The sequence below is a fragment of the Rhodococcus phenolicus genome, assembly GCF_001646785.1.
GTDB lineage: Bacteria > Actinomycetota > Actinomycetes > Mycobacteriales > Mycobacteriaceae > Rhodococcus > Rhodococcus phenolicus.
Genome location: NZ_LRRH01000007.1, coordinates 1 through 48,602 on the forward strand (window position 1 = coordinate 1; position 48,602 = coordinate 48,602).

Here is a 48,602-nt window from a genome sequence, read left to right on the forward strand (position 1 = left end):
ACTGTGCGGTATCTGAAACAACACCCGATTCGTCGGAATCGGGTGGGCGGAGTCCCTAAGAGCTGGGGACTGTGTTCACTCGGTTCGGCACGCGTGAGCGTGGGTAAAGTTTCATAGAGTTACGGCGGTCATAGCGACAGGGAAACGCCCGGTCCCATTCCGAACCCGGAAGCTAAGCCTGTCTGCGCCGATGGTACTGCACTCGACAGGGTGTGGGAGAGTAGGACACCGCCGAACACCCGTTACCGAAAGGGGACCCACTCATTGGGTCCCCTTTCGTGTTTTTTCGTGAAAGGATTTTTCTGTGTCCGACAACAGCGGTGAGCGTCGATCCTTCCGGGGCGGAGGATCCACCCCGCGGTCGGGACGCGACGACAATCAGGATCGGCGCCGGGAGGAGAACCGTTCCGGCCGTACCGACGACCGTCGGCAGGCTCCGCGCAATGACCGTCGGAGCGACGATCGCCGGCAGGGTCCCTCCTCGGGTGACCGGCGCCAGGGCGCCGGAGAACGCGGTGGGTACAGCCGCAGCGGCGAGGGCCGACCGTCGTATCGCGGAGACGATGCACGTCAGAGCGGCGATCGCAGGCGCGACGACCGGGGTGATCGCCGACAGGGTGGTACCGGTGACAACCGGCAGGGTCGCGGCGGCGACCGCCCGAACCGTTACGGCGAGGACCGGCGTGGTGGTTACGGTGACCGCCCCCGTGACCGCTCCGAACACGCCCGCGGAGAGCGCCCTCAGAACTCCCGCGGCGAGCGTGGACGGGACGATCGGCGTGGTGGCTTCGGTGAACGCCCGCGTGGTGAACGTCCCGAACACGGTCGTGGTGAGCGCCCCCGGGACGATCGCCGAGGTGGCGACGGACGAGACCGGGGTCCCCGTGACGACCGTCCCCGCGACGACCGGGCCTCCCGGGACAGCCGGGGCGGCGGTCCGGACCGCCGCGAGGGCGGGGCACCGCGTCGCCGTGGCGGCGAGGGCGGTTTCGGTCCCGCTCGCGGTCGGGAAGGTGTGCCCTCGCAGCGTCGGGATTCCCGCCCGGACGAACCGGATCTGCCGGACGACGTCGAAGCGTCCGAGCTGGACCCGACGATCCGTCGCGACCTGCTGAGCCTGGACAAGTCGAACGCGAACACCGTGGCCCGACACCTGGTGATGGCGGGCAAGCTCATCGACGACGAACCGCGGCTCGCTCTCGCTCATGCGCGGGCGGCACGGCAGCGTGCAGGCCGGATCGCCGTCGTCCGTGAGGCCGCCGGCATCACCGCCTACCACGCAGGCGAATGGGCCGAGGCTCTGTCCGAGTTGCGTGCTGCTCGTCGCATGTCCGGCGGCCCCGGCCTGCTGGCCGTGATGGCCGACTGCGAACGCGGCCTCGGCCGGCCCGAGCGGGCCATCGAACTCGGTCGCAGCGAGGAGGCTCGCGCGCTGACCGGCGACGAGGCCAGTGAACTGCGGATCGTCGTGGCCGGAGCCCGCATGGACCTCGGCCAGTTCGATCAGGCCGTCGTCACGCTGCAGACCCCCGACCTCGACGAGTCCCGGACCGGGACCGCCGCCGCGCGCCTGTTCTACGCGTACGCGGATGCGCTGGTCGCGGCCGGCCGCACGAAGGACGGGGTCAAGTGGTTCCTCAATGCCGCCGCCGCCGACCTCGACGGTGACACCGACGCCGAGGAGCGGGTGGCGGAACTGACCGGCGAGGATCTGTGACCGACCGGGGATCCGCGGCAGGAGAGATCCGGACCGCGGCGGTGGGCTCGTCGGCGCCGCTGCGGTCGGTGTACGACGTGCTGCTGCTCGACCTCGACGGCACCGTCTACCGCGGTGCCGACCCGGTGCCCGGCGCCGTGGAAGCGCTCACCTCGGGCGACGACCGGCTGTTCTACGTCACCAACAACGCCAGTCGTCGGCCCGTCGACGTGGCAGCACACCTGCGCGATCTGGGTTTCCCGGCGGACGAGTCGACCGTGGTGACCAGTTCGCAGTCGGGTGCGCGACTGCTCGCCGAACGCATACCCGCCGGAGCCGCGGTACTCGTGGTGGGGACCGAGGCGCTCGCCGAGGAGATCCACCGTGTCGGATTGAGACCGGTCCGCTCCGCGGACGAGGGTCCGGTCGCGGTCGTGCAGGGGCATTCCCCGGACACCGGCTGGCCGATCCTCGCCGAGGCGACCCTCGCGATCCGCGCCGGGGCCGTGTGGGTGGCGACGAACGTCGACTCCACGTTGCCGACCGAGCGCGGCCTGGTGCTCGGAAACGGCTCGATGGTCGCCGCGGTGCGGTCGGCTACCGGGGCGGAACCGCTGGTGGCGGGCAAACCGGCTGCGCCGCTGCTCGAGGACGCGATCGCCCGTAGCGCGGCCGTCCGTCCGCTCGTCGTCGGAGACCGGCTCGACACGGACATCGAGGGCGCAATCGCCGTCGGCGCCGATTCGCTGCTGGTACTCACCGGGGTGAGCACCGTCGCAGATCTGTTGCGGGCACCGGCGACGCAGCGACCCACCTATGTCGCGGATTCGCTCAGCTGTCTCGACGCCGATGCCGAGGTGCTCCGTGCCGGAGCCGACAACGGCTGCGTCGTCACCGTCGACGGCCGTGACCTGCGTGTCGCGTGTCCCGGAGCGTCCGACCCGATGGCGGCGTTGCGGGCCGCGCTCCCGGTGGCATGGGCGCACCCGGACTTCGAACGAGTCGTCGGGGTGAACGACGAAGCCCGGTCCTCGATCGAGGCGTGGGGACCGGTGCTCTGAACCGGTCGTGCCGCGTGTCCGGTGGGTCGCCGATGCACTAGCGTGGTCAGCGATGAGCACGTCGATTCCACGCCCAGGCCAGCATCTCCCCGGTTCCGCGCCGGGGATCGAACCGGACCGGATCCACGTCGAGGTGGACGGGTTGCTGACCCGTGCCCGCGACGCGGCGTCCACCGGCGGCGATCAGGATCCGGCGGTGGCGATCTCGAGGCAGGCCCAGTTGCTCGAACAGGCGCACGACGTGCTGGTGCAGGCCCTCTCGGCCGTGGACAAGGTCTGACGTGGCGCGTCGAGCACGGGTCGACGCCGAACTGGTGCGGCGAGGACTGGCCCGGTCCCGCGAACACGCCAGCGAACTGATCGCTGCGGGCCGGGTCCTGATCGCAGGCGCCGTGGCCACCAAGCCCGCGACCGCCGTCGAGCCGGGCACGCCGCTGCGGGTCACGGAGGTCACCGACGAGGTGTCGTGGGCGTCACGGGGAGCGCACAAACTGATCGGCGCGCTCGAGGCGTTCGCGCCGCAGGGTCTGGAGGTCGCCGGTCGCCGGTGCCTCGATGCGGGCGCATCCACCGGCGGGTTCACCGACGTGCTGCTGCACGAAGGCGCCCGCGAGGTGGCCGCGGTGGACGTCGGATACGGCCAGCTCGTGTGGCGGCTGCAGTCCGACGACCGCGTCCACGTGATCGATCGAACGAACGTGCGTAATATCGACGCGGAGCAGATCGGCGGCCCGGTCGAACTGGTGGTCGCGGACCTGTCGTTCATCTCGCTGAAGCTGGTGCTGCCGGCGTTCGTGCGCTGCGTCGCTCCCGGAGCCGACCTGCTGCCCATGGTCAAGCCGCAGTTCGAGGTCGGCAAGGAACGCGTGGGCAGCGGCGGTGTCGTCCGGGATCCTGCGTTGCGAACCGAAGCGGTCCTCGACGTCGCCCGGGAAGCACAGACCCTCGGGCTCCGGACGATCGGTGCCGTCGCGAGTCCGCTACCCGGTCCCTCCGGCAACGTCGAGTACTTCCTGTGGTTGCGTGCCGGCGAACCCGGCCCCGCGGAACTCGAACCGTCGGTGATCGAACTCGTCGAACATGCGGTACAGGAAGGACCACAGTGACTACAGCCACCGGCGATACGGAGACCACCGTGCCGCGCCGGGAGATTCTGCTCGTGTCGCATTCCGGGCGGGGTGAGATCGCGGAGACGGCACAGCGCGTCGCCGCGATCTTCGGGGAGGCCGGGATCGGGCTACGGGTCCTCGCCGAGGAGGCCGAGAGCACCGGTCTCGGGGCGTTCGCCGCCCCGGACGGCCAGGTTCGCATCGTCGAGGCGGGATCGGATGCCGCGGTCGGCTGCGAGATGGTGATCGTGCTCGGCGGTGACGGGAGCTTCCTGCGGGCCGCCGAACTCGCACAGCATGCGGCGGTACCGGTGCTCGGTATCAATCTCGGCCGGATCGGTTTCCTCGCCGAGGCCGAGGCCGAGCATCTCGAGGAGGCGCTCGCGCAGGTCGTGCGCCGCGAGTACCGGATCGAGCACCGCATGACGCTCGACGTGACGATCCGCGTCAACGACGAGATCGTCGAACGCGGCTGGGCGTTGAACGAGGCGAGCCTCGAGAACAAGTCGCGGCTCGGGGTGCTCGAAGTGGTGCTCGAGGTCGACGGCCGGCCGGTGTCGTCGTTCGGCTGCGACGGTGTCCTCATCGCCAGCCCGACGGGGTCGACCGCGTACGCGTTCTCCGCCGGCGGGCCGATCGTCTGGCCGGAACTCGAAGCGCTGCTTGTGATCCCGAGCAACGCGCACGCGCTGTTCGCGCGTCCGCTGGTGACGAGTCCGGAGTCGATCATCGCCGTGGAGACGTTGCGCGGGAGCCACGACGGTCTCGTGTTCTGCGACGGCCGCCGCACCCTGGATCTGCCGGCCGGCGGCCGGGTCGAGGTGGTGCGCGGCAGGAATCCGGTCCGCTGGGTCCGATTGGACTCGGCGCCGTTCGCGGACCGCATGGTCCGCAAGTTCGAACTTCCGGTGAAGGGCTGGCGAGGAAGGAAACCCTGACGTGCTCGCTGAGATTCGGATCGACAACCTGGGTGTCATCTCCGAGGCGAGTGCCCAGTTCCACGACGGTTTCACGGTACTGACCGGTGAGACCGGCGCGGGCAAGACCATGGTGGTCACCAGCCTGCATCTGCTCTCCGGGTCCCGCGCGGACTCGGCTCGGGTGCGGGTCGGGGCGAATCGCGCCGTCGTCGAGGGCCGCTTCGCGGTCGACACCGAGGAGACCGCCGGTGCGCTGCCCAGTCGTGTCGAACGAGAGGTGGCCCGGCTGCTCGAGGCCACCGGAGCCGAACGCGACGAGGACGGCAGCATCATCGCGGTCCGCGCGGTCGGCAGTGACGGGCGCTCCCGGGCGCACCTGGGCGGCCGCAGCGTTCCGGTGGGGGTGCTCGCCGAGTTCACCGACCCGCTGCTGACCGTGCACGGACAGAACGACCAGCTCCGGTTGCTGCGGCCCGACCAGCAGCGCGCCGCCCTCGACCGGTTCGCCGGCAAGGGGGTCCTGCCGCTGCTCGCCGGTTATCGGCAGAACCGCAGCAAATGGCTGTCCGCCCGCGCCGAACTCGTCGAACGCACCGAACGGTCGCGGGAACTCGCGCAGGAAGCGGACCGGCTGCAGTTCGGCCTCGACGAGATCGACCGGGTCGACCCGCAGCCCGGTGAGGACGTGCGGATCGTCGCGGAGGTCCGGCGTCTCGGCGATCTGGATTCGCTGCGGGAGGCCGCGCTGGCCGCGCACGCGGTGCTGACCGGCGGCGACGCCGGGGACGGCGAGGATGCGGCAGCCGCCCTGGACCTGCTCGGGGAGGCGCGCGCCCGTGTCGAAGGCTCCGACGATCCGGCCCTGCGCGAACTGGGGCCGCGGCTGGCCGAGGCGATGGCGGTCGTCACCGACGTCGCCGGTGACCTGTCCGGCTATCTCACCGATCTGCCCTCGGACCCGGGGGCCCTCGATACGTTGCTCAATCGACAATCCGAACTCAAGGCCCTGACCCGCAAGTACGCCGCCGACACCGACGGGGTTCTCGCCTGGGCGGAGGAGGCCCGGACGCGGCTGTCGAAGATCGACGTGTCGGCGGATGCGCTGGCCGAACTCGCCGCGACCGTCGAGTCCGCGGCCGCGGCGACCGCGGAAGCCGCGGCGGCGCTGTCCGCGGCCCGGCACAAGGCCGCGGCCCGGCTCGCGAAGGCGGTCAGCAAGGAACTGTCCGGCCTCGCGATGGGCCGCGCGACCCTCGACGTGCAGGTCCGTGACCGGGAAGCGGCCGAGAAGGACGCGGCGCCGCTGACGATTGGGGGCCGGGTCCTGCATGCCGGGGAATCGGGTGTCGACGACGTCGAGTTCCGGCTGGCGGCGCACAGCGGTGCCCAGTCGCTGCCGCTGGCGCGCAGCGCGTCCGGCGGTGAACTGTCCCGGGTGATGCTGGCCCTGGAAGTGGTGCTCGCCGCCTCCGAACGAGGCGCGACGATGGTGTTCGATGAGGTCGATGCCGGCGTCGGGGGACGGGCCGCGGTCGAGATCGGGCGGCGCCTGGCCCGGCTCTCGCGCACCCATCAGGTCATCGTGGTCACACATCAGCCGCAGGTCGCCGCGTTCGCCGATACGCATCTGGTCGTCGACAAGGTCGACGATGCGGGTGGGGTCGTCAGCAGCGGTGTGCGTACCCTCGGCGACACCGAACGCGTCGCCGAACTCGCGCGGATGCTCGCGGGTCTGGACGACACCGAGACCGGGCGGGCGCACGCGGAGGAACTGCTGGCGATGGCGCACGCGGAACGGCAGAGCTGACCGCCGGACCCGAAGCATGCCGATCGGTGCGTTTCCGGCGGGCCGCTCCGCCCGGGTGGACACCGTTCGGCGCGCCTCCATTGCCGCGCCGCGACACGGGTTCATCATCGATGCCATGAAGATGCCGGCTCTGCTGTCACGCAATAACGAAACGTTGCCCGGAGTGAGCGGCATTGCCCGGGTCGACAAGAACACCGCGAAGCTGCTGCGCCGGGTCGGTCCCGGCGACATCGTCGTCCTGGACGCGGTCGATCTGGACCGCGTCACCGCCGACGCCCTCGTCGAGGCGGGCGTCACCGCCGTGGTCAACGCTTCGGCGTCGATCTCCGGCCGCTACCCGAACCTCGGCCCCGAAGTGCTCGTCGCCAGCGGTGTCGCACTGGTCGACAACGCCGGCACCGACCTGTTCAAGAAGGTCAAGGACGGCGCGAAGATCCGCCTCCACGAAGGCGGTGTCTACGCCGGGGAACGGCTGCTGATCCAGGGGGAGGAGCAGACCGAGGCGGAGATCTCCGATCGGATGATCGAGGCCAAGACCGGGCTGGTCGACCACCTCGAGGCGTTCTCCGGCAACACCATCGAATTCATCCGTTCGGAAAGCCCGCTGCTCATCGACGGTGTCGGCGTCCCCGATATCGACGTGGACCTGCAGGACCGGCACGTGGTGGTCGTCGCGGACGGCCCCGACCACGTGCAGGATCTCAAGGACCTCAAGCCGTTCATCAAGGAGTACTCCCCGATCCTCATCGGCGTCGGGGCGGGTGCGGACGCGCTCACCAAGGCCGGCTACCGACCGGACCTCATCGTGGGGGATCCCGAGCAGATCGGCACCGAGACCCTCAAGTCCGGTGCCGAGGTCGTGCTGCCCGCGGATCCGGACGGCCACGCCCCCGGGCTCGAACGCATCCAGGATCTCGGCATCGGTGCGATGACGTTCCCCGCGGCCGGCGCCCCGGCGGATCTGGCGCTGCTGCTCGCGGACCACCACGGGGCCGCGTTGATCGTCACCGTCGGCAGCACGGTCTCCCTCGACGAGTTCTTCGACCAGGGACGCCGGGACACCAACCCCTCGGCGTTCATGACCCGCCTGAAGGTCGGACCGAAGCTGGTCGACGCGAAGGCCGTCGCCACGCTGTACCGCAGCCGGGTCTCCGGTGGCGTCATCGCCCTGCTCGTGTTCGCCGCGCTGATCGCGGTGATCGCCGCGCTGATCGTCTCGAACCTCGGCGGCGAGGTCGTCGACTGGGCCGTGCAGTGGTGGAACGACCTCGTCGAGTGGGTGCGGGGGCTGCGGGCGTGATCTCCCTGCGCCAGCACGCCGTGTCCATCGCGGCGATCTTCCTGGCACTGGCGGTGGGGATCGTGCTCGGCTCCGGGGTGTTGTCGAGCAGCCTGGTGTCCGGACTGCGCGACGACAAGGCCCGGATGCGCGAGGACCTGCAGGCCGAGCAGGACCGCAACAGCGTGCTCACCGAGCGGCTCAACGCCGCGGACGGATTCGACGCCACGGTCGCCGCCCGCGTCGTGCGCGACACCCTCGCGGGGCGCACGGTGCTGATGGTCGCCGGGCCCGACGCGGACCCGGCGGATCTCGACGCCGTCGTCGCCACGGTCGAGGCGGCCGGCGCGGCCGTCGCCGGGCGGGTGTCGCTGACCGAGTCGTTCGTCGACGCGTCCGGTGCGGACCTGCTCCGCACCACCGTCACCAACGTCGTCCCCGCCGGGGTGCAGTTGCAGACCGGCGCCGTCGACCAGGGCAGCCTCGCCGGTGATCTGCTCGGCGCGGTGCTGCTCGTCGACCCCGGCACCGGGCAGCCGCGCAGCACCCCGGAGGAGCGGACGCTGGCGCTGACCACGCTGCGCAGCGGCGGCTTCCTGTCCTTCGAGGACGGCACCGTCGAACCGGCCCAGGCCGCGATCGTCGTCACCGGGGACGGCTCCGGCGGTGGTGAGGGCAGCGGCAACCGCGGGGCCCTGCTGGCGCGGTTCGCCGCGACCTTCGACAGCCGGGGCGCGGGCACGGTCCTGGCGGGCCGGCCGGGCGCCGCCACCGGCAACGGTCCGGTCGCGGTGGTCCGCGCCGACACGGCCCTGTCCGCGGGCCTGTCCACCGTCGACAACCTCGAACGGGAAGCGGGCCGCATCACCGCCGTGCTGGCGTTGCAGGAACAGCTCGCCGGCGGCGCCGGCCGCTACGGCACCGGGCCCGGTGCCGCCGCGGTCACCGTGGGGTCGGCGGCCCGCTGAGCCGTGGACGCGCACCTGTGGGTGACCGGAAAATGTGACGTCGGCACGGATACGTGCGAGTCGTGCACAGGATTGCGCCGCCAGGTGTTACGGTGAGGTTCCGTGGGTCCGCAGGCCCCAGCAGTACCGCAATCAGTCCGAAGTCCTGCACCAGACGTCACGGGAGCTTCTTTGCCACAGTCACGCCACTCGCGTACCGCTACCAAGCACATCTTCGTCAGCGGGGGCGTCGCATCCTCGCTCGGCAAGGGGCTGACCGCATCGAGCCTGGGTGCTCTGCTCACCGCGCGCGGTATGCGCGTGACCATGCAGAAGCTCGACCCCTACCTCAACGTCGACCCCGGCACCATGAACCCGTTCCAGCACGGTGAGGTCTTCGTCACCGAGGACGGTGCCGAAACGGACCTGGACGTCGGCCACTACGAGCGGTTCCTCGACCGCGACCTGTCCGCCGACGCCAACGTCACCACCGGCCAGGTGTACTCGACGGTCATCGCCAAGGAACGCCGCGGCGAATACCTCGGCGACACCGTCCAGGTGATCCCGCACATCACCGACGAGATCAAGAACCGCATCAAGGCGATGGCGGCCCCCGACGCCGAGGGCAACGTCCCGGACGTGGTGATCACCGAGATCGGCGGCACCGTCGGCGACATCGAATCCCAGCCGTTCCTCGAGGCGGCCCGCCAGGTCCGCCACGACATCGGCCGCGACAACTGCTTCTTCCTGCACGTGAGCCTCGTGCCGTACCTGGGGCCGTCCGGGGAGCTCAAGACCAAGCCCACGCAGCATTCGGTGGCCGCGCTGCGCAACATCGGCATCCAGCCGGATGCGCTGATCCTGCGCTGCGACCGGGACGTGCCCGATGCGCTCAAGGCGAAGATCGCCCTGATGTGCGACGTCGACGTCGACGGCTGCATCTCCACCCCCGACGCACCGTCCATCTACGACATCCCGAAGGTGCTGCACAGCGAGGGTCTCGACGCGTACGTGGTGCGCCAGCTCGGCCTGCCGTTCCGGGACGTGGACTGGACCGTGTGGGGCGACCTGCTCGCGCGGGTCCACAACCCCCGCGAAACCGTGAAGGTCGCACTGGTCGGCAAGTACATCGACCTGCCGGACGCGTACCTGTCGGTCACCGAGGCGCTGCGCGCCGGTGGCTTCGCGCACCGCGCGAAGGTCGAGATCAGCTGGGTCGCGTCCGACGAGTGCGAGACCGAGGCCGGCGCCGAACGTCATCTCGGTGACGTCGACGCCGTGCTGATCCCGGGCGGTTTCGGCATCCGCGGCATCGAGGGCAAGCTCGGCGCCATCCGCTTCGCGCGTACCCGCAAGATCCCGTTGCTCGGCCTGTGCCTGGGCCTGCAGTGCGTCGTCATCGAGGCGGCCCGCTCGGTCGGGATCACCGGAGCCTCGAGCACCGAGTTCGACCCGGACACCCCGGATCCGGTGATCTCCACGATGGCCGACCAGGAGCAGATCGTCGCCGGTGAAGCCGACCTCGGCGGCACCATGCGGCTCGGTGCGTACCCGGCGGTGCTCACCAAGGGCTCCGTCGTCGCGAAGGCCTACGGCACCGAGAACGTCTCCGAACGGCACCGGCACCGCTTCGAGGTGAACAACGCCTACCGCGACCGCATCGCCAGGTCCGGACTGAAGTTCTCCGGCACGTCCCCGGACGGGCGGCTCGTCGAATTCGTCGAATACCCCGCCGACGTGCACCCGTACTTCGTTGCGACGCAGGCGCATCCGGAACTCAAGAGCCGGCCCACCCGTCCGCACCCGCTGTTCGCCGGCCTCATCGCCGCGGCGTTGCAGTACAAGGCCGCCGAACGGCTGCCCGTCGACGTGCACGGTGACGCGGACGACACCGCCGGAAAGACCACTGTCCCGAAGACCGCTTCCCCCGCCGAACCGGCGGCCGCCGCCGAGGTCGACTAGTCCGTGGCGCAGCGACACGAATTCGAGACACTGTCCTCGCGTCGCGTCTACACCGGCGCGATCGTGTCGCTGCGCGTGGACGAGGTGCGGATGCCGGACGGGCACGCCGCGCAGCGCGAGGTTGTCGAGCACCACGGGGCCGTCGCGGTCGCCGCGGTCGACGACCGCGATCGGCTCGCGCTGGTGCACCAGTACCGGCATCCGCTCGGCCACCGATTGTGGGAACTGCCCGCCGGTCTCCTCGACGCCCCCGGTGAATCCCCGCTCGACGCGGCCCGCCGGGAACTCGCCGAGGAGACCGGGTTCGGCGCCGACCGGTGGGAACTGCTCGTCGACATCGCCCTGTCGCCGGGGTTCACCGACGAGGCGGTCCGCGTGTTCGCCGCCCGCGACCTGCACCCCGTCGACCGTCCGGATCCCGAACACGAGGAAGCGGACCTCGAACTGCACTTCGTCCCCGTGGACGATGCGGTGGCGATGGTGCTGCGCGGCGAGATCGTCAACGCGACCGCCGTCTCCGGTATCCTCGCGCTCGCCGCGACCCGCGCGGCCGGGACCCCGCCGCGCTCACCGGACACCGACTGGCCCGACCGGCCCCGCGCCTTCGCGCGCACCCGCGCCGAGCACGCCACCGGGCACGGGAACTGACCCGGTGCTGTCCCGGCACATCGACGCCTACCTCGACCATCTCACCGTCGAACGCGGTGCCGCACCGAACACCCTCGCGTCCTACCGCCGGGACCTCGCCCGCTACGCCGAGTACCTCACCGACCGCGGCATCGGCGACCTCGGCGAGGTCCGCGAAGACCACGTCGGTGACTTCGTGACCGTGCTGCGACGCGGCGATCCGGAGCGGAACAGACCCGCGCTGGCCGCCGGTTCCGCGGCCCGCGCGCTGATCGCGGTCCGGGGCCTGCACCGCTTCACCACCGCCGAGGGGCACACGCCGGTCGACGTGGCGCGGGCCGTCAAACCACCCCCACCGGGACGGCGGCTGCCGAAATCGCTGACCGTGGACGAGGTCCTGGCGATCCTCGACGCGACCGGCGGGGAGTCCGCCGGACCCCGCGGACTCCGCGACCGGGCGCTGCTCGAACTGCTGTACTCGACCGGCGCCCGCATCTCCGAGGCCGTCGGCCTGGACGTCGACGACATCGACACCGAGGCCAGGGCGGTGCTGCTGCACGGCAAGGGCGGCCGTCAGCGTCTGGTTCCGGTCGGCCGGCCCGCTCTCGCCGCTCTCGACGCCTACCTGGTTCGTGGCCGGCCCGGCCTGTCCACCGGGCGCACCCCGGCGTTGTTCCTCAACGCGCGCGGCGGGCGCCTGTCCCGGCAGAGCGCCTGGCAGGTGCTGCAGACCGCCGCCGAAAGCGCCGGCGTCACCGCCACCGTCTCCCCGCACACCCTGCGGCACTCGTTCGCCACCCACCTGCTCGACGGCGGCGCCGACGTGCGTGTCGTGCAGGAACTGCTCGGTCACGCCTCGGTCACCACCACCCAGATCTACACCCTCGTCACCGTCGGTGCGCTGCGGGAGGTGTGGGCGGGTGCGCATCCGCGGGCCCGCTGAGCACCACGCCCGGGATTCGTGTCCGTCCACGGAACCCGGGGTCGAAGCGGTAGCGTTTGTGCAACAGATCAGTGACGCCGAAAAGGGGGAGGACCGGACCGTGGGGACACCACACTCACCCGCAACGGACACGACCTACCCGGCTCCGAGCGCGTCGACCTCGAACGGCGCGCGGCCGCTTGCGCCCGCGCCCGAGGTGGATCTCGGACCGACCGGCCGGCCGCGCCGGCACATCCCGGAGCCACCGCCGCTGGCCGTGCACGGACCCGCCAAGATCATCGCGATGTGCAATCAGAAGGGCGGGGTCGGCAAGACCACCTCGACCATCAACCTCGGTGCCTCCCTCGCCGAATACGGGCGCCGGGTGCTGCTCGTCGACCTCGACCCGCAGGGCGCGCTGTCCGCCGGTCTCGGCGTCGCCCACCACGACCTGGACCTGACCGTCCACAATCTGCTCGTCGAACCGCGCGTCGGCATCGACGACGTGCTCATGCGCACCCGCGTCGAGGGGCTGGACCTGCTGCCCAGCAACATCGACCTGTCCGCCGCGGAAATCCAGCTCGTCTCCGAGGTCGGTCGCGAACAGGCCCTCGGCCGTGCCCTGTACCCGGCCCTCGACCGTTACGACTACGTGCTCGTCGACTGCCAGCCGTCGCTGGGTCTGCTCACCGTCAACGCTCTGGCCTGCGCCGACTCCGTGATCATCCCGATGGAATGCGAGTTCTTCAGCCTGCGCGGGCTGGCGCTGCTCAACGACACCGTCGCGAAGGTCCGCGACCGCCTCAACCCGCGGCTGGCCGTCGGCGGCATCGTCGTCACCATGTTCGACTCGCGCACCCTGCACGCGCGGGAGGTGATGTCCCGCGTCGTCGAGGTCTTCGGCGACCTCGTCTACGACAGCGTCGTCAACCGCACCGTGAAGTTCCCCGAGACCAGCGTCGCCGGCGAACCGATCACCACCTGGGCCCCCAAGTCCGGTGGCGCCGAGTCCTACCGGGCGCTCGCCCGCGAAGTCATCCACCGCTCCGGCCGCTGATCCGTGCCCCTCGAAACAACGGACCCGGCCACCCCGACGCCCACCGAGACCGTGCCGCCCGGCGAACCCGGCACCGGCGGATTCCGGGTCCGGCTGCGCAACTTCGAAGGCCCCTTCGATCTGCTGCTGGGGCTCATCTCCCAACGCCGCCTGGACGTCACCGAGGTCGCGCTGCACCAGGTCACCGACGAGTTCATCGCCTACACCCGCACCCTCGGCCCGCAGATGGGGCTCGACCAGACCACCGAGTTCCTCGTGGTCGCCGCGACCCTGCTCGACCTGAAGGCCGCCCGGCTGCTGCCGTCCGGGGACGTGGAGGACCCGGAGGACCTCGCCCTGCTCGAGGCCCGCGACCTGCTGTTCGCCCGGTTGCTGCAGTACCGCGCCTACAAGCAGGTCGCGGAACTGTTCGCGGCCCTCGAATCCGCGGCGCTGCGCCGCTACCCGCGCGCGGTGTCCCTCGAGGAACGCTACGAGGGATTGCTGCCGGAGGTCACCCTCGGCGTCGACCCGCAGCGGTTCGCCGAGATCGCCGCCGCCGCGTTCCGTCCCAAACCGCCACCCCAGGTCGGACTGGACCACCTGCACGTCCCGAAGGTGTCGGTGCCCGAGCAGGCCGCCCGGCTGCTCGAGCTGCTGCGCGCCCGCGGCGCCGGAACCTGGACCGGATTCGGCGAACTCACCGCCGAATGCGACAGCGGACTGCAGATCGTCGCCCGGTTCCTGGCGCTGCTCGAGCTGTACCGCGAACGGGCCGTCCAGTTCGACCAACCCGAACCGCTCGGTGACCTGCTCGTCGCATGGACCGGCGAGAACGACGAGGCCGCCGCCGACTTCGAGGAGGACTACGGGTGATCGACAGCCACGACGACGTAGGGGTAGACGAGCACACCGCCGCGGAACGCGAATTCGACACCGCGGAACGCGAATTCGACACCGCGGAACGCGAATTCGACGCCGAACTGCTCGAGATGTCCGACGACGAACTCGCCGCCGCCCTCGAGGCTCTGCTGCTCGTCGTCGACACCCCGGCCCCGAGCGAGCAACTGGCCGCCGCGATCGGTGTCACCGCGACCCGTGTCGACGCCGCCTTGCAGGGCATGGCCGCACGGCTGACCGCGCGCGGCTCCGGCATCGACCTGCGCTACGCCGCGGACGGCTGGCGGTTCTACACCCGCCGCGACTACGCGCCCTACGTCGAGAAGCTGCTGCAGGGCGGCGCCCGCACCAAATTGACCCGTGCCGCGCTGGAAACCCTCGCCGTCGTCGCCTACCGGCAGCCGGTGACCCGCAGCCGGGTCAGCGCCGTGCGCGGTGTCAACGTCGACGGGGTGATGCGCACCCTGCTCGCCCGTGACCTGATCGCCGAAGCCGGCACCGACCCGGAGACCGGCGGCACCCTCTACACCACCACCGACCTGTTCCTCGAACGTCTCGGACTGGCATCGCTGCAGGATCTGCCGCCGGTCGCGCCGCTTCTCCCGGACGTGGATGTGATCGATGACATCTCGGAGAGTCTCGAGTCGGACCCGCGGTTTGCGAGAATGGGAGGGAACCCGCGCACCGAGAACCTCTCGATCGCGGAGTTCGAGCCAGACAACTGACAGGAAAACGTTGAATACACCCGCTCGCCGTGATGGCACACCGGACCGCAAGAAGAACACCGCCCGCTCGGGCAAGGCGCAGGGACCCAAGAGGTCCGACGGACACAAGAGGTCCGACGCCCCCGGACGGCCGGACGCCCCGAAGAAGGCGCACCGCAAGGGCAGTTCCCCGCAGACCAAGCTGAACAAGCGAGGCCGCCCCGCCGCCCCCAAACCGACCGCCAAGCGTCCCGAGGCCGTTCCCACCATCAGCAACGCCAAACCCGCCCGGCACCAGCACAGCTCCGCCGCGCCCACCGAGCTTCCCGCCGGTGAGGGCGTGCGACTGCAGAAGGTGCTCGCCCAGGCCGGGGTCGCCTCCCGCCGCGCCGCCGAGGAACTCATCGCCGCCGGCCGTGTCGAGGTCGACGGCAACATCGTCACCTCCCAGGGTCTGCGTGTCGACCCCGAGAACACCGTCATCCGTGTCGACGGCATCCGCGTCGTCGTCAAGAAGGACCTCGTGCACCTGGTCCTGAACAAGCCCCGCGGCTGGCAGTCCACCATGTCCGACGACCTGGGACGCCCCTGTGTCGGCGACATCGTCTCCGAACGTGTCGCCGCCGGACAGCGCCTGTTCCACGTCGGCCGGCTCGACGCCGACACCGAGGGCCTGCTGCTGCTCACCAACGACGGTGAACTCGCCCACCGGCTGATGCACCCGTCGTTCGAGGTCACCAAAACCTACCTGGCGACCGTCAAGGGTGTCCTCGCCCGCGGCGTCGGCAAGCAACTGCGCGCCGGCGTCGAACTCGAGGACGGCCCCGCCAAGGTCGACAGTTTCGCGTTGCTGCAGGTCAACGAGGGCCAGTCCCTCGTGCGCCTGGAACTGCACGAGGGCCGCAAGCACATCGTGCGCCGGCTCCTCGACGCGGTCGGGCACCCGGTCGTGCGGCTCGTGCGCACCGACATCGGTCCCGTCGCGCTCGGCGACCAGCGTCCCGGCACCCTCCGTGTCCTCGGACGCAAGGAAGTCGGCGGCCTGTACCAGGCGGTGGGCCTGTGACCGCGTTGATCGTGGCGATGGACGGACCGTCCGGAACCGGTAAGTCCACCGTGTCCAAGCGTCTCGCCCGGCACCTCGGTGCCGCGTACCTCGACACCGGCGCGATGTACCGGGTCGCGACGCTGCACGCGCTGCGCCGCGGCACCGACCTGACCGATCCGGACGCGATCGCCGCCGCCACCGCGGATCTGCCGTGGTCGATCGGCACCGACCCGGACGTCGAGGACATCCGCCTCGACGGGCAGGACGTGCGCGACGAGATCCGCGGCGGCGAGGTCACCGCCGCGGTGTCCGCGGTGTCCGCCGTCCCGCAGGTGCGCGCCGTGCTGGTGGCCGCGCAGCAGCAGATCGGCCGCGATGCCGGGCGCATCGTCGTCGAAGGCCGCGACATCGGCACCGCCGTGTTCCCGGACGCGGACGTCAAGATCTATCTGACCGCCTCGGCCGAGGCCCGCGCCCAGCGGCGCAACGACCAGAACATCGCCGAAGGACGTGGGGGCGACTACGACGCGGTGCTCGCCGCCGTGCAGCGCCGCGACCACCTCGACTCCACCCGGGCGGTGTCCCCGCTGCGTGCCGCCGACGACGCGGTGCAGGTGGACACCAGCGACATGAACATCGACGAGGTGATCGCCGCGCTGGTCGCGGTGGTCGCCGAGCAGACGGGAGCGGCGCTGTGAGCGACGACACCACAATCGAATTCGCCGGCGACGGCACCTGGTCCGAGGAGTCGGACTGGGACATCGACCTGGGGGAGGGCGGCGACCTCGAGGAGTTCGTGCCGGTCCCGACGGTCGCGGTCGTCGGGCGCCCCAACGTGGGCAAATCCACTCTGGTGAACCGCATCATCGGCCGCCGCGAAGCGGTCGTCGAGGACGTACCGGGAGTGACCCGCGACCGCGTGTCCTACGAGGCGAGCTGGAACGGCCGGCGCTTCATGGTGCAGGACACCGGCGGCTGGGAACCCGACGCCAAGGGTCTGCAGCAGTCCGTGGCCCGGCAGGCCGAGGTCGCGATGCGCACCGCCGACGCGATCCTCGTGGTGGTGGACGCCACCGTCGGCGCGACCTCCGTCGACGAGGCCGTCGCGAAGGTGCTGCGCCGCTCCAAGACCCCGGTCATCCTCGTCGCCAACAAGGTCGACGACGACAGGGTCGAGGCCGAGGCCGCCGCACTGTGGTCCATGGGCCTGGGCGAGCCGCACACGGTCTCGGCCACCCACGGCCGCGGCACCGGTGATCTGCTCGACGTGCTGCTCGAGGCGCTGCCGGAGACCCCGCGCGAAGGCACCGGCGGCGGTGGACCGCGTCGCGTCGCGCTGGTCGGCAAGCCGAACGTCGGGAAATCCAGTCTGATCAACAAGCTGTCCGGGGACGAACGTTCCGTCGTGCACGACGTCGCCGGCACCACCGTCGACCCGGTCGACTCGATCGTGGAACTCGGCGGCAAGCCGTGGCGGTTCGTCGACACCGCCGGCCTGCGCAAGCGCGTCAACAGCGCGTCCGGCGCCGAGTTCTACGCCTCGCTGCGCACGCGCGGCGCGATCGACGCCGCGGAGGTCGCGGTGCTGCTGATCGACGCGTCGCAGCCGATCACCGAGCAGGACCAGCGCGTCATCACGATGGTCGTCGAGTCCGGCCGGGCCATGGTGATCGCGTTCAACAAGTGGGACCTGGTCGACGAGGACCGCCGCTACGAACTGGGCCGTGAGATCGAACGGGATCTGCTGCGGGTGCCGTGGGCGTCGCGGGTGAACATCTCCGCGAAGACCGGGCGGGCCGTGCAGAAGCTGGTGCCTGCGATGGAGACGGCACTCGAATCGTGGGACAAGCGCATCTCCACGGGACGGCTCAACACCTGGCTCAAGGAGGTCGTCGCCGCGACCCCGCCGCCGATGCGCGGTGGGCGGTTGCCGCGGGTGCTGTTCGCCACCCAGGCGGCCACCCGGCCGCCGACGTTCGTGTTGTTCACCACCGGGTTCCTCGAGGCCGGCTACCGCCGGTTCCTGGAACGTCGGCTGCGTGAGGAGTTCGGTTTCGACGGCAGCCCCGTCCGTATCTCGGTGCGGGTGCGGGAGAAGCGCGTCCGCAAATAGGACACTCGGTCGAAAAGGTCGCTGACCAGGCGATTGGTGCTTCGGTCCGTCACTGTTGTAATCTCAACGAGCGCTCGACGAGAGCGCGGACGGGCTGTGGCGCAGCTTGGTAGCGCACTTGACTGGGGGTCAAGTGGTCGCAGGTTCAAATCCTGTCAGCCCGACAGTGGAAACCCCTTCCGATTCCGATCGGAAGGGGTTTTCTCGTCTGTGGGCCTCGGAGGGGGCCTACCGGGGCGGGCGCGGATCGTCCCGGAGAACCGAATTCGAACCGGGAGAGTGGCGATGTCGGTACGAGGCCTGAATCACGCGGTGCTGTTCGTGTCCGATGTGACGCGCAGCGTGCACTTCTACACCACGGTGCTCGGGTTCGAGAAGCTTCCGATGGACTTTCCCGGCGCCGCCTTCCTGCGTGGTGCCAACTCGGCGAACGATCACGACCTCGGCCTGTTCCAGGCATCCGCTGCGCGCGGCCGGGACGGATCGGTGGGGTTGTATCACCTGGCCTGGGAGGTCGAGACACTCGCGGACATGGTTGCCACCCGCAACCGGATGAGTGCGGCCGGGGCCTTGACCGGAGCGTCGAACCATGCGGCCACGAAGGCACTGTACGGGCGTGATCCGGACGGGCTCGAGTTCGAGGTGACGTGGCTGGTGCCGGACCAGGCGGTGGAGGCCGAACTGGTGCCGCCGGTGGTGCCGACCCGTCCGCTCGACCTCGATGCCGAGATCGCGCGCTACGGCCTGCACACCCCGGGTGGTCCGCGGACGGACCGGACCCTCTACGCGCGCCTCGCGGCGCGCGCCCGGAACGACTGAACACGGTGCTCCGAAGACTGCCGGCCGGCGCGGGCGATGACCTTCTCGACCGCGGGTCCGGGGTTGATGTGACGACCGGGGTCGCTCGCCGAACCGGTGGGTGCGCGGCGCCCGCGGGGTCGCCCGCCGGATGACGCACACAATTACGTTGCAGGATATGAAACGAAACGTTATTGCCGGTGGTGGCTGGACGCAGGCTCCGGCGTGGCCGACGATGGTGCGATGCCGACCCGCGAGCACGATGTCGACCTGTTCGAACGATCCCGCGGACGTCTCGAGGCGATCGCGTACCGGTTGCTCGGATCCGCCGGCGACGCCGAGGATGCGGTGCAGGACACCTATCTGCGCTGGCACACCGTCGATCGGGACAACATCGAGATCCCGGAGGCGTGGCTGACGAAGGTCCTCACCAACTTGTGCCTCAACCGCCTCACCTCGGCGCGGGCGCGACGGGAGACCTACGTGGGGCAATGGCTACCCGAGCCGCTGCTCGACGGCGACCGGATGCTCGGTCCGGCCGACACCGCCGTCCAGCGCGACACGGTGTCCATGGCGCTGCTCACCCTCCTCGAACGGCTCTCCCCGAACGAACGGGTCGTGTACGTGCTGCGTGAGGCCTTCGGGTATCCGCACCGCGAGATCGCGTCCATCCTCGGGATCACCGAAGCGAACTGCCAGCAGATCCACCGGCGGGCCCGGCAGCACATCGCCGCCGACCGCGTCCGGGCCGAGGTCGATGCGGTCGCCGCGGCGCGTATCGCAGAACAGTTCGTGGCCGCGGCCCTGACCGGCGACACCGAACCGCTGATCGCGATGCTCACCGCCGACGCCGTCAGCATCGCCGACGGAGGCGGCCGGGTTCCGGCGCGCCGCGGGCCGGTCGCCGGTGCGCGCGCTGTCGCACGGTACCTGCGCGGGCTGTTCCGCCCGACCGACGCCAAGCGGGCCGTCATCGGCGGCAGCCCGACGGTGCACACCGCCGTCGTCAACGGCGGGCCCGCCGTGCTCGTCGAGGTCAACGGGCGCGTGGCCGGTGTCTTCTGCCTCGACGTGACCGCTGGCCGGGTCGCCGGGCTGACCATCCAGGTCAATCCCGACAAACTCGGCCGGATCACGCGAAGCTGGGCGGCGACGGGCCCGCACGTCCCGCTCGTCGCGCGCTGGTGATGCAGATCACAACCCGCTGGTGTCAGCAATAGCGCGGCTGCCCGGTTCAGGAGACGAACCCGATCGGAAGGAGCACGGCCATGAAGCACCGCATCGTCGTCCTGGGAGCCGGCTACGCCGGAGCCAACGCCGCCGGGCGCCTCGCCCGGCAACTTCACCGCGACGACGTCGAGATCACCCTGGTCAACGCGGATCCCGATTTCGTCGAACGCGTCCGCATGCATCAACTCGCCAGCGGACAGGATCTGCCGCGGCGGGGACTGCGCGACATCTTCACCCGCCGGGGCGTCCGGGTGATCACGGCGCGGGTCACCGCCCTCGACGTGGACCGGCGAACCGTCGAACTCGCGCGGCCCGAGGGAGACACGATCGTCGGATACGACAGCCTCGTGTACGCCCTCGGCAGCACCGCCGCCGATCACGGAGTTCCCGGCGCCGCCGAACACTCCCACAACGTCGCGGGCAGGGACGCGGCGCTGCGGCTGCGCACGAAACTCGACGACCTGCCCCGCGGTGCGCGGGTACTCGTCGTCGGAGGCGGGCTGACCGCCGTCGAAGCGGCCACCGAGATCGCCGAATCCCACCGTGACCTCGACGTCGCGATCGTCGCCCGCGAGCGTGTCGGGGGCTGGCTCGGCGACAAGGCGCAGCGTCACCTGCGCACCACCCTCGCCCGGCTCGGCGTCACCCTGCACGAGCACACCGACGTCACGCGCGTCGACGCGCACGGCGCGGTCACCGGCACCCACGACACGATCCCGGCCGATGTGACCGTCTGGACCGCGGGTTTCGCCGTGCACCCGATCGCCGCCGCCACCTCCCTGACGGTGTCCGGCAGCGGCCGGATCGTGGTGGACGGCACGATGCGCTCGGTGTCGCATCCGGGCGTGTACGCCGTCGGTGACGCCGCGCTCGCCGAAGGTGCCGGCGGACGGCCCCTGCGGATGTCCTGTGCCTCGGGAATCCCGATGGCGTGGGCGGCGGCGGACGCCCTCGCGGCCCGCCTCACCGGCCGCGCGGTCCGCGAGAACACCATCGGCTACACCGTGCAGTGCATCAGCCTGGGTCGGCACGACGGCATCATCCAGCGCGTGACGCCCGACGACCGGGCCACCTCGACCGCGGTCACGGGCCGGGTCGCGGCGCGGATCAAGGAGATGGTCTGCGCGGGAGCGGCCTGGAGCATCACGCATCCGACCGTGCTGCTGCCACGCCGTCGCCGTCACCTCGCGGTTGCGGAGGTGGCCACCCGCGTTGTCACCCCGTGACGCGAATATCGCCCGCCGTGGGGTGACGGCGACGAGAATCGGATGGCGACACGAACCGTCGGACCCCGATCGGGAGGTCGTTCATGGGTGCGCAACTCAATCCATATCTCAGTTTTCGTGACAACGCCCGCCAGGCGATGGAGTTCTACAAATCCATCTTCGGCGGGGAACTGTCCCTCAGCACGTTCGGCGAATTCCACGCCAGCGACCTGCCGGAGGAACAGGACAAGGTGATGCACGCGGCGCTGGCCACCCCGGGCGGGCTGGTTCTCATGGCCTCCGATACCCGAAGGCGATGGATCTGACCCCGGGCGACAACTTCTCGCTCTCGCTCAGCGGCGACGACGAGACCGAACTGCGCGGCTACTGGGACAAGCTGTCCGACGGTGGCACCGTCGCGATGCCGCTCGAGAAAGCACCGTGGGGCGACATCTTCGGGATGTGCACCGACCGCTACGGGGTGCCGTGGATGGTGAACATCGGCGGGAGCGGTCAGTAGCCGAGCGCAGTCACGGCCCCTACTTCTCGTGCTCCGCGAGCGCGGTGATCACGTACGACTCGGTGGCCTCGGTGGTGACGCCGAGGCCACCGAGCAGTTCGGCGGTCGGGCTCTCGGGAGCGAGCAGTGCCAGCAGCAGATGCTCGGTGCCCACGTAGTTGTGGCCCAGGCGCAGCGCTTCGCGCAGCGTGAGTTCGAGGACCTTCTTCGACGCCCCGTCGTACGGGATCAGGGTGGGGGAGTCGACGTCGGGATCACCGGCGGTCAGCGTGGCCTCGGCGGCCGTCCTGATCGCCTCCGCAGTGGCGCCCTGATCGGCGAGAGCGCGCATCGCGAGGCTCTCGGGCTCCGTCGTCAGGCCGAGCAGAAGGTGCGCTGCCCCGATCTCCGGCGAGTGCGCGGTACGCGCCTCCTCCTGGGACCGCACGATCGCGGTGCGGGCGCGCGGCGTGAAGCGCGCGAACATGTTGGCGTCGGCCTTGGGCGTGAACCGTTGCTGTGCAGCCTGTTTCGTCACGCCCATGCAGCCGCCGATCTCCGTCCAGGAGGCGCCGCTGCGGCGGGCCTGGTCGACGAAGTGGCCGATGAGGTGATCGGCGATCTCGCTCATGTGTTCCGCGGCGAGCACCGCGGCGGTGAGCTGGTCCAGTGGCTGGTCCGGGTAGCCGGTCCGGATGCCGTCGATGAGGTCGTCCAAGCGTGGTGTCGTCATACGTCAACCATAAGTTGACGGTCGGATGTCGTCAAGGATCAGTTGACGATTCTCGGACGGGCGTGGCGTTTGACGCGTCGAGCCGGTCCCGGGTCAACAGTCCGAAACCGGTGCCGCTGGACGGCGGGACGCGCCACACTCGTGAGGTGGCCCACCGGAAACCGCCGCTCGATCCCGTCGTCCGCCGTCTGCCGCCGCCCCCACCGCGCGCGGCGCGCCGCACCGGCTCCGAACCGTTCCCGCCACATCGGGTGGTGCCGCTGAGCGGACGCGGCCCGGAGGACGTGGTCGTCGATGCCGACGGCCGGCTGCTGTGTGGTGTCGAGGACGGGCGGATCCTGCGCGTCGATCCTGCGACGGGTGCCGAGGAAACCCTGGCGACGACCGGAGGCCGACCGCTCGGGCTGGAGGTCTGCACCGACGGAACGGTTCTCGTGTGCGACGCCTACCGGGGCCTGCTCCGGCTGGAGCCCGGAACCGGCGCGCTCATCACGCTCGTGGACTCCGTCGACGGCGAGCCCCTGCGGTTCTGCTCGAATGTCACAGTCGCTCGTGACGGCACCGTCTGGTTCACCCAGTCGAGCACCCGCCACGATCTCGACCGCTACATCGGGGCCGTCCTCGAACACCGCGGCAGCGGAAGGCTGCTGCGGCGCGACCCCGACGGCACCGTCCACGTCGTCCTGTCGGGCCTGCACTTCCCGAACGGCATCACCCTCACCGAGGACGAAACCGCCGTGCTGTTCGTCGAGACCGACGGATATCGCCTCACCCGCGTGCCGGTCGAGGCGACGCACGTACCCGAGGTGCTGCTTGACAATCTTCCTGGCATGCCCGACAACGTCTCCCGTGCGCGCGGCGGCCGCCTGTGGATCGCGATGGTCACGCCCCGGAACCGGCTGCTGGACCGGCTCGGAACCACCCCGCCGTGGTTGCGGAAGCTGCTCTGGCGGTTGCCCACCCGGCTGCTGACCACGCCGGGCCGCACCACCTGGGTGCTCTGTACAGGGGAGGATGGGCGCATCCTGCACGACCTCCAGGCCGACGACGTCGACTTCCACATGGTCACCGGCGTGGCCGAACACGACGGCCGGCTGTATCTCGGCAGCCTGGAGAGATCGGGGATCCTCGCCCTCGACCTGCCCTGACGGCCGACCCGCGGCATCGAGCGACGGTGAAGCAGAATCCGGACGCTACGGAATACGGAGATTCACCGAACTCAGCGGCCAGGGTGCGACGATACCGATGACGCAGAGGGCCGACCGGGTGGGCGAACCCGACGAACTCACGCTGGGCGCGCGGGCCGGAAACCCCTGACGACCAACCAGGCGCCGAGCGCGAACTCCCACGCGGCGACCGGGAGCGCGGCGAGACCCGCCGCCGGGGTGCGCTGAGCGTAGGCGCCGAAGAGCAGGGCGATGTCCGAGGCGAGGAGCAGGGGAGCGCCGGCGAGACCGACGACGGGGATGATCCGCGGCACCAGGCCGGAGCGGTACAGCACGTAACCCAGGCACAGTGCGTTGACGACCGGCATCAGGCTCTGCCCGAGCAGGAACGTCCAATCGTGGACTGCGACGAGCGCCCGCCCGGCCGTGACCAGGGAGGTCGCATCCGCGCCGTCGATTCCTGCCGCCTCCTGGCGCAGTGAGACGACGGACAGCAGCGCGGCAACGCCGATCAGGATGAGACCGGCCTCGAGGACGCGGGCGACGACGAAGCCGACGGCCGCGGTCTCGCTCTGCCGCCGGGCGACCGGGAACAGGACGACGGCGGTGCCGACGCACGCGAACGCCAGGACGACCTCGGAGAAGGCCCCCCACAGCACGCTGTCGGCGCTGCCGGCCCCGAGAACGAAGTCCGGGTGGTCGAGCACGGGTTCGTAGAGCCCGAGGGTGGGGATCGAGGTGGCGAACGTGAGGAGGTAGAGCGTGCCGGCCACGAACGCGGTGATCCGCAGGGCGTGGTCGTGCCGGGCTCGGATCCCCGGAGCGGCGGTCGTGACAGCACTCATGATGCACTCCTTCGCAACCCGGGTGTACGTCGTACACCCACTGCCCGGAAACGGTAGGTGTACGGTGTACACATGTCAAGGCGCCGCGAGGGCGGGTGCCGCCACCGATCCCTGGATCCGGGGAGCGCGGGGGATCCGCCCGGCACGCTCGGCCAGCCACCGGGGAGGATGGTGAGATGTCCCGAGGCCCCGAATCCACCCCGCGAACGCCGCTCAGCCGGGACCGCGTGCTGCGGGCGGCCGTGGCGCTGGCCGACGAGGCCGGGCTGGCCGGGGTCAGCATGCGCCGGCTGGCGCAGCAGCTCGGCGTCGTCCCGATGGCGCTCTACAAACACGTCGCGGACAAGAACGAGCTGCTCGACGGCATGGTGGATCTGGTGATCGAGGAGTTCGTGCCGCCCGCTCCGGCGCTGACCTGGAAAGAGGGCGTTCGGCAGCGGGTGCTGACGGCACGGGACGCCGTGTTGCGTCATCCCTGGGCGCGACAGGCGATCGAAACCCGAACGCGGCGGACCCCTGCCGTGCTGGGACACATGGACTCGGTCGCCGGCATGTTCCGGGCCGGTGGATTCTCCGTCGACCTGACCCATCACGTGATGCACGCCCTGGGCAACCGGATCTGGGGGTTCAGTCCCGAACTCTTCGACGAGCCACGGGACGAACCCGCTCCTCCGGCCGATCCCGGCGTGCAGCAGGCGATGGCCGCCGAGTTCGGCCGCCGGTACCCGCACATCCTGGAGATCGCCACGGTCGCGACCCGGGGGGACCTGTCCGGGGTCGGTCGAGGATGCGACGAGCAGTTCGAATTCGAATTCGCGCTCGATCTGTTGCTCGACGGCGCCGAGCGGCTGCACCGGCGGGGCTGGAACTCCCTCGATCGCGAACCCCGCGTCGATCGGTAACCGCTCGCGCGCGAGCGTCGACACGCGGGTGCGTTCGCCGCTCACCGGCCGCTGTGCTCCTGGGTCCGGGAGTGTCTCGGGCGCGAAAGATGTTGATCCCGAACGGGTTCGGAGTCCTCGTCGGAGTCGGTGACGAGACGTGCATCGCCACTGCATATTTCGTTACGGTTGCGAATGGACCCGGGGTCCGAGAGTCTTTGGGGGTGCGTGTGATCCGTTGCCTCCCTCCGGTGGTCCTGTTCCTGATGGTGTTGTCCCCGTCCGCGGCCCACGCCGACGAACTGCCGACCGGGCCGATCACGGTGTCCGCCGAGACCCTCGGCTTCGGCACCGACATCGGTTTCCGCGGACACGACGACACCCTCACCCTGACACTGCCCGTCGCGGCTGGGTTGGTGCCGCAGGCGCTCGACACGACGGTCCAGCCACCCGGCGATCTCGCGGGCGGCCGGATCGACGTCCTCGCCGACGGGGTGGTGCTGCAGCGCATTCCGCTCGCCACCGACGCCGTGTCGACCCCCCTGTCCGTACCGCTCGACCGCGTGCCGGTCCGCAACGGCGCCGCCACCGTCACCCTGCACACCGTCCTCCGTCCGGCAGGGGAGATCTGCCCGACCGACTGGACCGGTCGGGCACTCACCCTGCTCGACACCCGCATCCGGTACGCCGGGACGCCCCGGGACCCGGCGACGGTCGCCGAATTCCTGCCCCCGATCCTCGACCGGGTCGAGCTGTATCTGCCCGAACAGCCCACCGTCGCCGAGTCCGCGGCGGCGGCCTCGCTCACCACCGCGATCGGTTCCCGCTACGCCGGCCGGGCACCGGAGTTCGTGGTCCTGCCGTCGCCCCCGGCCGCCACCGTCGGCGGCGGAACCTTCACCCGCCGGATCGTCGTCGACGAGAACGACGCGCCGGCCCGGATACGGGTGCTGCCCGCCCAGGCGACCCCGACGCTCGAGCTCACCGGACCCGCCGCCGGCCTCGCCGAACAGGTGCGCGCGCTGCGCAGCGACCTGTCCACCCTCGCCGTGCAGGAAACGGCGACGCTCGGAGGGGTCGCTGCCGTACCCCAGCTGGCATCCGACGACCTCACCTTCGACGCGCTCGGTATCGGCACACCCTCCGCCACGGCCGTCGGCGTCGCCACCGTCGAGTTCGGTGTCGATCAGAGCCGCATCGGCCGCCGCGTGCACGACGTCCGGCTCGACCTCAGCGGCGTCTACACCCCGGCGACCTCCGTCCGGACCGGCATCGTCACCGTCTCGGTCGGGGACCGGGTCGTCGATTCGTGGCCGGCGGACGCGAGCGGCGTGATCGACCGCACCGTCGCCGTGCCCGACGACCTGCTGACGCGCGTCACCCCCGTCTCGGTGTCGCTGCAGACCTCCGGCGGCACCAGCCGCTGCGGGATCGAACAGCCCGTGACCGTCCGGCTCGACTCCGCCAGCCGCGTCCACACCGCCGCCGCCGGCACCGGCACGGACTTCGCGGCGCTTCCCCAGAGCCTGCTGCCCGACGTGCAGGTCGCCACCGCGACCGCGAGTCTCGCCGACACCGCCCGCGCCGTCGGGCTGCTCGCGGACCTGCAGGCGCTGAGTGCGGCACCGCTGATCCCGGAATGGGTCAGCGTCGACGCCGCGGTCACCGGCGACAAACCCGCCGTCATCGTTCAGGCCGAAGCCCCGCCCACCGGCCTGGACCTTCCCCTGACCCTCACCGGCGGACGCACCCTGACCCTGTCCGATCCGAACGGGGACGCCGGCACCGTCACGTTCCCGGCCGACCTGGACTTCGCCTCCGTGCAGGTGCTCGAGGACCGCGGGCGCACCGTCCTCGTCGCCTCCGCGACCAGCACCGCCGCCGAATTGGACCGGACCCTCGCGTGGTTGCGGGCCGAACCCGGCCGCTGGGCCGGCCTGGCCGGGGACATCGTCTTCACCACACCCGACCGGGACCCGGTGGTGCTCAGCGCTGCGAGCACCCCGGGCACCGAGGCCGCCGACTCCGACGACGCGGGCACCGTCACACAGGTCCTGACGATCGGCGGTGTCCTCGCGGCCGCCGGTCTGCTCGTCGCCGGGATCGTGGCCGTCGTCCGCCGCGGCCGCCACACACCGGGGACATGACCGCGGCGCCGACCCGCCGGGGCCGGGCCGTCGCGCTCGGCGTCCCGGCCCGCTGGGCGATCCTCCTCGCCGCGACCGCCGTGGCCTTCCACAGCACGGTCCTGCGCATCGTCGACGAGGCACGGGCCGGTGCGGGCAGCGGCTTCGTGCTCGTCATCCCCGTCTTCGCGGCGTTCGCGGCATGGGGGCTGACCCGGCGGCGCCGCGACGAGCTACCGATCCACGACCGCCAGACCGATCGCATCGTCGGGGCGGCCGTGCTCGCCGTCGCGGTCGCCGTGCGCGCGCTGCTCACTCCCCGCTACCGCGACCAGTACGTGATCATGCACCTGGACGTGCTGGCCGTCTGGCTGTTCCTCCTCGGCGGCTGCATCGTGCTGTTCGGCCTGCGCGGCACCAGCCGCTACTGGCCGGTGTGGCTCGTGCTGCTGTTCACCTCACCCCTGGCGTTACGCCTGGTCGTCGCAGCGGTGGGAGGATCCCGCTTCGCCGCCGCCGCGACCGTGACGGTACTCGCGGCCGTGTGCATCGGCATCGCCTGCGGGCGGACCCCCCGCCGCGGCCTGGCCGCGGCGACCGCCACCGTGCTCCTCGGATGGACCGCCGCCGCGGTCCACCTCACCCTGTGGCCGGGGGCCCGCATCGTCGTCCTGCAGATCGTCCCGACCGTCCTCGCCGCCGCCGTCGTCGGCGCGGTGTTCCTCACGATCACCCGGGACGTGCCCCGGCAGGCCCGAACCTGCCCGGTCGGCCCCCGCGACGCCGCCGGCGCGCTGCTGCTGGTGCTCCCGCTCGCACTCGTCCTCGCGATCCTGCCCCTGCCCGGCCGCACCGGCACCCCACTGGCGCCCGGTCCGGCCCCCGCCACCGGAGCCGGGCTGACGGTGCCCTCGGGCTGGCATCAGACCGCGACCATCGCCTACGACTGGCAGCGCCGCTTCTACGGCCGCACCGCCACCCTCCACCGGCAGATGCTGCGCGCCACCGAACCCAACCCCGCCTGGGACGAACTGTCCCGGCCCCGGTCGGTGGCCGTCCAGACACTCACCGTGGGAACGCCCGCGCTGTTCCACGTGTACCCGGTCGAGACCGGCTTCGACCTGAGCCGCGCGCGGATCGGCACGAAACGGACCGTCGACCTGGGCCACGACGTCGAAGCCCAGTACTTCACAGTCGCCGACGACGAACTGCTCCTCACCTGGAGCCTGCTCTCGTTCACCTGGAGCCGGGGCACCGGTGCCCAGCGCGTCACCCTCCTGACCGTCGACAACCACGAGCACGACGCCGTCTTCCCCGAGGCGAAGCCGAACATGGCGTCCGACCTCGGACGCCTGCTGACCGTGTTCCTCCGCGGCGGCAACGCCCTCGCCGACACCGAATCGGAGGACAAGGACATGGACCTGCTGACCACCCTCGGCCGAGAGTTGGTGGCCGGGCAATGGTGACCGCCGACTTCCGCGCGACGGCCCTGCACGACGCCGTCAACGGCCTGCGCGAGAACAACCCGAACGCGTCGGCCTCCGTGCCGTTCGTGCGCTGGCAGAAATGGACCGTCCTGGGGATCCTGGCCGCCGGTGCCGCGGCGCTCGCCGCGTGGCCGGTGCCGGCCCTGATCGCCGCGACCGCACTGTGCACCCTCGGCTACATCGTCACCCTCGCCGACCGGCTGCTGTTGCTCTCCCGCGGTCTCGCCCGCGACGCCATCATGACCGTCACCGACGACGAGGCCCTCGCCGTCCCGGACACCGACCTGCCGACCTACACCGTGCTCGTGCCCGCCTACAACGAACCGGAAGTGGTCGGGGACCTCATCGCGGCAATGTCCTCGCTCGTCTACCCCGGCGACAAACTGCAGGTGCTGCTGCTCCTCGAGGAGGACGACACCGTCACGATCGACGCCGCGGAAGCCGCGGGACTGGGCGAGAGCATCGACATCCTGAAGGTCCCCGCCGCCGACCCCCGCACCAAACCCAAAGCGTGCAACTACGGACTGCACTTCGCCACCGGCGAGATCGTCACCATCTTCGACGCCGAGGACCGCCCCGACCCGCTGCAACTGCGCCGCGTCGCGGTCGCCTTCTCCCGCCTCGACGGCGACGTCGCCTGCGTCCAGGCGAAACTCGCCTTCCACAACGGATCACAGAACATGCTCACCGCATGGTTCACCGCCGACTACGCGCTGTGGTTCTCGTTCATCCTTCCCGGGCTGATGCGCTCCCGATCCCCGATCCCGCTCGGCGGCACGTCCAACCACATCCGCCGCTCCGTCCTCGACGAGATCGGCGCGTGGGACCCGTTCAACGTCACCGAGGACGCCGACCTCGGCGTGCGCATCGCCGCCTCCGGAATGCGCACCGCCGTCCTCGATTCGACGACCCTCGAAGAAGCCAACCCCGATCCCATCAACTGGATCCGGCAACGCTCCCGCTGGTACAAGGGCTACCTCCAGACATGGCTGGTCCACATGCGCGACCCGGTCGCGCTGTGGCGGGCCATCGGCACCGTCGGGATGCTGCGCTTCACCGCGCTGCTCGCCGGCACCCCCATCGTGGCGTGCCTCAACATGGTGTTCTGGCTGATCACGGTGAGCTGGCTGCTCGGGCAGCCCGGCATCGTCCAGCAGATCTTCCCCTGGTACGTGTACTTCCCGGCCCTGATCTCGCTGGTCTTCGGCAACTTCTCGGTGCTCTACATGAACATCGTCGCCTGCCGGGAAACCGGCAACGCCCGCCTGTGGCTGTCGTGCCTGACCGTGCCGCTGTACTGGCTGCTGATGTCGGTCGCCGCCATCAAGGGCACCTACCAGCTCGTCAAGGACCCCTCCTACTGGGAGAAGACGTTCCACGGGTTGTCCTCGTGAAGACCACCGCCCCGCGCCTGTTCGGGGCCGCGACGATCCTCTACGCGGCAATCGGGCTCTGGCTCGCCGTGGACGTCCAGTACCTCCAGGGCGACGCCCTGAGCCGCGTCTCCGCCACCCGATCCGTCCTGTTCAGCCGGGACCCGCACCTCGCGGCCATCGGATTCGTGTTCACCCCGCTCACCGCCCTGGTGCAACTGCCGGTCGTCGCCCTGTCCGACTGGTGGCCGCAGATCACCCGGTGGGGCCTGTCCGGGGTCCTCATGTCCGCGCCGTTCATGGCCGGCGCCGTCGTCCAGATCCACGGGATCGCCGCCGACCGCGGCTGCCCGGCCTGGCTGCGCTGGACCGTGACCGCGACCTTCGCACTGCACCCGATGATCCTGTACTACGGCGCGAACGGAATGAGCGAAGCACCGTTCCTGATGATGCTGTGCTGGGCCCTGCGACGCCTGATCCGCTGGTTCACCACCGACGACGTCCACGACCTCGTCTTCGCCGGCCTCGCACTGGCCCTGGCCTACCTGGCCCGGTACGACGCACTCGCCGCCACCGCCGCAGCCACCGGCCTCGTCGCGTCCGTGGTGTGGTACCGCCGCCGCGACCCGCGCGCGGCGCTGCTCGACGGCATCGTCATCGCGCTGCCGTCGGCCCTCGCGTTCGGCATGTGGACCGCGACGAGCTGGCTCATCACCGGCGAGGCCCTCCAACAGTTCACCTCGCACTACGGCAACGCCGCCATCCTCGAACAGTCCGGCGGCGGCTCGGGCGGGGGAGCGGCGGCCCTCGCGTTCTCCACCGCCGAGATCATCGCCCTGGCACCGGCACTCGCGTTGCTGCTCCCCGTCGTGGCGGTGCTCGCCCTGCACCGCCGCGACCCCGAACCGCTCGCCACGGTGATCCTCCTCGCGGTGCTCGGCTTCGCGGCCCTCGCCTACTTCCGCGGCCTGACCTTCCCGTTCCTGCGGTTCTACCTGTGCGCCGTGCCGCTGCTCGCCGCCGCAGTGGTGTTCCTCGCCCCGAGATCGGGGCAACCGCCGGCCCGCAGACCCGGCACCCACACCCGGCCGCGACCCGCCGATCCGCGAAATCCCGCCGGTCTCCTGCAGGTCCTCGGCGCGGCCGCACTGGCGCTCGGGCTGCCGGTCGCGCTGACGGCGATGTTCTCACCGACCCTGTCGCAGGAACAGCACGCGCTGGCCGCGATCTCCGTCCTCGGCGAGGAGCGGCCCGCAGCGCTGCGCAGCGAGCGGGAGCGGACCCTGGCCACCTTCGCCACCGAACGGGCCCTCGCCGACTACCTCGACGCGAAATCGCTGCCTCCCGGCTCGGTGATGATGGACACCGTGTACGGGTTCGCCGTGTTCGCCGCCAGCGGCAACCCCCGCCAGTTCGTGCTCCCGTCGGACGAGGACTTCACCCGCATCCTCAACGATCCGGCGGCCCACGGCGTGCGATACATCCTGTCCGTCCCCGCCACCGGCCGCGGCACCTCGGATGCGGTGAACCGCCGCTATCCCACCCTCTACGAGAACGGCGCGCGGCTCGCCACCCTGGACATCGAGGTGCCCAACAGTGGACTGAACCAGCCGACGTGGCGGGTGTGGCGGGTCGTCGGATGAGCCGGTGCCGGGCGGGCCGGGCGTCAGTTCATCTGGGGTAGCGCCAGGACGGGATCGGCCGGGCCGATGTCGTAGGTGCACAGGTCCGGGCGCGGATCGGGCACGAACGCCCACAGCAGCGCCCCGGCCGCTCCGAGCTCCCTGTAGGAGTCGATGCGGACGCCGATACGGTCGGCCCGCTCCTGCAGCGACAGGCAGCTCCCGGCGTGGATGCCCAGTTCCGTGACGACGATCGGTTTGGGTGTCTGCGACAGGCGGAGCGGCAGGAACAGGCTGTCGTCGTAGTCGTGGTACTGGACGAAGTCGACGAAGGGCGAGTCGGCGACGATCGCGTATCCCGGTCCGGCAGTGCCGCACTGGTCGCCGCCGAGCAACCCGGCCGTGATCGGGTGCACCGGATCGTGGCTGCGAATCAGCGCGCCTACCGTGTCGTGCCAGTCGCGCAGGACCCGCGCCGAGTCGTCCGGGCAGGTGCGCCGGTGCAGGCTGCACTGCGTGTCGTGGCAGACCCCGGCCTCCGGTTCCCCGATCGGCTCCCACGCGGCGATCGCCGGGGAGGTACCCCAGCGGGACACCGCCGTGGCGACCCAGTCCCGGTAGCTCAGGGGAGTGGAGCCGGAGGCGGTCCATCCGGTGAGATACCAGTCCCGGTCCTTGTACCGCTCGTCCTCGCAGGCGCCGTCCTGCCCGACCAGTACCGGGATCACGAGACCGCCGTGCCGTTCGGCGGACGCGAAGACCGCATCGATCGGCCCGAAATCGAGCCGGCCGGTGTACTTGTTCACCGCAAGCTGCTGGAAGAGGTTGAACCGGGTCACCGAACCGGCCGGGCGCGACGCGAAATAGGCGTCGAGATCGACCTCGGCGCCGCATCCGCGATTGACACTCCAGCGGGTGGCGAGCTGATACGCGTCGAGACCCGTCGGCCACCAGGGGGCACCGTCGAGCGTCAGGCCGTTCCCGGACACCGCGACCCGCGAGACGGGAGTGGTGCTCGGGGTCGCGGCGCACCCGGCCGCGGCGAGCACCACCGAGAGCAGGGTCGCCAGGAGTGTGGCCGCAGTTCGCATGGGACGACGCTAACGGCATCGAGGCGCGCCCGCCGGGAAGCTCGACACACCCTCCGGGGCGAAGTTTCGGGAGAGACGGAAGTAAGAAATAAACCGAATAGCGTGAGACGGTCCGTCTGCACCCGGCAAGCTCACCCCCAGCGACCCGCCGACGACCTGGACAAGCCGGTCACGGACGGGGAACGTGGGAAACCGCCGGACCCGAACGAAGGACGGTGTCGCCGTGGCGATCGACAACGAGGTCTACGACCGTATCGGCGTGGGGTGGTGGGACGAATCCAATCCACTCAACCTCCTCCAGGGCAGCCTCACCCCGGCGCGATACGACTACTTCCGCGACGTTCTCCTCGCACGCGGATACCGCACCCTCGACGGACTGCGCGCCCTCGACATCGGCAGCGGCGGGGGCTTCCTCGCCGAACGATTCGCGAGAGCCGGCTGCACCGTCGTCGGCGTCGATCCCTCGACGGTCTCGCTCGAAACGGCACACCGGCACGCCAGCGCCGCCGGCCTGACCATCGACTACCGCAGGGGAGTGGGAGAACACCTGCCCGTGAACGACGCGACGTTCGACCTCGCCTACTGCTGCGACGTCCTCGAACACGTCGACGACCTCGACGCGGTCCTCGCGGAGACCGCCCGCGCGCTCGCGCCGGGGGGCCTGTACTTCTTCGACACGATCAACAGGACGTGGCTCGGCAAACTCGTCGTCATCAAGATCATGCAGGAGTGGCGCTGGACCCGGATGTTCGACACCCCCGTGCACGACTGGTCCATGTTCATCACCCCCGCCGAACTGACCGCAGCGCTCGCCCGCCACGGGCTTCGCCTCGGCGGACTCACCGGCCTCGGCCTGCGCACCGCCGACCCGCGCCGTCTGCTCGACATGCACCGCGCGCGGCAGGGCCGGCTGACCTACGGCGAATTCAGCCGGCGCCTCAACTTCGGTCGCGTGCCCTACACGGGCGCCAACTACATGGGTTACGCCGTCAAGGCCGCAGCGCGCGGCTGACCGGGGGAGCGGGGACAGGTCCCGGCCGTCACGTCGCGGACGCGTCCAGTTCACGGATCAACGTGGCCGGTGCGGTCACCCGGAACGACATGTCGAGCAGTTCGGCGATCTCGTCCCAGTCGACGTCGTCCCGGTCCAGGTCGTAGCCCACCCAGCCCGACGGGCCCAGGTATGCGGGCAGGTAGGTGTGCGATTCCTCGAGCAGCGCCAGGCGCTCCTCGGGTTCCGGCTTGACGATCACCGACCGGGGGAACGTCGTGCCGGCGGGCTTGGCGGACCCGCCGTACACCGCGAAGGCCGTCCTCGTGTGGAAGAACGGGCGGCCGTGCGAGATCTTCTCGGCCGCCCCGGGAAACGCGAGCGCGAGCGATCGCACGCGGGCCAGCAACGGATCGGCCTCGTCGAACATGATCGGATGCGGCATGCGGGCAGCGTACCTGCGCCGCGAGTGGGCCACCGAGCATCCGAGAAGTATTTCGGACGATACGGAAATGCGTTTTATACCGAAACACCGCGCACCGGTCCCACCTCACCGAGCCCGCCACAACACGACCCCACGCGCCCTCACCGCACCCGCACACGCCGTACTGTCGAGAGCATGCCGGTGCCCGAACCCCTCGCCCGCGACACCCTCGCCGGGACCCTCGCCTCCTTCGACTCCCGACGCATCCCTCTCGACGGGCGGCGTCACGCAGCGGTGGTCGTCGCCGTCCTCGACGACGGGGCCGGGAACCGGATCATGCCCCTCACGCGACGCCCGACGCGCCTGCGCGCCCACCCGGGGCAGTTCGCGCTACCCGGCGGACGCCTCGACCCCGGCGAAACCCCCGAGGAAGCAGCCCTGCGCGAACTGCACGAAGAACTCGGCCTCCTCGCCGACCACACCCAGATCGTCGGCCGCCTCGACGACTACACCACCCGATCCGGATACGTCATGTCCCCGTTCGTCGTGTGGTCCGACGCCACCGTCACCGACCTGCAACCCAGCCCCGACGAGGTCGCGGAACTCTTCGCGGTCACCACCGCCGAAATCGACAGCGAACCCCGCTTCGTGCCGATCCCCGAATCCGACAAGCCCGTCATCCAATGGCCGTTCCGAGGCCACCTCGTCCACGCACCCACCGCCGCAGTGGTGTACCAGTTCCGGGAGGTCGCGCTGCACGGCCGCCACACCCGCATCGACGATCTGGAACAACCGGTCTTCGCATGGCGCTGACCCGCCGAACCGGCACCGTAACGCGAATATGGAAGGCTGGCGGAACCCGATCAGCAGCACACACGAGGCAGGTTCGACGATGAACGACGCGACGACGGCCACCGGCACCGCACCGGCCGCGTCCGACCGCATCCTCACCGTCCCCAACCTGCTCAGCCTCGTCCGCCTCCTCGGAATCCCGCTGTTCCTGTGGCTCATGCTCGTCCGGCACGCCGACGGCTGGGCACTGGCAGTCCTCGTCCTCAGCGGCGCCACCGACTGGGCCGACGGCAAACTCGCCCGGCTGCTCGACCAGACCTCCCGCCTCGGCGCGCTCCTCGACCCGCTCGTCGACCGCCTCTACATCGTCACCACCCTCGTCGCGCTCGTCGCACGGGACATCGTCCCGTGGTGGATCGCCGCGATCCTCATCGGCCGCGAACTGGTTCTGGCCCCGACCCTGGCCGTCTACCGCCGCCGCGGACTCCCGCCGCCCGACGTGCTCTACCTCGGCAAAGGCGCAACCTTCCTGCTCATGTGCGCACTACCGCTGCTGCTCCTCGCACTCGCCGTCACCGCCACCGCCGACATCGCCGAGCCACTCGGCTGGGCCGCACTCATTTGGGGAACGGCCCTGTACGTCTGGACGGGCGCGCTCTACCTGTACCGCGCCGTCGAAACCGCGCGGGTGACACCAGCGGTCGGCAGACCTCGGAAACCCTGACATGAACCAGCACTGGGAACAGATCCGCCGCAACCCGGTACCGTCGCTGCTCACCGCGCTCCTCGAGGACCACCTCGATCCCGGATACGCCGCAGCCGCCGAAGACCGCACCACGAAACACACCAGGCCCGCCCGCAGAGGCGTATCGGCCTGGCTCACCGCCGGAGCGCTCCTCACCGGACTCACCATCGGCATCGCCTACACGGAGACCACCGACCACGGGCCCGGCTCCGACCGAGTACAGACGGACATCCTCGCGGGCGTGCGCGCGGCGGACGAACGCGTCGACACCCTCACCGCGACCCGCGACGACCTGACCGCCGACATCGACAGCCGCCGCGAGGAACTGTTCGCGGACGACACCGCCGGCACCGGCCTCCTCGACGCGCTCCGTCAGACCGAGGACGCCGCCGCAGCCACCGAGGTACACGGCCCCGGCGTCACCGTGACGTTGAGCGACCCGGCCGCGAAACCGAACCTGTCGGACTCCGGTCAGCGGGTGAACCCACGCACCGCAGTCCTGCTCGACCGCGACCTGCAATCGGTGATCAACGCGCTCTGGGCCGGGGGCGCCGAAGCCGTCACGATCAACGACGTACGCGTCGGCCCCGGCGTCACCGTCCGCCAGGCAGGCGGAGCAATGCTCGTCGACAATCGGCCGGTGTTCTCCCCGTACGTCGTGTCGGCCGTCGGATCGCCGAGCCGCCTGCAGACCTCGTTCGTCGTGAGCGACGCGTACCTGCGGATGTCCGGTGTCCAGCAGTTGTACGGGGTAGGTTTCACCATCGCCGAAGCCGACGACGTGACCATGCCGGCCGCAGCCGTGCGCGACGTCGAATCAGCACAGGAGGGAGATCGTTGAACAGGAACGGCCCCGTGCGGCGACAGCCGCATCGGAGACTCGACCACGGCCACGCGCTCTACGCAGTGCTGGCGCTCGCGATCGGCATCGCGGCGGGGGTAATTTTCAGCCCGCAGGTACCGGACGTGATCCAGCCCTACCTTCCCATCGCGGTCGTCGCCGCTCTGGACACCGTGTTCGGCGGACTGCGCGCCTACCTCGACGACATCTTCGACGCCCAGACGTTCGTGGTCTCCTTCGTGTTCAACGTGCTCGTCGCAGCGCTGATCGTGTGGCTCGGCGACCAGCTCGGCGTCGGCACCCAGCTGTCGACGGCCGTCATCGTCGTCCTCGGCATCCGGATCTTCGGCAACGCGTCCGCCCTCCGTCGCCGCCTGTTCGGGGCGTGACCGATGCACGAGGGACGGCACGACCTGCACGACACACCGGAGCCGGCGTCGCCGCGCCGCTCCCGGTGGCTCTTCCCGGCTCTGGCCGGGCTGCTGATCGTGCTGCTCGGCGTCGCAATCGCCACCCAGGTGCGCAACACCGAATCCGGTGACGCGCTCGACTCGGCACGCCCGGCCGATCTGCTCGTGTTGCTCGACAACCTGAACCGCACCGAGGCCGCGCTCCGCCAGGAGATCACCACACTCGAATCGACCCTGACCACCCTGGAACAGAACGGATCCGACGCGGCGCTCGACGAGGCCCGCGCGCGGCTGTCCGCCCTCTCCATCCTGGTCGGCACGGTCCCCGCAACCGGCCCCGGCGTCGTCCTGACCGTGACCGACCCGGTACGCGGCGTCGGTTCCGAGGTCCTCCTCGACATGATCCAGGAGCTGCGCGCGGCCGGAGCCGAAGCCATCCAGATCGCCGGTGCCGATGCCGCCCCCGTCCGGATCGGTGTGGACTCGTGGGTGACCGGACCGGGCGGGTCCCTCGTCGTCGACGACACTCGGCTCGCCGCCCCGTACACGATCACTGCGATCGGGGACGGACCCACCCTCGCGGCCGCGCTGAACATCCCGGGCGGAGTGGTGGACACTGTCGCGCGGACCGGAGGAACATTGGTGATCGAACAGTCACCGCAGGTTGCCGTGTCCGCCTTGCGACAGATCGAAGCACGCCAATACTCTCAGCCCGGTAACTGAATCCGACGTTCGTGACGAATGTCGACGCCGAAAGGACCCTGTCGTGAGTGAGTTCGAAACCCCCGCCGATCTGCGTTACACGGCGGAGCACGAATGGGTGCAGCGGACGAGCGTGACCACCGCGCGAATCGGCATCACCGCATACGCGCAGTCGCAGCTCGGCGACGTGGTGTTCGTACAGCTGCCGGAGGCAGGGACCGAAGTGACCGCCGGTGAGTCCTTCGGCGAGGTCGAATCCACGAAGAGCGTCTCGGACGTGTATGCGCCGCTCACCGCGAAAGTGGTTGCGGTCAACGCGGATCTGGAGGCGAACCCGGAGCTGGTGAACACGGCTCCCTACGGCGAGGGCTGGCTCGTCGACGTCGAGGTCGGTAGCGAGGGCGAGCTGGATGCGGCCCTCGGCGAGACCATGGATGCCGACGGTTACCGCGCTCTCACCGAGAACTGACGGTTCCCGTGCCGCGACAACCGCGTCCGCCTACGCCGGGGAGCCGGCGCAGGGTACGGTCGTGACAGGCGTGTGCCGTTGTCGGGGGCGCGGGTCCGTATCGAAAGTGATCGTGGCTGAACGAAACAACGACCGGTCGGGGCGGTTACCCGATCGGTCGAACGGATAAGGAGTAACGGTGAGCGACAACGGCAACGCGGGATACGAGGAAAGCCCTGCGGAAACCACTTCGGTGTTTCGCGCCGACTTCCTGAGTGAACTGGAGAACGCCGGCTCGGGTGCCGCGACCTCGGAAGCACCGGTCTCGGGTGTCGAGGGCCTGCCCGCCGGATCGGCACTGCTCGTCGTCAAGCGTGGACCCAACGCCGGATCACGTTTCCTGCTGGACCAGCCGACGACGTCCGCGGGGCGGCACCCAGACAGCGACATCTTCCTGGACGACGTGACCGTCAGCCGTCGTCACGCCGAGTTCCGCCAGGACGAGGGCGAGTTCCAGGTCGTCGACGTGGGAAGCCTCAACGGCACGTACGTCAACCGCGAGCCGGTCGACTCGGCGGTGCTGGCGAACGGAGACGAGGTCCAGATCGGAAAGTTCCGGCTGGTGTTCCTCACCGGTCCGCGAGGAAACAAGGGCGCAGGTAGCTGATGACCGCTGCTGCCCGCCAACCGGCACCGGGCGGAATGTCGATCGGATCGGTTCTCGATCGACTCCGTCCGGAGTTTCCGGACGTGACGATCTCGAAGATCAGATTTCTCGAGGCCGAAGGGCTCATCAGCCCCGAGCGCACGCCGTCGGGATATCGACGTTTCTCGATCGAGGACTGCGAGCGACTGCGGTACGTACTGACCGCGCAGCGGGATCAGTACCTGCCTCTCAAGGTCATCAAGGAACAGCTCGAGGCGATCGACCGAGGTGCCGCGACGGTGGGCGCAGGGGAGTCTCGCCCGAAGCGTCCACGGCCGTTGGCCGTGGCGCCGGGCGAGGTCTCGCCCGAGGTGCTGCGCGCCGACCGTGAGGTCCGGATGAGCCGCGACGACCTGTGCGAGAGCGCCGGGATCGACGTGGCTTTCCTCACCGAACTGGTCCGGGCGGGACTGATCGTGCCCGGCGCGGCGGGCTTCTTCGACGGGGATGCGGTGCTGTTGGCCCGCACCGCCAAGGCGATGTCGGAGTTCGGCCTCGAGGTGCGGCACCTGCGGGCGTTCAAGCTCGCGGCGGACCGGGAGGCGAGCCTGGTCGCGCAGATCGCAGGGCCGATCGCCAAGGGACGCGACGCGGGGGCGCGTGCCCGCGCGGAGGAAATGGTCCGGGAGCTGGCGGCGTTGTCGTTGACGCTGCACACGTGCCTGGTGAAGGCGGCGGTGCACGGCGCACTGGACCGGTGACGGCCGCAGGCAAGCCGTGTGATCCGGGCCGACCGGCGGGTACCTGACGCGTCTGCCGGATCGCACTAGAATTCAAGCAGGATTGTCATGCGGGGTTCGTCCCCGGACGGGCAGCGGGATGGAGGCACCGGCATGAGCGAGATGCGGATAGTGGGCATTCGAGTCGAACAGCCGCAGAACCAGCCGGTCCTGCTGTTGCGTGAGGCCGACGGAGACAGGTATCTGCCGATTTGGATCGGACAGATGGAAGCGACCGCGATCGCGCTCGAACAGCAGGGTGTCGAACCGGCGCGTCCTCTGACGCACGATCTGATCAAGAACCTCCTGGAGGCGTTCGGTCACAATCTGCAGGAGATCCGCATCGTGGATCTGCAGGAGGGGACGTTCTACGCGGACCTGGTTTTCGAAGGCGGCGTGCGCGTGTCGTGCCGTCCATCCGATGCCGTGGCTGTAGCCTTGCGGATCGGTGTGCCGGTCTTCGTCGAGGAGCCGGTGCTGGCGGAGGCCGGTCTCGTGATGCCCGACGAGCGGGAGGACGAGGTCGAGAAGTTCAAGGAATTTCTCGAGTCCGTGTCCCCCGACGACTTCAAGGCGACAGACGGCTGAAACCGGACGTCACCGCTGTTTCACCACGCTCCGACCCGCCGGGTTCCGGGCGTGGAGTAGGACTCGAAGGTTTTGCGACCGGTCGGCGTGTTGCTGCCCAACGCTCGATGTGGAGCGTACTCTGAGTGAATCCGCAGTTCGGATCTGCTCGACGGGCCTGACGAGCACGCGACGATCGGATGGGTGGGGGGAATCCGCCCGTCCGTTGTTACGGGGCGACGGATGGGCACGCGAGAGGGAGTCACACAGTGCGAGATCGGCCGCAGGGACAGGGGCACGTCGATATCGACGAAGGGAACCACTCGACCTCGGTGTCGCCGGCGCACGACGCGGACGACATCCAGCCGGGTCTGTTCCCGGACGATTCGGTTCCCGACGAGCTGGTCGGTTATCGCGTCCCCATCGCATGTCAGATCGCCGGAATAAGCTACCGCCAACTCGACTACTGGGCCCGCACGAACCTGGTCGTGCCGTCGATCCGTGGCGCGGCGGGCTCCGGTAGTCAGCGACTGTACTCGTTCAAGGACATCCTCGTTCTCAAGATCGTCAAGCGGCTGCTCGACACGGGCATCTCGCTCCAGAACATCCGCGTCGCGGTCGATCATCTGCGGGAGCGCGGTGTACGGGATCTGGCGAAGATCACCCTGTTCTCCGACGGCACCACCGTCTACGAATGCACATCGCCCGAGGAAGTGGTCGATTTACTGCAGGGCGGGCAGGGCGTGTTCGGCATCGCTGTCAGCGGTGCGATGCGCGAGCTGACCGGCAGCATCGCCGACTTCCCCGCCGAACGTGCCGACGGGGGCGAGGCGGAGCAGCGCCCCGAGGACGAACTGGCATCGCGTCGGCGGAACCGCATCAATCGCCGCATCGGCTAGATGCTGCGAGGTTGGACGTTCATCACACCCCTGAGCCGTTCGTGACGGCCGGTGCGGTGGGGGCCGTGCACTAGAATCGCGAGTGCGTCGCCGTCGCACGGGAGAGTTCCGGATCCGATCCGGGCACCGAAGGAGCAGCACCTCCCCGTCAATCTCTCAGGTACCGAGGACCGTGCGGGCTCCGACGCCTCTGGAAAGCGGTGGGAGCACCCACCCGCCCACGGGGAAAGGTCTCCGGCCCGGCCGGTCACCGAATCTCTCAGGCGCTCGCTCGTCGAGCTCGCGACAGAGGGGGAGGAAGCACACCGTGCGACCGTGCGCGGATGTGGACCTCCGAGCACCCGGGAATCGCACATGACAGATGCCGTCACCTCCACGTTCGCCGACCGTCACGTCGGACCCGACCAGGAGGCTCTGCGTCGCATCCTCGACGTCGTCGGTGTCGGCTCCCTCGCGGACCTCGCCGAGAAGGCGTTGCCCGCCGGAATCCTGGACCCGGAAACCGGAGGGACGGCCGACGGGCTCGAGGTGCTCGACGCCCCGCTGTCCGAACACGAGGTTCTGGCCGCGCTGACCGCGCTCGCAGCGCAGAACACGGTGGCGACGTCGATGATCGGGCAGGGCTACTACGGCACGCTCACGCCGCCGGTGCTGCTGCGGAACATCATCGAGAACCCCGCGTGGTACACCGCTTACACCCCCTACCAGCCGGAGATCAGCCAGGGTCGGCTCGAAGCGCTGCTCAACTTCCAGACCATGGTCTCCGACCTCACCGGCATGGAGGTCGCCAACTCGTCGATGCTCGACGAGGGCACGGCCGCGGCCGAGGCGATGACGCTGCTTCGCCGCGCCAACCGCAAGTCCAAGAGCTCCCGGGTCCTCGTCGATTCCGATCTGTTCAGCCAGACCGCTGCGGTCCTGGCGACCCGCGCAGAGCCGCTGGGGATCGAGATCGTCACCGCGAACCTGGTCGACGACGGCCTGCCGGACGGCGACTTCTTCGGTGTGATCCTGCAGATCCCCGGAGCATCCGGCCGGGTCTTCGACGCCGCCCCGATCATCGGCGCCGCGCACGACCGCGGCGCGTTGGTGGCCGTGGGTGCCGACCTGCTGGCGCTGACGTTGCTCACCCCGCCCGGCGAGCAGGGTGCGGACGCCTGTTTCGGTACCACGCAGCGCTTCGGTGTTCCGATGGGTTTCGGTGGTCCCCACGCCGGCTACCTCGCCGTGAACGAGACGCACACGCGCAATCTTCCCGGCCGCCTGGTCGGCATGTCCGTCGATGCCGACGGTGACCCCGCGTACCGGCTGGCACTGCAGACACGCGAACAGCACATCCGCCGCGAGAAGGCGACGAGCAACATCTGCACCGCGCAGGTTCTGCTCGCGGTCCTGGCCGCGATGTACGCGTCGTACCACGGTGCCGACGGACTCACCGCCATCGCACGTCGCGTCGCGAAGCAGGCCGCCGGCCTCGCATCGGCTCTGCGCACGGTCGGTGTCGAGGTCGTCCACACCGAGTTCTTCGACACCGTCCTGGTCCGGGTGCCCGGCCGCGGATCCGAGATCGTGGCGTCCGCCGCCGAATCCGGCGTCAACCTGCATCCGGTGGACGACGACCACATCGCGATCTCGTGTGACGAGGCGACCACGGACGGTGACCTCGGTGCGGTGCTCGCCGCGTTCGGCGCCCCCGAGGCGTCCTCGGCCGCCGGCGGGAGCGTCGCGATCCCGGCGGCTCTCGCTCGCACGAGCGAATTCCTGCAGCACGAAGCGTTCACCAAGTACCGCACCGAAACTGCCATGATGCGATACCTGCGTCGGCTGTCCGACAAGGACCTGGCGCTGGACCGGACGATGATCCCGCTGGGCTCGTGCACCATGAAGCTCAACGCTGCCGTGGAGATGGAAGCGATCACCTGGCCCGAGTTCGCGAGCCTGCACCCGTTCGCCCCGACCGCGCAGACGACCGGGATCCGGCAGGTGATCGCCGACCTCGAGGGCTGGCTGGCGGCGATCACCGGCTACGACCGGGTGAGCCTCCAGCCGAATGCCGGCAGCCAGGGCGAATACGCCGGTCTGCTCGCGATCCGGCACTACCATCTCGATCGTGGTGACGACCACCGCGACACCTGCCTCATCCCGTCGAGCGCCCACGGCACCAACGCTGCCTCCGCGGTGATGGCCGGGATGCGGGTCGAGGTGGTTGCGTGCCGCCCGAACGGCGATGTCGACCTCGACGACCTGCGTGCCAAGATCGCCGATCATGCCGATCGGCTCGCAGCGATCATGATCACCTATCCGTCCACGCACGGTGTCTACGAGCACGAGATCGCCGAGATCTGCGGTGCCGTCCACGACGCCGGTGGTCAGGTGTACATCGACGGTGCGAACCTCAACGCGCTCGTCGGCCTGGCCCGTCCGGGCAGGTTCGGCGGCGATGTGAGCCACCTGAACCTGCACAAGACCTTCTGCATTCCGCACGGCGGTGGCGGACCGGGTGTCGGACCGATCGGTGTCCGCGAGCACCTGGCGCCGTACCTGCCCGGTCACCCGGCGGCTCCCGAACTCGGCGGTGTCGGTCCGGTGTCGGCCGCGCCGTACGGATCGGCGTCGATCCTGCCGATCACGTGGTCGTACATCAAGCTGATGGGTGCGCAGGGGCTGCGTCGTGCGTCGCTCACGGCCATCGCGTCCGCCAACTACATCGCTCGTCGTCTCGACGAGTACTTTCCGGTGCTGTACACGGGTGAGAACGGAATGGTCGCGCACGAGTGCATCCTCGATCTGCGTCAGATCACCAAGGACACCGGTGTCACGGTCGACGACGTCGCCAAGCGTCTCGCCGACTACGGTTTCCACGCCCCGACCATGAGTTTCCCGGTCCCGGGCACGCTCATGGTGGAGCCGACCGAGAGCGAGAATCTCGACGAGCTCGACGCCTTCATCGATGCGATGATCGCGATCCGCGGTGAGATCGACCGTGTCGGGGCAGGGGAGTGGCCGGTCGACGACAACCCGCTGCGCGGCGCGCCGCACACCGCCGAGTGCCTGGTCGGGGAGTGGAGCCACCCGTACTCGCGTGAGATCGCCGTGTACCCGCTGGGGAAGGGAAGGGCCAAGGTGTGGCCGTCCGTCCGTCGTATCGACGGAGCCCACGGCGACCGCAATCTGGTGTGCTCGTGCCCGCCGTTGGAGGCGTACAGCAACTGAGTTCCGTTGCGGGCCGGCGGTTCACCGCCGGTCCGCTCCAATCGCTGGTGATCTCTGTACAAGACGGAACATAGAGATAAACAGAATCTCCATCGACGCGCGCACCCATCCCGTCCAACATCGACCTCACCTTCCGAAACCCTCACCAACCCCCGAAGCGAGAGGGAGCAACCGGCGATTCTTGTGGCACCATCGTGCAGGTGGCCAACCGATCCGACGCCGAGCAGCAGCTTCGCGACCTGGCGTTGCTGCGCCGGGTGCGTGACCGGATCGACCGCGAATACGCGGAACCGCTCGACGTCGAGGCGTTGGCCCGAGGGGTGAACATGTCCGCCGGGCATCTGAGCCGGGAGTTCCGCCGCGCCTACGGGGAGCCCCCGTACTCGTATCTGATGACACGTCGCATCGAACGCGCCATGGCTCTGCTGCGCCGCGGCGACATGAGCGTCACCGAGGTGTGTTTCGCGGTCGGCTGCTCGTCGCTGGGGACGTTCACTACACGGTTCACCGAGCTCGTCGGTGTCTCACCCGGTGTTTACCGCCAGCAGGGTGCAGGGGTGTCCGAGGGGATGCCTGCATGCCTGGCCAAGCAGGTGGCACGGCCGATCAGGAATCGAGAAGCGCCGGCGGGTCCGTCGCGGTTAGCGTGACCGTTGCCGGCATGTGGCGGGCGCGTGCCGGTGACGGAACGAAGGTCGGGCCGAGTTGCCCGACGGTGGAAGCCCGAATACGACGACGGAAACGGAGACAGGGATGAGCACGGCCACGCGGGTTGTACAGTCCGAACTTCCCCTTGCCGACAGCCACGATCTGATCCGCGTACACGGGGCACGCGAGAACAATCTCAAGGACGTCAGCGTCGAGATCCCCAAGCGCCGGTTGACGGTCTTCACCGGCGTGTCCGGTTCCGGTAAGAGTTCGCTGGTCTTCGGCACGATCGCCGCCGAGTCGCAGCGGATGATCAACGAGACGTACAGCGCGTTCGTACAGGGATTCATGCCGACCCTCGCGCGCCCGGACGTGGACGTGCTCGAAGGGCTGACGACCGCGATCATCGTCGACCAGGAGAGGATGGGCGCGAATCCGCGTTCGACGGTCGGGACCGCGACCGACGCCAACGCGATGCTGCGCATCCTCTTCAGCCGGCTCGGCACGCCGTACATCGGCTCGCAGCAGGCATTCTCGTTCAACGTCGCCTCGATCAGCGGGGCCGGTGCGGTGACCGTGGAGAAGGCCGGCCGCACCGTCAAAGAGCGCCGCAGCTTCAGCGTCACCGGCGGCATGTGCCCGCGCTGCGAGGGCATGGGCAAGGTCTCGGACTTCGACCTCACCGCGTTGTACGACGACAGCAAGTCGCTCAACGAGGGCGCGCTGACGATCCCCGGCTACAGCATGGACGGCTGGTACGGCCGCATCTTCCGGGGTTGCGGCTTCTTCGACCCGGACAAGCCGATCTCGAAGTTCACCAGGAAACAGCTCGATGATCTGCTGTACAAGGAGCCGACCAAGGTCAAGGTCGACGGTGTCAACGTCACGTACGAGGGTCTGATCCCGAAGATCCAGAAATCGTTCCTGTCCAAGGATCGTGAGGCGATGCAGCCGCACATCCGGGCGTTCGTGGACCGGGCGATCACGTTCCAGTCCTGCCCAGACTGCGAGGGCACCCGGCTGAGCGCCGAAGCGCGGTCCTCGAAGATCGACGGGAAGAGCATCGCCGATGTGTGTGCGATGCAGATCAGCGATCTCGCCGACTGGGTGCGCGGGCTGGACGAACCCTCGGTGGCGCCGCTGCTGAAGTCGCTGGGGGAAACACTCGACTCGTTCGTGGAGATCGGATTGGGTTACCTGAGCCTCGACCGTCCCGCAGGCAGCCTGTCCGGCGGCGAAGCGCAGCGCACCAAGCTGATCCGGCACCTCGGCTCATCGCTCACGGACGTCACCTATGTCTTCGACGAACCCACGATCGGTCTGCACCCGCACGATGTGCAACGGATGAACGATCTGCTGCTGGCCCTGCGAGACAAGGGCAACACCGTGCTCGTCGTCGAGCACAAACCGGAAGCGATCGCGATCGCCGACCACGTCGTCGATCTGGGGCCGCACGCCGGCACCGAGGGTGGGCAGGTGGTGTTCGAGGGCACCGTCGAGGGGTTGCGCGCGAGCGCCACCCTGACCGGCAAGCACCTCGACGACCGTGCATCGGTCAAGAAGTCCGTTCGGACGGCGAACGGAAGTCTCGAGGTTCGGGGGGCCGACACCCACAACCTGCAGAACGTCGATGTGGACATCCCGCTCGGTGTGCTGGTCGTGGTGACCGGTGTGGCCGGGTCGGGCAAGAGTTCCCTGATCACGGGTTCGGTCGCGAAGCGCGATGGTGTGGTGTCGATCGACCAGGGCGCGATCAAGGGTTCGCGGCGCAGCAACCCCGCGACGTACACGGGACTGCTCGATCCGATCCGCAAGGCGTTCGCGAAGGCCAACGGGGTGAAGCCGGGCCTGTTCAGCGCGAACTCCGAGGGGGCGTGTCCCAATTGCAACGGGGCCGGGGTCGTGTACTCGGATCTGGCGATGATGGGTGGCGTCTCCGCGCCCTGCGAGGTGTGCGAGGGCAAGCGGTTCCAGGCGGAGGTTCTCGACTACACGTTCGGTGGCAAGGACATCAACGAGGTGCTGACGATGTCCGTCGCGCAGGCCGAGGAGTTCTTCGCCTCCGGAGAGGCCAAGCTCCCGGCGGCCCACCGGATTCTGGCGCGGCTCGCGGACGTCGGCCTCGGCTACATCAAGATCGGGCAGCCGCTGACGACGTTGTCGGGCGGTGAACGGCAGCGGCTCAAGCTCGCCACCCATATGGGTGAGAAGGGGGACGTGTACATCCTCGACGAGCCGACCACCGGTCTGCATCTCGCCGACGTGGAGAATCTGCTCGGGCTGCTGGATCGGCTCGTGGACGCCGGGAAGTCGGTGATCGTCATCGAGCATCACCAGGCGGTCATGGCACACGCGGACTGGATCATCGATCTCGGACCCGGTGCCGGTCACGACGGCGGCCGGATCGTCTTCGAAGGCACCCCGGCGGACCTGGTCGCCGCGCGCGCGACGGTGACGGGCGAGCACCTGGCCGCATACGTCGGCGAGTGAGCCTCACGCCCACCGGAGATCGACCGCTACGGGGCGGCGGTGACGAGTTCGAGGATCGTGATCTCCGGTGGTGCCGCGACCCGCACGGGCGGCCCCCACGCTCCGGCCCCGCGTGAGGTGTAGAGCGTGGTGTCGCCGAAGTGGTCGAGGCCGGTGACACTGGGGTTGGCCAGGGGCACGAAGACGCCGAGCGGCCACATCTGGCCGCCGTGCGTGTGGCCGGACAGTTGCAGGTCGACGCCGAGATCGGCGGCCTCGAGGACTTGACGGGGCTGATGCGCCGCGAGCAGCACGAAGCGGTCGGGGTCGTGGCCGTCGAGCGCCGCGGCCAGGTCCGCTTCGTCGGGGGCCGGTGCGGTCCAGTCGTACACGCCGGCTATGTCGATGCTGTCGGCGCCGCGGGTGAGCGTCACGTGTTCGTTGCGGAGTGTTCGTACGCCGAGGGTTTCCCAGTGGTCGAGCCAGGACAGCGCGTCGTCGGAGTAGTACTCGTGGTTGCCGCTGACGCCGAACACTCCGAGCGGAGCGTCCAGGTCCCGGAGCGGTTCGATGTCGGAGGCGACGTGCGCGATGGTGCCGTCGCTGAGGTCGCCGCCGAGGACGATCAGGTCGGGGTTCTCGGCGGCGACGAGGTCGACGACCTTGCGGGTGAAGTCGGCGCCGCGCGCCGGGCCGACGTGCAGGTCGGTGATCAGTGCGACGCGTAGGCCGTCGAATTCGGCGGGGAGTCTTTCGAGCGGTACCTGGACGTGTGCGATGCGAGGGTTCGAGGCTTCGACGGTGCCGTATCCGACGGCGGTGACGGCGACGACTGCGGCGG

45 protein-coding genes, 1 tRNA gene, 1 rRNA gene, 1 pseudogene and 1 riboswitch are annotated in these 48,602 nt (G+C 69.9%); of the genes and pseudogenes, 43 read left to right on the forward strand and 5 right to left on the reverse strand.

Going from position 1 to position 48,602, the window contains the following annotated elements; genetic code table 11:
- Positions 1-120 precede the first annotated feature (120 nt).
- The 23 genes and pseudogenes from rrf (at position 121) to A8G15_RS02975 (ending at position 21,884) form a co-directional block, all read left to right on the forward strand.
- Positions 121-237: ribosomal RNA gene (rrf, locus tag A8G15_RS02860) — 5S ribosomal RNA — on the forward strand.
- A gap of 67 nt (positions 238-304) precedes the next feature.
- Positions 305-1,717 (forward strand): tetratricopeptide repeat protein, encoded by a 1,413-nt coding sequence (locus A8G15_RS32425; protein ID WP_082899621.1) that lies wholly within the window; start codon positions 305-307, stop codon positions 1,715-1,717.
- A gap of 41 nt (positions 1,718-1,758) precedes the next feature.
- A complete protein-coding gene (locus A8G15_RS02875) occupies positions 1,759-2,757 on the forward strand; it encodes an HAD-IIA family hydrolase (protein ID WP_082899624.1) in 999 nt (332 codons plus the stop codon).
- Between the two features lie 52 nt (positions 2,758-2,809).
- The gene (locus A8G15_RS02880; RefSeq protein WP_068155178.1) at positions 2,810-3,037 is read left to right on the forward strand and encodes a hypothetical protein; all 228 of its coding nucleotides are present in this window, start codon (positions 2,810-2,812) and stop codon (positions 3,035-3,037) included.
- Position 3,038: 1 nt separating this feature from the next.
- Positions 3,039-3,863, forward strand: a complete 825-nt coding sequence (locus A8G15_RS02885) for a TlyA family RNA methyltransferase (RefSeq protein WP_068155180.1) — start codon at positions 3,039-3,041, stop codon at positions 3,861-3,863.
- On the forward strand, positions 3,860-4,804 hold the full coding sequence (locus tag A8G15_RS02890; protein ID WP_068155181.1) for an NAD kinase: 945 nt from the start codon (positions 3,860-3,862) through the stop codon (positions 4,802-4,804). Before A8G15_RS02885 ends, A8G15_RS02890 begins: the two co-directional genes overlap by 4 nt.
- Before the next feature lies 1 nt (position 4,805).
- Positions 4,806-6,593 carry a DNA repair protein RecN gene (gene recN, locus A8G15_RS02895; RefSeq protein WP_068155183.1) on the forward strand — a complete coding sequence of 596 codons (1,788 nt, stop codon included), beginning with the start codon at positions 4,806-4,808 and terminating at the stop codon, positions 6,591-6,593.
- 115 nt (positions 6,594-6,708) lie between these two features.
- A complete protein-coding gene (steA, locus tag A8G15_RS02900) occupies positions 6,709-7,893 on the forward strand; it encodes a putative cytokinetic ring protein SteA (RefSeq protein WP_068155234.1) in 1,185 nt (394 codons plus the stop codon).
- Positions 7,890-8,840 carry a copper transporter gene (locus A8G15_RS02905; RefSeq protein WP_068155236.1) on the forward strand — a complete coding sequence of 317 codons (951 nt, stop codon included), beginning with the start codon at positions 7,890-7,892 and terminating at the stop codon, positions 8,838-8,840. Before steA ends, A8G15_RS02905 begins: the two co-directional genes overlap by 4 nt.
- A gap of 171 nt (positions 8,841-9,011) precedes the next feature.
- Complete coding sequence (locus tag A8G15_RS02910; RefSeq protein WP_068155185.1) at positions 9,012-10,781, forward strand: CTP synthase; 1,770 nt, start codon at positions 9,012-9,014, stop codon at positions 10,779-10,781.
- Positions 10,782-10,784: 3 nt separating this feature from the next.
- Positions 10,785-11,429 (forward strand): NUDIX domain-containing protein, encoded by a 645-nt coding sequence (locus A8G15_RS02915; RefSeq protein ID WP_068155186.1) that lies wholly within the window; start codon positions 10,785-10,787, stop codon positions 11,427-11,429.
- Positions 11,430-11,433: 4 nt separating this feature from the next.
- On the forward strand, positions 11,434-12,351 hold the full coding sequence (gene xerD / locus A8G15_RS02920; RefSeq protein ID WP_068155188.1) for a site-specific tyrosine recombinase XerD: 918 nt from the start codon (positions 11,434-11,436) through the stop codon (positions 12,349-12,351).
- A gap of 196 nt (positions 12,352-12,547) precedes the next feature.
- Positions 12,548-13,387, forward strand: coding sequence for a ParA family protein (locus A8G15_RS02925; RefSeq protein WP_068155189.1), 840 nt, complete (start codon positions 12,548-12,550; stop codon positions 13,385-13,387).
- Positions 13,388-13,438: 51 nt separating this feature from the next.
- Positions 13,439-14,242 (forward strand): segregation and condensation protein A, encoded by an 804-nt coding sequence (locus A8G15_RS02930; protein WP_245687689.1) that lies wholly within the window; start codon positions 13,439-13,441, stop codon positions 14,240-14,242.
- A gap of 116 nt (positions 14,243-14,358) precedes the next feature.
- Positions 14,359-14,991 (forward strand): SMC-Scp complex subunit ScpB, encoded by a 633-nt coding sequence (gene scpB, locus A8G15_RS02935; RefSeq protein WP_068155238.1) that lies wholly within the window; start codon positions 14,359-14,361, stop codon positions 14,989-14,991.
- 10 nt (positions 14,992-15,001) lie between these two features.
- Positions 15,002-16,036 (forward strand): pseudouridine synthase, encoded by a 1,035-nt coding sequence (locus A8G15_RS02940; RefSeq protein ID WP_211270106.1) that lies wholly within the window; start codon positions 15,002-15,004, stop codon positions 16,034-16,036.
- 17 nt (positions 16,037-16,053) lie between these two features.
- Positions 16,054-16,716, forward strand: a complete 663-nt coding sequence (cmk, locus tag A8G15_RS02945; protein ID WP_068155239.1) for a (d)CMP kinase — start codon at positions 16,054-16,056, stop codon at positions 16,714-16,716.
- The gene (gene der / locus A8G15_RS02950; RefSeq protein WP_068155192.1) at positions 16,713-18,131 is read left to right on the forward strand and encodes a ribosome biogenesis GTPase Der; all 1,419 of its coding nucleotides are present in this window, start codon (positions 16,713-16,715) and stop codon (positions 18,129-18,131) included. The genes cmk and der overlap by 4 nt, the downstream gene beginning before the upstream one ends.
- A gap of 90 nt (positions 18,132-18,221) precedes the next feature.
- A tRNA-Pro gene (locus tag A8G15_RS02955) sits at positions 18,222-18,295 on the forward strand.
- Positions 18,296-18,416: 121 nt separating this feature from the next.
- Complete coding sequence (locus A8G15_RS02960) at positions 18,417-18,950, forward strand: VOC family protein (RefSeq protein WP_068155194.1); 534 nt, start codon at positions 18,417-18,419, stop codon at positions 18,948-18,950.
- 222 nt (positions 18,951-19,172) lie between these two features.
- Positions 19,173-20,117, forward strand: a complete 945-nt coding sequence (locus A8G15_RS02965; protein ID WP_068155242.1) for an RNA polymerase sigma-70 factor — start codon at positions 19,173-19,175, stop codon at positions 20,115-20,117.
- An 80-nt stretch (positions 20,118-20,197) separates the two neighbouring features.
- Positions 20,198-21,385, forward strand: a complete 1,188-nt coding sequence (locus A8G15_RS02970) for an NAD(P)/FAD-dependent oxidoreductase (protein WP_068155195.1) — start codon at positions 20,198-20,200, stop codon at positions 21,383-21,385.
- An 83-nt stretch (positions 21,386-21,468) separates the two neighbouring features.
- Positions 21,469-21,884, forward strand: a pseudogene (locus tag A8G15_RS02975) (VOC family protein).
- A 19-nt stretch (positions 21,885-21,903) separates the two neighbouring features.
- Here A8G15_RS02975 and A8G15_RS02980 read toward each other — a convergent pair.
- The gene (locus tag A8G15_RS02980; RefSeq protein WP_068155197.1) at positions 21,904-22,596 is read right to left on the reverse strand and encodes a Clp protease N-terminal domain-containing protein; all 693 of its coding nucleotides are present in this window, start codon (positions 22,594-22,596) and stop codon (positions 21,904-21,906) included.
- A gap of 146 nt (positions 22,597-22,742) precedes the next feature.
- Here A8G15_RS02980 and A8G15_RS02985 point away from each other — a divergent pair, with 146 nt between their 5' ends.
- Entirely contained in the window at positions 22,743-23,744 is a 1,002-nt protein-coding gene (locus tag A8G15_RS02985; protein WP_082899627.1) for an SMP-30/gluconolactonase/LRE family protein, read from the forward strand.
- A 137-nt stretch (positions 23,745-23,881) separates the two neighbouring features.
- On the opposite strand, the gene A8G15_RS02990 is transcribed toward A8G15_RS02985, so the two are convergent.
- Entirely contained in the window at positions 23,882-24,607 is a 726-nt protein-coding gene (locus tag A8G15_RS02990; RefSeq protein ID WP_068155199.1) for a DUF4386 domain-containing protein, read from the reverse strand.
- A 176-nt stretch (positions 24,608-24,783) separates the two neighbouring features.
- On the opposite strand from A8G15_RS02990, the gene A8G15_RS02995 reads away from it, so the two are divergent.
- The 5 genes from A8G15_RS02995 to A8G15_RS03015 all read left to right on the forward strand — a co-directional run bounded on the left by A8G15_RS02995 (position 24,784) and on the right by A8G15_RS03015 (position 32,117).
- Positions 24,784-25,509 (forward strand): TetR/AcrR family transcriptional regulator, encoded by a 726-nt coding sequence (locus tag A8G15_RS02995; protein ID WP_068155200.1) that lies wholly within the window; start codon positions 24,784-24,786, stop codon positions 25,507-25,509.
- A gap of 230 nt (positions 25,510-25,739) precedes the next feature.
- The gene (locus A8G15_RS03000) at positions 25,740-27,635 is read left to right on the forward strand and encodes a hypothetical protein (protein WP_156665235.1); all 1,896 of its coding nucleotides are present in this window, start codon (positions 25,740-25,742) and stop codon (positions 27,633-27,635) included.
- A complete protein-coding gene (locus A8G15_RS03005; RefSeq protein ID WP_068155203.1) occupies positions 27,632-29,080 on the forward strand; it encodes an archaeosortase/exosortase family protein in 1,449 nt (482 codons plus the stop codon). Before A8G15_RS03000 ends, A8G15_RS03005 begins: the two co-directional genes overlap by 4 nt.
- Positions 29,074-30,495, forward strand: coding sequence for a glycosyltransferase (locus tag A8G15_RS03010; RefSeq protein ID WP_068155205.1), 1,422 nt, complete (start codon positions 29,074-29,076; stop codon positions 30,493-30,495). Before A8G15_RS03005 ends, A8G15_RS03010 begins: the two co-directional genes overlap by 7 nt.
- Positions 30,492-32,117, forward strand: coding sequence for an ABC transporter (locus A8G15_RS03015; RefSeq protein ID WP_245687688.1), 1,626 nt, complete (start codon positions 30,492-30,494; stop codon positions 32,115-32,117). Before A8G15_RS03010 ends, A8G15_RS03015 begins: the two co-directional genes overlap by 4 nt.
- A 23-nt stretch (positions 32,118-32,140) precedes the next feature.
- Here A8G15_RS03015 and A8G15_RS03020 read toward each other — a convergent pair whose 3' ends face one another.
- Entirely contained in the window at positions 32,141-33,187 is a 1,047-nt protein-coding gene (locus tag A8G15_RS03020) for a glycoside hydrolase 5 family protein (protein WP_068155206.1), read from the reverse strand.
- A 223-nt stretch (positions 33,188-33,410) separates the two neighbouring features.
- Here A8G15_RS03020 and ubiG point away from each other — a divergent pair, with 223 nt between their 5' ends.
- Positions 33,411-34,199 carry a bifunctional 2-polyprenyl-6-hydroxyphenol methylase/3-demethylubiquinol 3-O-methyltransferase UbiG gene (gene ubiG / locus A8G15_RS03025; protein ID WP_068155246.1) on the forward strand — a complete coding sequence of 263 codons (789 nt, stop codon included), beginning with the start codon at positions 33,411-33,413 and terminating at the stop codon, positions 34,197-34,199.
- A 28-nt stretch (positions 34,200-34,227) separates the two neighbouring features.
- Here ubiG and A8G15_RS03030 read toward each other — a convergent pair whose 3' ends face one another.
- A complete protein-coding gene (locus A8G15_RS03030) occupies positions 34,228-34,623 on the reverse strand; it encodes an MmcQ/YjbR family DNA-binding protein (RefSeq protein WP_068155208.1) in 396 nt (131 codons plus the stop codon).
- 174 nt (positions 34,624-34,797) lie between these two features.
- Between A8G15_RS03030 and A8G15_RS03035 the strand changes: the two genes are divergently transcribed.
- From A8G15_RS03035 to A8G15_RS03095, 13 genes are all read left to right on the forward strand, one after another.
- On the forward strand, positions 34,798-35,415 hold the full coding sequence (locus A8G15_RS03035; RefSeq protein WP_068155210.1) for an NUDIX hydrolase: 618 nt from the start codon (positions 34,798-34,800) through the stop codon (positions 35,413-35,415).
- Between the two features lie 79 nt (positions 35,416-35,494).
- On the forward strand, positions 35,495-36,118 hold the full coding sequence (gene clsA, locus A8G15_RS03040; RefSeq protein WP_068155248.1) for a cardiolipin synthase ClsA: 624 nt from the start codon (positions 35,495-35,497) through the stop codon (positions 36,116-36,118).
- A gap of 1 nt (position 36,119) precedes the next feature.
- The gene (locus A8G15_RS03045; RefSeq protein ID WP_068155212.1) at positions 36,120-36,980 is read left to right on the forward strand and encodes a DUF881 domain-containing protein; all 861 of its coding nucleotides are present in this window, start codon (positions 36,120-36,122) and stop codon (positions 36,978-36,980) included.
- Positions 36,981-36,994: 14 nt separating this feature from the next.
- Positions 36,995-37,369, forward strand: a complete 375-nt coding sequence (locus tag A8G15_RS03050) for a small basic family protein (RefSeq protein ID WP_068155214.1) — start codon at positions 36,995-36,997, stop codon at positions 37,367-37,369.
- A 3-nt stretch (positions 37,370-37,372) separates the two neighbouring features.
- Complete coding sequence (locus tag A8G15_RS03055; protein WP_068155216.1) at positions 37,373-38,113, forward strand: DUF881 domain-containing protein; 741 nt, start codon at positions 37,373-37,375, stop codon at positions 38,111-38,113.
- Positions 38,114-38,156: 43 nt separating this feature from the next.
- Complete coding sequence (gene gcvH, locus A8G15_RS03060; protein ID WP_068155217.1) at positions 38,157-38,561, forward strand: glycine cleavage system protein GcvH; 405 nt, start codon at positions 38,157-38,159, stop codon at positions 38,559-38,561.
- 178 nt (positions 38,562-38,739) lie between these two features.
- On the forward strand, positions 38,740-39,207 hold the full coding sequence (gene garA, locus A8G15_RS03065) for a glycogen accumulation regulator GarA (protein ID WP_068155218.1): 468 nt from the start codon (positions 38,740-38,742) through the stop codon (positions 39,205-39,207).
- Positions 39,207-39,947 carry a transcriptional regulator FtsR gene (gene ftsR / locus A8G15_RS03070; RefSeq protein WP_068155221.1) on the forward strand — a complete coding sequence of 247 codons (741 nt, stop codon included), beginning with the start codon at positions 39,207-39,209 and terminating at the stop codon, positions 39,945-39,947. The genes garA and ftsR overlap by 1 nt, the downstream gene beginning before the upstream one ends.
- A 132-nt stretch (positions 39,948-40,079) precedes the next feature.
- Complete coding sequence (locus A8G15_RS03075; RefSeq protein WP_068155222.1) at positions 40,080-40,553, forward strand: bifunctional nuclease family protein; 474 nt, start codon at positions 40,080-40,082, stop codon at positions 40,551-40,553.
- Between the two features lie 248 nt (positions 40,554-40,801).
- The gene (locus tag A8G15_RS03080; protein WP_068155225.1) at positions 40,802-41,431 is read left to right on the forward strand and encodes a MerR family transcriptional regulator; all 630 of its coding nucleotides are present in this window, start codon (positions 40,802-40,804) and stop codon (positions 41,429-41,431) included.
- An 88-nt stretch (positions 41,432-41,519) separates the two neighbouring features.
- A riboswitch (glycine riboswitch) is annotated at positions 41,520-41,614 on the forward strand.
- A 171-nt stretch (positions 41,615-41,785) separates the two neighbouring features.
- Positions 41,786-44,644, forward strand: a complete 2,859-nt coding sequence (gene gcvP, locus A8G15_RS03085; RefSeq protein ID WP_068155227.1) for an aminomethyl-transferring glycine dehydrogenase — start codon at positions 41,786-41,788, stop codon at positions 44,642-44,644.
- Positions 44,645-44,844: 200 nt separating this feature from the next.
- The gene (locus tag A8G15_RS03090) at positions 44,845-45,294 is read left to right on the forward strand and encodes a helix-turn-helix transcriptional regulator (protein ID WP_068155249.1); all 450 of its coding nucleotides are present in this window, start codon (positions 44,845-44,847) and stop codon (positions 45,292-45,294) included.
- Between the two features lie 103 nt (positions 45,295-45,397).
- The gene (locus tag A8G15_RS03095; protein WP_068155228.1) at positions 45,398-47,782 is read left to right on the forward strand and encodes an ATP-binding cassette domain-containing protein; all 2,385 of its coding nucleotides are present in this window, start codon (positions 45,398-45,400) and stop codon (positions 47,780-47,782) included.
- 26 nt (positions 47,783-47,808) lie between these two features.
- Here the strand turns inward: A8G15_RS03095 and A8G15_RS03100 are convergent.
- Positions 47,809-48,602 (reverse strand): metallophosphoesterase (locus A8G15_RS03100; protein WP_068155230.1); only part of this gene is annotated, 794 nt, incomplete at its 5' end.

Coding starts and splice junctions, on each gene's coding strand:
- A8G15_RS02880 (WP_068155178.1), top strand. CDS start 2,810: ATGAGCACGTCGATTCCACGCCCAGGCCAGCATCTCCCCGGTTCCGCG.
- steA (WP_068155234.1), top strand. CDS start 6,709: ATGAAGATGCCGGCTCTGCTGTCACGCAATAACGAAACGTTGCCCGGA.
- scpB (WP_068155238.1), top strand. CDS start 14,359: ATGTCCGACGACGAACTCGCCGCCGCCCTCGAGGCTCTGCTGCTCGTC.
- cmk (WP_068155239.1), top strand. CDS start 16,054: ATGGACGGACCGTCCGGAACCGGTAAGTCCACCGTGTCCAAGCGTCTC.
- A8G15_RS02960 (WP_068155194.1), top strand. CDS start 18,417: ATGTCGGTACGAGGCCTGAATCACGCGGTGCTGTTCGTGTCCGATGTG.
- A8G15_RS02965 (WP_068155242.1), top strand. CDS start 19,173: ATGCCGACCCGCGAGCACGATGTCGACCTGTTCGAACGATCCCGCGGA.
- A8G15_RS02970 (WP_068155195.1), top strand. CDS start 20,198: ATGAAGCACCGCATCGTCGTCCTGGGAGCCGGCTACGCCGGAGCCAAC.
- A8G15_RS02980 (WP_068155197.1), bottom strand. CDS start 22,596: ATGACGACACCACGCTTGGACGACCTCATCGACGGCATCCGGACCGGC.
- A8G15_RS02990 (WP_068155199.1), bottom strand. CDS start 24,607: ATGAGTGCTGTCACGACCGCCGCTCCGGGGATCCGAGCCCGGCACGAC.
- A8G15_RS02995 (WP_068155200.1), top strand. CDS start 24,784: ATGTCCCGAGGCCCCGAATCCACCCCGCGAACGCCGCTCAGCCGGGAC.
- A8G15_RS03005 (WP_068155203.1), top strand. CDS start 27,632: ATGACCGCGGCGCCGACCCGCCGGGGCCGGGCCGTCGCGCTCGGCGTC.
- A8G15_RS03010 (WP_068155205.1), top strand. CDS start 29,074: ATGGTGACCGCCGACTTCCGCGCGACGGCCCTGCACGACGCCGTCAAC.
- A8G15_RS03020 (WP_068155206.1), bottom strand. CDS start 33,187: ATGCGAACTGCGGCCACACTCCTGGCGACCCTGCTCTCGGTGGTGCTC.
- A8G15_RS03030 (WP_068155208.1), bottom strand. CDS start 34,623: ATGCCGCATCCGATCATGTTCGACGAGGCCGATCCGTTGCTGGCCCGC.
- A8G15_RS03035 (WP_068155210.1), top strand. CDS start 34,798: ATGCCGGTGCCCGAACCCCTCGCCCGCGACACCCTCGCCGGGACCCTC.
- clsA (WP_068155248.1), top strand. CDS start 35,495: ATGAACGACGCGACGACGGCCACCGGCACCGCACCGGCCGCGTCCGAC.
- A8G15_RS03045 (WP_068155212.1), top strand. CDS start 36,120: ATGAACCAGCACTGGGAACAGATCCGCCGCAACCCGGTACCGTCGCTG.
- A8G15_RS03055 (WP_068155216.1), top strand. CDS start 37,373: ATGCACGAGGGACGGCACGACCTGCACGACACACCGGAGCCGGCGTCG.
- ftsR (WP_068155221.1), top strand. CDS start 39,207: ATGACCGCTGCTGCCCGCCAACCGGCACCGGGCGGAATGTCGATCGGA.
- A8G15_RS03075 (WP_068155222.1), top strand. CDS start 40,080: ATGAGCGAGATGCGGATAGTGGGCATTCGAGTCGAACAGCCGCAGAAC.
- gcvP (WP_068155227.1), top strand. CDS start 41,786: ATGACAGATGCCGTCACCTCCACGTTCGCCGACCGTCACGTCGGACCC.
- A8G15_RS03095 (WP_068155228.1), top strand. CDS start 45,398: ATGAGCACGGCCACGCGGGTTGTACAGTCCGAACTTCCCCTTGCCGAC.